This is a genomic window from Nonomuraea jiangxiensis (assembly GCF_900099965.1).
GTDB lineage: Bacteria > Actinomycetota > Actinomycetes > Streptosporangiales > Streptosporangiaceae > Nonomuraea > Nonomuraea jiangxiensis.
Window position 1 is genome coordinate 1 of sequence record NZ_FNDJ01000022.1, and the last position, 57,671, is coordinate 57,671.

At 72.1% G+C, this 57,671-nt stretch carries 30 protein-coding genes (1 of these 30 running past the window's edge); 13 read left to right on the forward strand and 17 right to left on the reverse strand.

The window, feature by feature from the left end; genetic code table 11:
• The 4 genes from BLS95_RS59940 to BLS95_RS37775 all read right to left on the reverse strand — a co-directional run.
• Positions 1 to 155: polyketide synthase docking domain-containing protein (locus BLS95_RS59940; RefSeq protein ID WP_218136195.1), on the reverse strand; the 155-nt coding region annotated here is incomplete at its 3' end.
• A gap of 5 nt (positions 156 to 160) precedes the next feature.
• Positions 161 to 16,354 carry a type I polyketide synthase gene (locus BLS95_RS58350; protein ID WP_090943097.1) on the reverse strand — a complete coding sequence of 5,398 codons (16,194 nt, stop codon included), beginning with the start codon at positions 16,352 to 16,354 and terminating at the stop codon, positions 161 to 163.
• Positions 16,355 to 16,370: 16 nt separating this feature from the next.
• A complete protein-coding gene (locus tag BLS95_RS37770; protein WP_090943099.1) occupies positions 16,371 to 28,349 on the reverse strand; it encodes a type I polyketide synthase in 11,979 nt (3,992 codons plus the stop codon).
• 115 nt (positions 28,350 to 28,464) lie between these two features.
• Positions 28,465 to 30,015, reverse strand: a complete 1,551-nt coding sequence (locus BLS95_RS37775; protein ID WP_090943101.1) for an AMP-binding protein — start codon at positions 30,013 to 30,015, stop codon at positions 28,465 to 28,467.
• Positions 30,016 to 30,059: 44 nt separating this feature from the next.
• Between BLS95_RS37775 and BLS95_RS37780 the strand changes: the two genes are divergently transcribed.
• Positions 30,060 to 30,305, forward strand: coding sequence for an acyl carrier protein (locus BLS95_RS37780; RefSeq protein WP_090943103.1), 246 nt, complete (start codon positions 30,060 to 30,062; stop codon positions 30,303 to 30,305).
• Between the two features lie 10 nt (positions 30,306 to 30,315).
• Here the strand turns inward: BLS95_RS37780 and BLS95_RS37785 are convergent, their stop codons facing one another.
• The 7 genes from BLS95_RS37785 to BLS95_RS37815 all read right to left on the reverse strand — a co-directional run bounded on the left by BLS95_RS37785 (position 30,316) and on the right by BLS95_RS37815 (position 38,315).
• Positions 30,316 to 31,320 (reverse strand): ACP S-malonyltransferase, encoded by a 1,005-nt coding sequence (locus BLS95_RS37785; protein WP_218136182.1) that lies wholly within the window; start codon positions 31,318 to 31,320, stop codon positions 30,316 to 30,318.
• Between the two features lie 118 nt (positions 31,321 to 31,438).
• Positions 31,439 to 32,689: a methylaspartate mutase gene (locus BLS95_RS37790; RefSeq protein WP_090943105.1), complete on the reverse strand. Its 1,251-nt coding sequence runs from the start codon at positions 32,687 to 32,689 to the stop codon at positions 31,439 to 31,441.
• 7 nt (positions 32,690 to 32,696) lie between these two features.
• Complete coding sequence (locus BLS95_RS37795) at positions 32,697 to 33,191, reverse strand: cobalamin B12-binding domain-containing protein (RefSeq protein ID WP_090943107.1); 495 nt, start codon at positions 33,189 to 33,191, stop codon at positions 32,697 to 32,699.
• A gap of 1 nt (position 33,192) precedes the next feature.
• Positions 33,193 to 34,137, reverse strand: coding sequence for a proline iminopeptidase-family hydrolase (locus tag BLS95_RS37800; protein WP_090943445.1), 945 nt, complete (start codon positions 34,135 to 34,137; stop codon positions 33,193 to 33,195).
• Between the two features lie 13 nt (positions 34,138 to 34,150).
• The gene (locus BLS95_RS37805) at positions 34,151 to 35,464 is read right to left on the reverse strand and encodes an activator-dependent family glycosyltransferase (protein ID WP_090943109.1); all 1,314 of its coding nucleotides are present in this window, start codon (positions 35,462 to 35,464) and stop codon (positions 34,151 to 34,153) included.
• Complete coding sequence (locus tag BLS95_RS37810) at positions 35,464 to 36,675, reverse strand: cytochrome P450 family protein (protein WP_090943111.1); 1,212 nt, start codon at positions 36,673 to 36,675, stop codon at positions 35,464 to 35,466. The genes BLS95_RS37805 and BLS95_RS37810 overlap by 1 nt, the downstream gene beginning before the upstream one ends.
• 161 nt (positions 36,676 to 36,836) lie before the next feature.
• Complete coding sequence (locus tag BLS95_RS37815; protein WP_218136183.1) at positions 36,837 to 38,315, reverse strand: MFS transporter; 1,479 nt, start codon at positions 38,313 to 38,315, stop codon at positions 36,837 to 36,839.
• Between the two features lie 127 nt (positions 38,316 to 38,442).
• On the opposite strand from BLS95_RS37815, the gene BLS95_RS37820 reads away from it, so the two are divergent.
• Positions 38,443 to 39,081, forward strand: coding sequence for a TetR/AcrR family transcriptional regulator (locus tag BLS95_RS37820; protein WP_176993591.1), 639 nt, complete (start codon positions 38,443 to 38,445; stop codon positions 39,079 to 39,081).
• A 19-nt stretch (positions 39,082 to 39,100) separates the two neighbouring features.
• Positions 39,101 to 39,430: a P-loop NTPase family protein gene (locus BLS95_RS37825; protein ID WP_090943115.1), complete on the forward strand. Its 330-nt coding sequence runs from the start codon at positions 39,101 to 39,103 to the stop codon at positions 39,428 to 39,430.
• 65 nt (positions 39,431 to 39,495) lie between these two features.
• Here BLS95_RS37825 and BLS95_RS37830 read toward each other — a convergent pair whose 3' ends face one another.
• Entirely contained in the window at positions 39,496 to 42,270 is a 2,775-nt protein-coding gene (locus tag BLS95_RS37830; RefSeq protein WP_090943117.1) for an ATP-binding protein, read from the reverse strand.
• 1,537 nt (positions 42,271 to 43,807) lie between these two features.
• Entirely contained in the window at positions 43,808 to 44,953 is a 1,146-nt protein-coding gene (locus tag BLS95_RS37840; RefSeq protein ID WP_090943119.1) for a PucR family transcriptional regulator, read from the reverse strand.
• A gap of 101 nt (positions 44,954 to 45,054) precedes the next feature.
• Between BLS95_RS37840 and BLS95_RS37845 the strand changes: the two genes are divergently transcribed.
• The 5 genes from BLS95_RS37845 (at position 45,055) to BLS95_RS37865 (ending at position 50,472) form a co-directional block, all read left to right on the forward strand.
• A complete protein-coding gene (locus tag BLS95_RS37845; protein ID WP_090943121.1) occupies positions 45,055 to 46,344 on the forward strand; it encodes an MFS transporter in 1,290 nt (429 codons plus the stop codon).
• A 47-nt stretch (positions 46,345 to 46,391) separates the two neighbouring features.
• Complete coding sequence (locus BLS95_RS37850) at positions 46,392 to 47,393, forward strand: dimethylarginine dimethylaminohydrolase family protein (RefSeq protein WP_218136184.1); 1,002 nt, start codon at positions 46,392 to 46,394, stop codon at positions 47,391 to 47,393.
• A 9-nt stretch (positions 47,394 to 47,402) separates the two neighbouring features.
• Positions 47,403 to 48,020, forward strand: a complete 618-nt coding sequence (ureA, locus tag BLS95_RS37855) for an urease subunit gamma (RefSeq protein ID WP_090943123.1) — start codon at positions 47,403 to 47,405, stop codon at positions 48,018 to 48,020.
• Positions 48,017 to 49,699 (forward strand): urease subunit alpha, encoded by a 1,683-nt coding sequence (locus tag BLS95_RS37860; RefSeq protein WP_090943125.1) that lies wholly within the window; start codon positions 48,017 to 48,019, stop codon positions 49,697 to 49,699. Before ureA ends, BLS95_RS37860 begins: the two co-directional genes overlap by 4 nt.
• Before the next feature lie 170 nt (positions 49,700 to 49,869).
• Positions 49,870 to 50,472: a dihydrofolate reductase family protein gene (locus tag BLS95_RS37865; protein ID WP_090943127.1), complete on the forward strand. Its 603-nt coding sequence runs from the start codon at positions 49,870 to 49,872 to the stop codon at positions 50,470 to 50,472.
• A 91-nt stretch (positions 50,473 to 50,563) separates the two neighbouring features.
• Here BLS95_RS37865 and BLS95_RS56115 read toward each other — a convergent pair whose 3' ends face one another.
• Both BLS95_RS56115 and BLS95_RS37870 read right to left on the reverse strand, forming a co-directional pair.
• Positions 50,564 to 50,716: a hypothetical protein gene (locus BLS95_RS56115; RefSeq protein ID WP_176993592.1), complete on the reverse strand. Its 153-nt coding sequence runs from the start codon at positions 50,714 to 50,716 to the stop codon at positions 50,564 to 50,566.
• Between the two features lie 174 nt (positions 50,717 to 50,890).
• Positions 50,891 to 51,667 carry an acetate uptake transporter family protein gene (locus BLS95_RS37870; protein ID WP_176993593.1) on the reverse strand — a complete coding sequence of 259 codons (777 nt, stop codon included), beginning with the start codon at positions 51,665 to 51,667 and terminating at the stop codon, positions 50,891 to 50,893.
• A gap of 269 nt (positions 51,668 to 51,936) precedes the next feature.
• Here BLS95_RS37870 and BLS95_RS37875 point away from each other — a divergent pair, with 269 nt between their 5' ends.
• Entirely contained in the window at positions 51,937 to 52,413 is a 477-nt protein-coding gene (locus BLS95_RS37875) for a lamin tail domain-containing protein (RefSeq protein WP_245765524.1), read from the forward strand.
• Between the two features lie 78 nt (positions 52,414 to 52,491).
• Positions 52,492 to 53,145, forward strand: coding sequence for a sensor domain-containing protein (locus tag BLS95_RS37880; protein ID WP_090943131.1), 654 nt, complete (start codon positions 52,492 to 52,494; stop codon positions 53,143 to 53,145).
• Between the two features lie 25 nt (positions 53,146 to 53,170).
• Here BLS95_RS37880 and BLS95_RS56120 read toward each other — a convergent pair whose 3' ends face one another.
• A complete protein-coding gene (locus tag BLS95_RS56120) occupies positions 53,171 to 53,857 on the reverse strand; it encodes a TetR/AcrR family transcriptional regulator (RefSeq protein WP_176993594.1) in 687 nt (228 codons plus the stop codon).
• A 42-nt stretch (positions 53,858 to 53,899) separates the two neighbouring features.
• Here BLS95_RS56120 and BLS95_RS37900 point away from each other — a divergent pair, with 42 nt between their 5' ends.
• Positions 53,900 to 55,258 (forward strand): DHA2 family efflux MFS transporter permease subunit, encoded by a 1,359-nt coding sequence (locus BLS95_RS37900; protein ID WP_090943137.1) that lies wholly within the window; start codon positions 53,900 to 53,902, stop codon positions 55,256 to 55,258.
• Between the two features lie 15 nt (positions 55,259 to 55,273).
• On the opposite strand, the gene BLS95_RS37905 is transcribed toward BLS95_RS37900, so the two are convergent.
• On the reverse strand, positions 55,274 to 56,086 hold the full coding sequence (locus BLS95_RS37905) for an NAD(P)H-binding protein (RefSeq protein WP_090943139.1): 813 nt from the start codon (positions 56,084 to 56,086) through the stop codon (positions 55,274 to 55,276).
• Between the two features lie 164 nt (positions 56,087 to 56,250).
• Between BLS95_RS37905 and BLS95_RS37910 the strand changes: the two genes are divergently transcribed.
• Both BLS95_RS37910 and BLS95_RS37915 read left to right on the forward strand, forming a co-directional pair.
• Positions 56,251 to 57,579, forward strand: a complete 1,329-nt coding sequence (locus BLS95_RS37910; RefSeq protein ID WP_090943142.1) for a purine-cytosine permease family protein — start codon at positions 56,251 to 56,253, stop codon at positions 57,577 to 57,579.
• A 45-nt stretch (positions 57,580 to 57,624) separates the two neighbouring features.
• A protein-coding gene (locus BLS95_RS37915; RefSeq protein ID WP_245765540.1) for a hydantoinase/oxoprolinase family protein crosses the window boundary here: on the forward strand, positions 57,625 to 57,671 show its beginning. Its footprint extends 1,528 nt past the window's final position; 47 of the gene's 1,575 nt are visible here — the first part of the coding sequence; it begins with the start codon at positions 57,625 to 57,627; its stop codon lies beyond the right edge, outside the window.

Genomic DNA, 57,671 nt, shown 5'->3' on the forward strand with positions numbered 1-57,671 from the left:
TCATCCACCCCACCCGGATAACGACAAGCCATCCCCACGATCGCGATCGGCTCACGAGCGCGGGTCGTCAGCGCGCGGTTCTGCTGGCGCAGCCTGGCCGTCTCCCGCAGAGAGGCGCGCAGTGCCTCGACGAGCTTTCCGTCACCCTCCGCCATTCTCTTCACCCCTCCTTGGTCTCGTCATCCAGCTGCCCGTTGTCCAGCGCCATCCTGATCAGGGCTTCGGTATCCAGTTCGTCGATCGCGTCGACGTCCGCCGTCTCGTCTGGGGCTATGGCTCCGTTCGTACCATCGGGACGCACTCCGGCGAGCTCCAGCAGCCCGTCCAGCAGTCCGGCGGCGCGCAGTGCCGCCACCTGCACGGTCTGCAGCGCCCTGCGGATCGCCGTCTCGTCTTGGCCGTTGACGGCACCGTGATCCCCGCCGTCGGTCTTCGGTGCGATTCGCTTGATCAGGTAGTCGACGACCGCTCGGACCGATGGATGATCGAACACCAAGGTGGTCGGCAACCGGAGCCCCAGCGCGGCACCGAGCCCGTTCCGCAACTCCACCGCCGCCAGCGAGTCGAAGCCCAGCTCCTGGAATGCCTGGTCCGCTGGCACGGACGCGGGCGAATCGTGGCCGAGCACCGCCGCTACCCGTGCGCGTACCAGTTCCGTCACCGCTGCCAGACGCTCCGCGGCAGGCAACTCGGCCAGCCGGTCAGCGAACGAGGCGTTACCGGCCGGGGCGTCCAGCGCGGCCCTGCGCCGTACACCGGCCAGGTCACGCAGCATCGCGGGCAACCGCTCCGCCGGCTGGGCACGCAACGTACCCACCGACCAGCCGGCCGCCACCACAACTCCCTGCCGGCCCTCGGCCACCACTCCATCCAGCACCGACAGGCCGACACCAGCCGACAGCGGGATGAACCCCTCCCGCACTATTCGCTCCCGTTCCCGATCGGACAACCGACCGGCCATGCCTTCTTCGGCATCCCACACACCCCACGCCAGCGAGATCGCCGGCAGCCCGGCCGCGGCCCGGGCCACAGCCAGCGCATCCACCGCAGCGTTGGCCGCCGCGTAGTTGCCCTGCCCCGCCGCACCCAACGTGCCGGCCAGCGAGGAGAACACCACGAAGTGCGCCAGATCATGCTTCCGGGTCAGCTCGTCCAGATGCCAGGCCGCATCCACCTTCGGCCGCAGCACCGCCTCCACTCGCTCGGCCGACAACGACGTGATCACCCCGTCGTCCACCACCCCCGCCGCATGCACCACCGCCCGCAACGGATAGGCCTCACCGACCTCCTCCAGCAACACCGCCAGCGCCTCCCGGTCGGCCACATCACAGGCCGCGACAGACACCTCGGCGCCCAGCCCGGCCAGCTCGTCGCGGAGTTCGGCCGCGCCGGGGGCATCGGCACCCCGGCGGGAGACCAGCAGCAGATGCCGTACGCCGTGTTCGGCCACCAGATGCCGGGCCACCAGCGCGCCCAGCCCACCGGTGCCGCCGGTGATCAGCGTGGTCCCATCGACCGGCCACATGCCGTCGGCATCCTTACCGCCTACCTGGCCGGCTGCCCCAAGCGATACTCCACCGTCGGGGTCGGCGGATGCGACGTGCGTCATCCGGGACCCCCACAGCCGGTCGCCGCGCAGCGCCACCTCCGGCTCACCACAAGCCAGCGCGGCACGCACACCACCCGAAAGGCGATCCTCACCACCGGCCGTGGTGATCGCCACGGCACTCGCCGATGCCCCATCCCGACCCAGGGCGACCTGCGCGCCTTCCAGCGAACCGTCGTGCGGGTCAAGGTCGATCAGGGTGATCCGGCCGGGTTCCTCCGCCTGAGCGGCCCGTACCAGTCCCCACACCGCCGCCTGCACCGGATCCGGAACCTCACCGTCGGCCACGGCCACCGCGCCCCGGGTCACCACCGCCACCGGCCGCGTGTCCGCCTCGGCCAACCAGGTCTGCAACTCGCCCAGCACATCCCCGACGGCCCGCCGCACCCGCACCGGAACCGGGACGTCACCGTCCACCGGCTCTCCGCTACCGGCCCCCGCACCTCGGGCGGCAGATCCCGCTCCCACTGAAGAAGCGACATCCAGCACCGCGACATCCGGCATCGCGGCAGCGGGCTCGGCGTCACGCTCGTCCACCGTGGCCAGCGACCGCCAAGTCACCTCATACAACCACCGGGCCGGGACCGCGCCGCTCAACTGCCCAGGAGCCAGCGCTCGCGAGGTCAGCGCCTCCACCGAAGCCACCGGCCGACCACCCGGATCGGTGAGGTCCAGCCTGACCTCGTCGCCGTCCAGTCGGCGCAACCGTACTCGCAGCGCGGTGGCACCGGCGGCGTGCAGGGTGACGCCGTTCCAGTTGAACGGGATCAGCGGACCACGTTCCCCGGCCTCCTGCTCGGCCAGCATGCCCACGTGCATCGCCGCGTCGAGCAGCGCGGGGTGGACGCCGTAGCCCGCCGGATCGGCGACGTCGGTCGGCAGCGACACCTCGGCGTAGAGGTCGTCGCCGTGTTTCCAGGCTCGGGTGAGGCCGTGGAAGGCGGGGCCGTAGCCGTAGCCGTGATCGACCAGGCGGTCGTACAGGCCGGTGGTGTCCAACGGCTGAGCACCTGGCGGGGGCCAGGCGTGGCCCAGGTCCGCCACTGCATCGGCGGAAATGGCCGGAGTGAGGGCGCCGGTGGCGTGCCGGGTCCAGGTCCCGTGATCGTCTTTGGAGTGGATGCCGATCTGGTGCCGGCCGTCTTCGTCGGGTGGGCTCAGGATGATCTGGAGAGTGATGCCGTCGGTGGTGTCGGGGATGGGCAGGGGGCTGTGCAGGGTGAGCTCTTCGATGGCCGGGCAGCCGACCTGATCGCCGGCGCGCAGGGCCAGCTCGACAAAGGCGGTACCGGGCAGGATCGGGACGGCGTTGATGGCATGATCGGCCAGCCACGGCTGAGCGGTGACCGACAACCGTCCGGTCAGGATGACGCCACTGTCGGGCTGCTCCACCACCGCACCCAGAATCGGATGGTCGGCGGTGCCCAGACCAAGCGCAGCCGGATCGCCGGCCGGAGCCGAGTGCAGCCAGTAGCGGCGATGCTGGAAGGGGTAGGTGGGGAGATCCAGGTCGCCGGTGCGAGCACCGCCTGGCCTGGTCGGCCAAGCGGTCCAGTCCACGGCCATGCCACACGTCCAGGCCTGGCCCAGCCCGGCGACCAGTTGGGCGGTCTCGTCCCGATCACGCCGCAACAACGCCACCACCGAGGCAGGCTCTGCGTCCCCGCGGCCGCCATCGGCACTGCGGACCTCAGTGTGTTCGTTGTCGTCGTAGTGGGTGAGGGTTTGTTCGATCATGGGGGCCAGCTGAGCGTCCGGACCGACCTCGACGAAGCAGCCGACCTGATGCCGGGACAAGGTAGTCACGGTGTCGGCGAACCGCACCGGCCGCCGCACGTGCTCCACCCAATAGCCGGGCTCGGTGATCTCCTCGCCGGCCACGTCACCCGAGACGTTGGACACCAGCGGCAACTCCGGACGCCGCAGCGTCAACCCCGCCACGACCTGCTCGAACTCGGCCAGCATCGGCTCCATCAAAGGCGAGTGGAAGGCGTGCGACACCCGCAGCGGCCGGGTCCGATGCCCGTGCTGCCGCGCCCACTCGACGACCTCGGCGACCTGGCCGGAAGCGCCGGAGACCACCACCGCGCCGGGCGCGTTCACCGCCGCCACCGAGATCTCGCCACGCCCGGCCAGCACCGGGGCGAGCTCCTCTTCGCCGCAGCCGATCGCGGCCATCGCGCCCCCGGCCGGCAACGCCTGCATCAACCGCCCACGAGCCGCCACCAACCGGCACGCATCCGCCAAATCCAGCACCCCGGCCACATGCGCCGCAGTGATCTCCCCCAGCGAATGCCCAGCCACATAATCAGGCCGGACCCCCAACGATTCCAGCAGCCGGAACAACGCCGTCTCCACCGCGAACAACCCGGCCTGCGCGAACACCGTCTGATCCAGCACCCCACCGGCACCAGAACCAGAACCAGAGCCAGCAGCCCCAGACCCAGCAGCCTCAGCACCGCCGGTCTCGCCAGTCTCGCCGGTCTCGTCGATCTCGTCGATCTCGTCGATCTCGCCGAGGATGATCTCCCGCAGGCTCACACCACCGGCCAGACCGGTCACAACCCCCGCAGCGTCGGCGGCGGTAAGTTCAGCCTCCAGCAACGCACACGCCTCATCAAAAGCGCGAGCGAACACCGGGAAAGCCGCATACAGGCCCCGGCCCATCCCCAGCCGCTGAGCACCCTGACCGGAAAACAACACCGCCACCCGGCCCGGCCGCACCCGACCCACCACCGAAGACGGCTCCAACACCCCGGCCGCCAACCCGCCGGCTACCAACTCCCCGGCCACCAACCCGCCAGCCACCAACTCCCCGGTCGCCGACTCGCCGACCGCCAGTGCCCGCAGCCCGGCCAGCAGACCCTCCCGGTCCACCGCCGGCAACACCGCCCGATACTCCAACGCCGCCCGGCGCGCCAACCCAGCCGCCACCTCCACCGGACCAGCCGCATCGTGCTCGGCCACGAACCCGGCCAGCCGACCGGCCTGCGCCCGCAACGCCGCCTCGCTCTTGGCCGACACCACCACAGGCACCGGCACCGGCGCAGCCGCGGGGTTGCCCTCGGCCGCTGTGGCCGTGCTGCCGTCCCGCTCGCCCGACGGCTCCCTGGTGAGCGGTTCGTGCAGCGGCTCTTCCTCGGCCGGGGGTTCTTCCAGGATGATGTGCGCGTTGGTGCCGGAGATGCCGAACGACGACACCCCCGCCCGGCGCGGCCGGTCCGGGACCTGGGGCCAGGGCTGGGGTTCGGTCAGCAGTTCCACCGCCCCGCCGGACCAGTCCACCTTCGACGACGGCGCATCGACGTGCAACGTCTTGGGCAACAGCCCGTGCCGCATGGCCAGGATCATCTTGATCACACCGGCCACTCCGGCCGCCGCCTGGGTATGCCCCAGGTTCGACTTCACCGACCCCAGCCACAACGGCGATGGCCGGTCCTGGCCGTAGGCGGCCAGCAATGCCTGCGCCTCGATCGGGTCGCCCAGCGCGGTGCCGGTGCCGTGTCCTTCGACCACGTCCACCTGTGCGGGACCGATTCCTGCCGAGGCCAGCGCCGCCTCGATCACCCGCTCCTGCGAGGGCCCGTTCGGCGCGGTCAGCCCATTCGACGCCCCGTCCTGGTTCACCGCGCTACCGCGCAGCATCGCCAGCACCCGATGCCCACGACGGCGAGCGTCCGACAGCCGCTCCACCACCAACACCCCGACACCCTCGCCCCAGCCGACCCCATCAGCCGCCTCAGCGAACGACTTACACCGCCCATCAGCAGCCAACCCCCGCTGCCGCGAAAACTCCACAAACGCATCCGGCGTGGCCATCACCGTCACCCCACCCGCCAGCGCCAGATCACACTCCCCGCTACGCAACGCCTGCGCCGCCAGATGCAACGCCACCAACGACGACGAACACGCCGTGTCCACCGACACCGCCGGCCCCTCCAAGCCCAACGTGTACGCCACCCGGCCCGAAATCGTGGCCCCACCCGTACCCGACGGGGCATAGTCGTGATACATCACCCCCGCGAACACCCCACCGCTGGTCTCCCGCAACGACGTCGGATCGATCCCCGCACGCTCCAACCCCGCCCAGCACACCTCCAGGAACTGCCGCTCCTGCGGATCCATCTCCGCCGCCTCACGCGGACTGATCCCGAAAAACGCCGGATCGAAATCCGCCGCCCCGTACAGGAACCCACCCTCCCGCGCATAGGAACGACCCGGCTTACCCGGCTCCGGATCATAAAGACCGGCCACATCCCAGCCACGATCAGCCGGAAAACCACCCACCGTATCCACACCATCCACGACCAGCCGCCACAACTGCTCCGGATCATCCACCCCACCCGGATAACGACAAGCCATCCCCACGATCGCGACGGGATCGTCGGTGACCGCCACCTGACGCCGCGTCCTCCGCTGGTCGGCCTTCCCGCCTAGCAGCTTGCGCAGGACGAAGTCCGTCAGCGCGTTCACCGACGGGTGGTCGAAGACCAGCGTCGCCGGCAGGGTGAGCCCGGCCGCCCGGCCCAGCCGGTTCCGCAGGTCCACCGCCATCAGCGAGTCGACGCCCAGTTCTTGGAAGGCCCGGTCCACCGGGACCGACTCGGCCGCGCCGTACCCCAGTACTGCGGCCGCCTGCGCGCGTACCAGTTCCGTCACCGCCGCCTGGCGCTCTGCGGCAGGCAGCTCGGCCAGCCGATCAGCGAACGAAGCATTGCCGACCGGAGCATCCAACGCAGCCCTGCGCCGCACACCGACCAGATCATGCAACATCGCCGGCAACCGCTCCGCCGACCGGGCACGCAACGTACCCACCGACCAACCGGCCGCCACCACAACACCACGCCGACCCTCGGCCACCACCCGATCCAGCACCGACAGACCAACACCAGCCGACAGCGGGATCAACCCCTCCCGCACCATCCGCTCCCGCTCCCGATCGGACAACCGACCGGCCATGCCCTCCTCGGCATCCCACACACCCCACGCCAGCGAGATCCCCGGCAACCCGGCACCGACCCGCCCCACCGCCAACGCATCCAACGCAGCATTGGCCGCCGCGTAGTTACCCTGCCCCGCCGCACCCAAGGTGCCGGCCAGCGAGGAGAACACCACGAAATGGGCCAGATCATGCTTCCGGGTCAGTTCGTCCAGGTGCCAGGCCGCGTCCACCTTGGGCCGCAGCACCGCCTCCACTCGCTCGGCCGACAACGACGTGATCACGCCGTCGTCCACCACCCCCGCCGCATGCACCACCGCCCGCAACGGCCGCGCCTGGCCGATCCCCTCCAGCAGCACCGCCAGCGCGTCCCGGTCGGCCACGTCGCAGGCGGCGACGGTGACCTCGGCGCCCAGTTCGGTCAGCTGGTCGCGGAGTTCGGCGGCGCCGGGGGCGTCCAGGCCCCGGCGGGAGGCCAGTAGCAGGTGCCGTACGCCGTGTTCGGTGACCAGGTGCCGGGCCAGCAGGGCGCCCAGCCCGCCGGTGCCGCCGGTGATCAGCGTGGTCCCATCGGCCGGCCAGGCCGCCACGGGCTCCTCGCCGAGGCGTGCCCGCTCCAGCCGGGGTACCCATGGCCGGTCACTGCGGATGGCCACTTCTGGCTCGTCGCCGGCCAGCGCCGAGCTCTCAAGCGTGCTCAGCTCCGGCTGTGCGGCAGTCCCATCAGCGGCTGCGGCGCGCCCTCTCGTCCGCACCGGCTCCAGGTCGACCAACGTGATTCGGCCGGGGTGTTCCTGCTGGGCCGCGCGCACCAATCCCCAGACCGCCGCGCCCGCCGGGTCCGGCGTCTCTCCGTCGGCCACGGCGACCGCGCCCCGGGTGGCCACCAACACAGGTCGCGGATCCTCCTCGGCCAGCCGGTCCTGAAGCTCCGCCAGCACCGCCCCAACGCGGCGCCGTATCCTGTCCGGCAGGTCACCGGCGTCGTCGCTGGCGCCGCCCGTGGCGTCCACCACGGCAGCGCCGTCACGCAGCGCCGGCTCTCCCCCGTTGTCGGCGGCGGAGGCTCCGGTCAGCGGTCGCCACACCACCTCGGTGAGCCAGCGCGCCACCGACGCCGCGGTCGGTGCCGACGGATCCGTCTCGGCCACTGGCCGGGATGCCACCGTCTGCACGGTGGCCACCGGCCGGCCGACGGGGTCGGCCAGGTCCAGCCGGAACCCACCATCCGGCTCCGGGTGCAGCCGTACTCGCAGCGCGGTGGCGCCGATGGCGTGCAGGGTGACGCCGTTCCAGTTGAACGGGATCAGCGGGCCGCCCTCCCCTGTGTTCTCCCCGGCCAGCAGTACCACGTGCGTCGTCGCGTCGAAGAGGGCGGGGTGTAGGCCGTATCGGGTGGTCTGTCCGGCTTCTTCGGGGAGGGTGATGTCGGCGTAGAGGTCGTCGCCGTGTTTCCAGGCGCGGGTGAGGCCGTGGAAGGCGGGGCCGTAGCCGTAGCCCTGGTCGACCAGGCGGTCGTACAGGCCGGTGGTGTCCAGCGCCTGGGCGCCCGGCGGCGGCCAGGCATAGCTCAGGTCCGCCACCGCGTCGGCGGGAATGGCCGGGGTGAGGGCGCCGGTGGCGTGCCGGGTCCAGGTTCCGTGATCGTCTTTGGAGTGGATGCCGATCTGACGTCGGCCGTCTTGGTCGGGTCCGGTCACGGTGACCTGCACGACGACGCCGCCGCTGGCGTCGGCGGTGCCGTTGGTGGGGTCGGGGATGGGCAGGGGGGTGTGCAGCGTGAGCTCTTCGATCGCCGGGCAGCCGACCTGGTCGCCGGCACGCAGAGCGAGCTCGACGAAGGCGGTGCCGGGCAGGATCGGGACGGCGTTGATGGCGTGATCGGCCAGCCAGGGCTGGGTGGTGACCGACAACCGGCCGGTCAGGATGGCGCCGCCGTCGGGCTGCTCCACCACGGCACCGAGGATGGGGTGGTCGGCGGCGGTCTGGCCGAGGGCGGCCGGGTCGCCGGCCGGGGTGGGCTGTAGCCAGTACCGGCGGCGTTGGAAGGGGTAGGTGGGCAGGTCCAGAGGACCGGCAGCGGCCGGTCCGGCGCCGGTGGTCCAGGCCGGCCAAGCGGTCCAGTCCACGCTGGTGCCACACGTCCAGGCCTGGCCCAGCCCGGCGACGAGTTGGGCGGTCTCGTCCCGATCGCGGCGTAGCAAGGCCACCACCGAGGCAGGCTCTGCGTCTCCGCGGCCACCGTGGGCGCTGCGGACCTGGGCGTGGTCGCCATCCCCGCCGCCGGTTTTGCCGGTGTGGTCGTTGTCGTTGTGGTGAGTGAGGGTTTGTTCGATCATGGGGGCCAGCTGGGCATCCGGGCCGACCTCTAGGAAACAGCCGACCCCGTGCCCGCGCAGGGTGGTGACGGTGTCGGCGAACCGCACCGGCCGCCGCACGTGCTCCACCCAATAGCCGGGCTCGGTGATCTCCTCGCCGGCCAGATCACCCGAGACATTGGACACCAGCGGCAACTCCGGACGCCGCAGCGTCAACCCCGCCACGACCTGCTGGAACTCGGTCAGCATCGGCTCCATCAGCGGGGAGTGGAAGGCGTGCGACACCCGCAGCTGGCGGGTCCGATGCCCGAGCTGCCGCGCCCACTCAACGACCTGCTCCACCTGGCCGGACGCGCCGGAGATCACCACCGCGCCGGGCGCGTTCACCGCCGCCACCGCCACCTGGTCGTAACCGGCCAGCACCGACACGAGCTCCTCTTCGCCGCAGCCGATCGCCGCCATCGCACCCCCGGCTGGCAGCGCCTGCATCAACCGACCACGAGCGGCCACCAACCGGCACGCATCCGCCAGGTCCAACACCCCAGCCACATGCGCCGCACTGATCTCCCCCAGCGAATGCCCAGCCACGTAATCCGGCCGGACCCCGAACGATTCCAGCAGCCGGAACAACGCCGTCTCCACCGCGAACAGCCCGGCCTGTGCGAACACCGTCTGATCCAGCACCCCACCAACAGCAGAACCAGACCCAGCAGCCGCAGAACCACCGGACCCGCCGGACCCGCCGGACCCGCCGGACTCGCGGGACTCGCGGGACTCGCGGGACCCGCCGAGGATGATCTCCCACAGGCTCGCACCACCGGCCAGGTCAGTCATAACCCCCGCAGCGTCGGCGGCGGTGAGTTCAGCCTCCAGCAACGCACACGCCTCATCGAAGGCGCGGGCGAACACCGGGAAAGCTTCGTACAGGCCGCGACCCATCCCGAGCCGCTGGGCACCCTGACCAGAGAACAGCACTGCCACCCGGCCCGGCCGCACCCGACCCTGCACCACCGAGGACGGCTCCAGCAGCCCGGCCGCCAACCCGCCGGCCGCCAACTCTCCGATCGCCGGCTCCCCGGCGGCCAGTGCCCGCAGCCCGGCCAGCAGACCCTCCCGGTCCGCCGCCGCCAGCACTGCCCGATGCTCCAGGGCGGCCCGGCGCGCCAGCCCGGCCGCCACCTCCACCGGACCAACCTCGTCATGCCCGGTCATGAACCCGGCCAGCCGACCGGCCTGCACCCGCAACGCCGCCTCGCTCTTGGCCGACACCAGCACCGGCACTGGCAACACCACAGGCACCGACGGCACCGGCGCCGTAGCCGCGGAGTCGCCCTCGGGTGCAATGGCCGTGATGCTGTCCCGCTCTGCCGACCCCTCACCGGCCAACGCTTCCTCAGCAGCGGGTGCGGCCGAACCGGCGCCGACCACCGACGGCTCCTCAACGGGCGGCTCTTCCAAGATCACATGAGCGTTGGTGCCGGAGATGCCGAATGAGGACACTCCCGCCCGGCGCGGCCGGTCCGCGTCCTGGGGCCAGGGCTGGGCCTCGGTCAGCAGCTCCACCGCCCCGCCGGACCAGTCCACCTTGGAGGACGGCGCATCGACGTGCAGCGTCCTGGGCAACAACCCGTGCCGCATGGCCAGGATCATCTTGATCACACCGGCCACCCCGGCCGCCGCCTGAGTGTGACCCAGATTCGACTTCACCGACCCCAGCCACAGCGGCGATGGACGGTCCTGGCCGTAAGCGGCCAGCAGCGCCTGGGCCTCGATCGGATCGCCCAGTGCGGTGCCGGTGCCGTGCGCTTCGACCACGTCCACATCGCCGGGTGTGAGTCCACCGGCCGCCAGCGCCTGGGCGATCACCCGCTCTTGGGAGGGGCCGTTGGGCGCGGTCAGACCGTTGGAGGCGCCGTCCTGGTTGACCGCGCTGCCGCGCAGCACCGCCAGCACCCGGTGCCCACGGCGGCGGGCGTCCGACAGCCGCTCCACCACCAGCACGCCCACGCCCTCGCCCCAGCCGACGCCATCAGCCGCTTCGGCGAACGCTTTGCTTCGGCCATCGGCCGCCAGGCCCCGCTGCCGCGAAAATTCCACAAACGCATCCGGCGTGGCCATCACCGTCACCCCACCGGCCAGCGCCAGATCACACTCCCCCGCACGCAAGGCCTGCGCCGCCAAATGCAACGCCACCAACGACGACGAACACGCCGTGTCCACCGAAACCGCCGGCCCCTCCAAGCCAAGCGCGTACGACACCCGCCCGGACACCACACTGCCCTGCGTTCCGGTGGCCACCAGGCCCTCGGCCTCCGGTGTGGCGACCGCGCCGGAGCCGTAGTCGTTGGCCATTACTCCGGTGAACACCCCGGTCGGGGTACCGCGCAGTCCGGATGGGTCGATGCCGGCGAACTCCAGGGCCTCCCAGGAGGTTTCCAGGATGAGCCGCTGCTGGGGGTCCATTGCCACCGCTTCGCGCGGGCTGAGCGCGAAGAACTCCGGGTCGAAGTCGGCGGCACCGGACAGGAATCCGCCGGTGCGGACGTATGACGTTCCCGGGTGGTCGGGATCCGGATGGAACAGCGATCCCAGGTTCCAGCCTCGGTCGGTGGGGAAGCCGGTGATGCCATCGCGGTCGTCGATCAGGAGCTGCCAGAGGTCTTCAGGACTGGTCACCTGACCGGGGAAACGGCAGGCCATCCCGACAACGGCGATCAGATCACCAGCCGCGTCACCCGCAGGGCCGCCAGCCGGGACGGCCGAAGCCGGGCGGCGGGCAACGGTACCGGACAAGGCGGCATCCAGATGCACCGCCAGCGCACGAGGAGTCGGATGATCGAACACCAGGGTGGGGGTCAGCCGTAGCCCGGTCATCGCGTGCAGCCGGTTACGCAACTCCACCGCGGTCAGCGAATCGAACCCGAACTCCTGGAAAGGCCGATCCGCATCAATGGCCGCAGCGGTGTCATGACCCAAGGTCGCCGCCGCCTGACCACAGACCACATCCAGCAACTGCCGCTGCCGCTGCGGAGCCGACAAGTGCGCCAGCGCCGCCACCAACGGCCGCACCTCACCACCCTCACCAGCCGCACCGGTGGGGTCGGCCGTCCGGGCCGGGTCGGCGGCCGGACGCGTGACGGGACCGGCCAGCTCACGCAACAGCGCCGGCAGATCGGCCCCACGCCGGCCCAGCGCGGCCGGATCGAACCGGGCCGGCACCAGATACGGCCGACCCGCGGCCAGGCCGGCGTCCAGCAAGGCCAGACCCTGACCCCCGGTCAACGCCACCAGCCCCGCGCTGCGCATCCGCGCATCATCCCGCGCGCCGATCCGGCCGGCCATGCCCCGCTCCTCGGCCCACGGCCCCCACGCCAGCGACACCGCCGGCAAACCGGCCGCGGCCCGGGCCACCGCCAGCGCATCGGTGAACGCGTTCGCGGCCGCGTAGTTGCCCTGCCCGGCCCCATCCACCACCCCGGCCAGCGAGGAGAACACCACAAACCGGGCCAGACCATCCTCGCGGGTCAGCTCGTGCAGATGCCAGGCCGCATCCACCTTCGGCCGCAACACCGCCTCCACCCGCTCGGCCGACAACGACGTGATCACCCCGTCGTCCACCACCCCCGCCGCATGCACCACCGCCCGCAACGGCCGCGCCTGGCCGATCCCCTCCAGCAGCACCGCCAGCGCGTCCCGATCAGCCACATCACAGGCCGCGACAGACACCTCGGCGCCCAGCCCGGTCAGTTCGTCGCGGAGTTCGGCGGCGCCGGGGGCATCGGCACCCCGGCGGGAGACCAGCAGCAGATGCCGTACGCCGTGTTCGGCCACCAGATGCCGGGCCACCAGGGCGCCCAGCCCGCCGGTGCCGCCGGTGATCAGCGTGGTCCCATCGACCGGCCAGGCCGCCACGGGCTCCTCGCTGGCATTGTCACCATCCACCCGACCAGCCCCGCCAGGCGATGAGGAGGCTCCACCGTCCGGGTCGACAGATTCCACATGCGACAACCGCGACACCCACAACCCGCCGCCGCGCAGCGCCACCTCCGGCTCACCACAAGCCAGCGCGGCACGCACACCACCCGTAAGGAGGTCCTCACCACCGGCGGTGGTGATCGGCACGGCACTCGCCGATGCCTCCTCCGGACCGACGGCGACCTGCGTGTCTTCCAGTGAACGGTCGGCCGGGTCCAGGTCGATCAGGGTGATCCGGCCGGGTTCCTCCGACTGAGCAGCCCGCACCAGCCCCCACACCGCCGCCTGCACCGGATCCGGAACCTCGCCGTCGGCCACGGCCACCGCGCCCCGGGTCACCACCGCCACCGGCCGCGTGTCCGCCTCGGCCAACCAGCCCTGCAAGTCGGCCAGGACCGTACGCAGAGCGCTCCGCACTCGGTCGGTCACATCACCAGCGCTCTGGGCTCCGTCAGCACCGTCTGTGGAATCGATGACGAGTGTGTCGCCGATGGCCACCTCACTGAGGGGTGCCGACGCCGGCCCCAACTGCCGCCACGCCACTTCGAACACGGAAGGACGGTCGGTGACGGCGGCTCCACCCGATAGCGAGCGGCCCGGGGGGAACAGCCAGTAATGCCGCCGCTGGAAGGGATAGGTGGGCAGATCCAGATGGCCGATGCGGGCACCGGTGGTCCAGGCCGGCCAGGCGGTCCAGTCCACGCCGGTGCCACTCGTCCAGGCCTGGCCCAATCCGGCGACCAGTTGGGCGGTCTCGTCCCGATCGCGGCGCAACAACGCCACCACCGAGGCAGACTCTGCGTCCCCGAGGCCACCGTCGACACTGCTGGCATCGTCGTGGTGAGTAAGGGTTTGTTCGATCATGGGGGCGAGCTGGGCGTCCGGGCCGACCTCCAGGAAACGGCCGACCCCATGCTCGCGCAGAGTGGTGACGACGTCGGCGAACCGCACCGGCCGGTGCACATGCTCCACCCAGTAGCGGGGCTCGGTGATCTGCGGCCCGGCCAGCCGCCCACTCACCCCCGACACCAGCGCCACGGTCGGCGGATGGAACGCAAGCGAGGCCGCCACCGCGGCGAACTCCTCCAGCATCGGCTCCATCAAAGGCGAGTGGAACGCGTGCGACACCCGCAGCGGCCGGGTCCGATGCCCGTGCTGCCGCGCCCACTCGACGACCTCGGCGACCTGGCCGGAAGCACCAGAGACCACCACCGCGCCGGGCGCGTTCACCGCCGCCACCGCCACCCGGTCGTAACCGGCCAGCACCGGCGCGAGGACCTCTTCGCCGCAGCCGATCGCCGCCATCGCACCCCCGGCCGGCAACGCCTGCATCAACCGCCCACGAGCCGCCACCAACCGGCACGCATCCGCCAGATCCAACACCCCGGCCACATGCGCCGCGCTGATCTCACCCAGCGAATGCCCGGCCACATAATCCGGCCGGACCCCCAACGATTCCAGCAGCCGGAACAACGCCGTCTCCACCGCGAACAACCCGGCCTGCGCGAACACCGTCTGATCCAGCACCCCACCCACAGCAGAACCAGACCCAGCAGCCGCAGAACCACCGGACTTGCCGGACTCGCCGAGGATGATCTCCCGCAGGCTCACACCACCGGCCAGACCGGTCACAACCCCCGCAGCGTCGGCGGCGGTGAGCTCGGCCTCCAATAATGCGCAAGCCTCATCAAAGGCGCGGGCGAACACCGGGAAAGCCGCATACAGGCCCCGGCCCATCCCCAGCCGCTGAGCACCCTGACCGGAGAACAACACTGCCACCCGGCCCGGCCGCACCCGACCCACCACCGAGGACGGCTCCAACTCCCCAGCCGCCAGCGCCCGCAACCGGGCCAGCAGACCCTCCCGGTCCGCCGCCGCGACCGGCACCACCACTCGATGCTCCAGGCCGGCCCTGCGGGTCAACTCGACGGCCACATCCAGCACGTCGGCCTCGTCGCGCCCGGCCATGAACTCGGCCAGCCGACCGGCCTGCGCCCGCAACGCCGCCTGGCTCTTGGCCGACACCACCACCGGCACCGCCAACCCCACAGGCACCGGCGCGTCCGTTCCAGCGGAAACGGGCGACCCGGCCGGCGATTCTTCGACAGCGGTACCGACGACCGACGGCTCCTCAACGGGCGGCTCTTCCAAGATCACATGAGCGTTGGTGCCGCTGAAGCCGAACGACGACACCCCCGCCCGGCGCGGCCGGCCCTCGACCCGCGGCCACTCCCGGGCCTCGGTCAGCAGCTCCACCGCCCCACCGGACCAGTCCACCTTCGACGACGGCGCGTCCACGTGCAGCGTCCTGGGCAACAGCCCATGCCGCATCGCCTGGACCATCTTGATCACACCGGCCACCCCGGCCGCCGCCTGGGTATGCCCCAGATTCGACTTCACCGACCCCAGCCACAGCGGTGACCGCCGCCCCCGACCATAGGTGGCCAGCAGCGCCTGAGCCTCGATCGGATCGCCCAGCGCCGTCCCCGTACCGTGCGCTTCGACCACGTCCACGTCCGCGGCCACCAACCCGGCGGCCGCCAGCGCCTGCAAGATCACCCGTTCTTGGGAGGGGCCATTCGGCGCGGTCAGACCGTTGGAGGCGCCGTCCTGGTTGACCGCGGTGCCACGCACCACGGCCAGGACCCGGTGCCCGTGGCGGCGGGCGTCCGACAGCCGCTCCACCACCAGCACCCCGACGCCCTCGCCCCAGGCGGTGCCGTCCGCGGCGTCGGCGAACGCCTTCACCCGGCCGTCCGGGGCCAACCCTCGCTGCCGGGCGAACTCGGTGAACGTCTCCGGCGTGGCCATCACCGTCACCCCGCCGGCCAGCGCCAGATCACACTCCCCGCTACGTAACGCCTGCGCCGCCAGATGCAACGCCACCAACGACGACGAACACGCCGTGTCCACCGACACCGCCGGCCCCTCCAAGCCGAGCGCGTACGACACCCGCCCGGACACCACACTGCCGTGCGATCCGGTGCTGAGCAGGCCCTCGGCCTCGGGCACATCCCGGCCGTAGCCGATCGCGTAGTCCGGAGCCATCACCCCGACATAGACCCCGGTACGGCTGCGCCGCAGCCCGGACGGGTCGACGCCGGCGTGCTCCAGGGCCTCCCAGGAGGTCTCCAGGATGAGCCGTTGCTGCGGGTCGGTGGCGGTGGCCTCGCGCGGGCTCATCCCGAAAAAGTCGGCGTCGAACTCGCCGGAGCCTTCCAAGAACCCGCCACGGTCCACGTAGCTGGTTCCGGGGCGGTTCAGCTCCGGATCGTAGAGCGCGTCCAGATCCCAGCCCCGGTCGGTGGGGAAGCCGGAGATGCCCTCCCGCCCCGCGGCCACCAGGGTCCACAGCTCCTCCGGCGTGGCCACCCCGCCCGGGTACCGGCAGGCCATGCCGACGATCGCGATCGGCTCCCGGGCCCGCTCCGTCACATCGCGGAGCTGCCGACGGGTCTCCTGGAGATCCGCGGTGGCCCTGCGCAGGTAGTCACGCAGCCGGTCGTCGCCCGACATGAATCATCTCCCCCGTTCAGGACGTCCCGCCAGGGCCGCCCAGCTCGCTGTCCAGCACCGCGAACAGCTCCTCGTCGGTCGCCGCGGCGAGATCCCGCACCCGGTCGCGCGGAGCTCCGTTGCCGTCGGCACGGCGGTGCGCCTCCCGCCACCGGCGGGCCAGCGCCTCCAGCCGGGCCGCCACCGCCTCCACGTCGGCCTGCCCGGGCGGAGCCTCGGCGAGCGGCTCGGCCATCGTGGCCTCCAGCCGTTCGAGTTCGTCGAGTACGGCGCGCGCCGGGTCGGCGTGCTCCGGGTCGAGTTCCTCGAGAAGGAACGTCACCAGTGCCCCCGGGTTGGGATGGTCGAAGACCAGCGTCGCCGGGAGGCGCAGCCCGGCGGCTTCGGCCAGCCGATTCCGCAGCTCCACCGCGGTCAGCGAGTCGAAGCCCAGCTCGGCGAAGGCCCGCTCCGCCGCGATCGCGTCGACGCCGGCGTGCCCGAGCACCGCGGCCACGTGCGAGCGGACCAGGTCGAGGAGGATGCGGCGCTGTTCGGCCGGGAGCAGCCCCGTCAGCCTTTCTGTCAGCGACTCCTCCGTCGCGAGCGTGTCGGCCGCGGCCCGTCGCCGCGCCGGCGCGGCCACCAGGCCACGCAGCACCGGCGGCACCGGGTGGCCGGACAGCGCGTCCGCGTCCACGTCCGCGGCGAGCACCACCGGGGCGTCCCCGGAGACGGCGGCGTCGAAGCAGCGCAGTCCGGTCTCGGTGTCGAGTTCGCGCAGCCCGGTCGCGGCCAGCCGCGCCGAGTCACCCGTGCCCACGTGGGCGGTCATCGCACTGCGTTCCGCCCACAGCCCCCAGGCCAGCGAGTGGCCTGGCAGGCCGAGATGGCGCCGATGCTGGGCGAGCGCGTCCAGGAACGCGTTCCCTGCGGCATAGTTGCCCTGCCCGGGCGAGCCGAGCAGCCCGGCGGCCGAGGAGAACATGACGAACAGGGCGAGGTCGTTCCCTCGGGTCAGGTCGTGGAGGTGCCAGGCGCTGTCGGCCTTGGGACGCAGCACCGCGGCGAGCCGGTCCGGGGTGAGGGAGGCGATCGTGGCGTCGTCGAGGACGCCGGCCGCGTGCACCACCCCGGTCAGCGGATGCGCCGCCGGGATGCCGTCGAGCAGCGCGGCGAGGGCGTCCCGGTCGGCCACGTCGCAGGACTCGACCCGTGTCGAGGCGCCCAGCTCGGCCAGCTCGTCGCGGAGCTCTGCGGCGCCGGGTGCGTCGGCGCCACGGCGGGTGACCAGCAGCAGGTGCCGCGCGCCGGCCCGGGTCACCAGGTGGCGGGCGACGTGCCCGGCGAGTACGCCGGTGCCGCCGGTGATCAGGACGGTGCCGTCCGGGTCGAGCTCCCGCGGCACGGTCAGCGCGAGCTTGCCGACGTGGCGTGCCTGCTGGAGGTGCCGGAAGGCGTCCCTGGCGCGCCGGGCGTCCCAGACGGTGACGGGGGCCGGCCGCAGCACGTCACGTTCGTACAGCCGCAGCACCTCGGCGAGGATCTCCTGGACACGCTCCGGGGTGCCCGCCGGATGTTCGGTACGCGACTGGGCCACCATGTCGTAGGCCCGGTAGACGACGCCCGGGTGGGTGTCGGCCACCTCTTCCGCCCGCCGGATGTCGGTCTTGCCCATCTCCAGGAAGTGGCCGCCGCGGGGCAGCAGTTCCAGCGAGGCGTCGACGAACTCCCTGGCCAGCGAGTTGAGCACCACGTCCATCCCCGCGCCGCCGGTGGCGGCCAGGAACTTCTCCCGGAAGCCGAGGTCTCTGGAGGAGGCCAGGTGGGCCTCGTCCAGGCCGAGCGCGCGCAGCACGGGCCACTTGGCGGGCGAGGCCGTCGCGTAGACCTCCGCGCCCAGGTGCCGGGCGAGCTGGATCGCGGCCATGCCGACTCCGCCCGCGCCCGCGTGCACCAGCACCCGATCCCCCGGGCTCACGCCGGCCAGGTCGACCAGGCCGTAGTAGGCGGTGAGATTGACGATCGGCAGCACGGCGGCCGCGGTGAACGACCAGTCGTCCGGGATCGGGACGAGCAGCCGCCGGTCGCTGATCGCCACGGTGCCGGCGCCGCCGTCGACCAGGCCGGTCACCCGGTCGCCCGGCCGCAGGTCGGTGACGGCCGAGCCGATCTCCAGCACCACCCCGGCGGCCTCGCCGATCAGGCCGTCGTCCTCCTCCGTGATCATGTCGAGGGCGACCACCAGATCGTGGAAGTTGATCCCGGCGACGCGGGGCGCCAGCCGTACCTCGGTGGGAGCCAGCGGGCGGGTCGCCTCCGGCGCCGGCATCAGCGCGAGGTTGGACAGCGTGCCCTTGCCGGTGGTGGCCAGCCGCCACGGCCCGGCCGGGGGGACGAGCGCGTCGGCGTCCCGCACCAGCCGCGGCACGTGAACCGTGCCAGCCCGCAGGGCCAGCTCCGGTTCGCCCGCTTCGATCGCCGCCCGCACCGCCGCCCACGGCAGGTCCTGCTCGTCGGTGTCGAGCAGGACGAACCGGTCGGGATGTTCCGCCTGCGCGGCACGCACCAGGCCGGTGGCCGCCGCGTGTGCGGGATCGGCGTCCTCTCCTGGGACGACCGCCGCCGCACGCCGTACCACCACGGCCAGTCGGGCGCCGTCCGGCCGGTCGCCGGACAGCCACCCGCGCAGCGCGGCCAGGGTGGCCCGGGTGGCCGTGTGAGCGGCCGCGGCCGGGTCCTCGCCACCGTCGCGGGGCACGTGGAACACCTCGAGGCCCGGGATCGCGGCCCCGGCGGACTCCTCCCGGTGCGGGGCGGCGAGGTGTGCCATCGCCGCGTCGGCCCGCGGTTCGGCCACGCCGTTGGCCGATCGCGCGCCGTTGGCGACCGGCTCGGCCGCGCCATTGGCCGATCCCGCGCCGTTGGCGACCGGCTCGGCCACCGGGGGCAGCGGGGCCGGCGTACCCACTGGGGGCAGCGGGGTCGGCGGACCCACGGGGGGCAGCGGCGTCCAGGTGAGCCGCGGTGGCAGAACGTTCGCCGCCGCCGCGTGAGCCAGCTCCCCGTCGGTCACCGGGCGCACCACCATGGCGTCCACCGAGGCCATCGGGGTCCCTCCGGCGTCGGCCAGCTCGATGGCGAAGCGGTCCGTCGTCCCCGGGGCCGAACCGTTCCGCCCGCCGTCGAGCTCGTCGGTACCGGGCCGGTCGACGACGCCGCGCAGCCGTACCCGTGCCGCGGTGGCGCCTGTGGTGCGCAGCCGTACGCCGCGCCAGGTGAACGGCAGCCGGGGCGCGCCGGAGGCCTCACCGTCGAGGAGCCCGGCGGTGTGCAGCGCGGCGTCCAGCAGCGCCGGGTGGATCCCGAACCGGTCCGCCTCGCCGGCGACCGGCTCGGCCAAAGCGACCTCGGCGAAGATTTCGTCGCCGCGGCGCCAGGCACGGCGCAGCCCGCGGAACGCCGGCCCGTAGCCGTACCCGCCGGCGGCCAGGGTCTCGTACAGGTCCCCGATGTCCAGCTGCCGCGCGTCTCCCGGCGGCCAGGTCGGCTGCGGGGCGGGCGGCTCCGCGTCGGCGGCCGTCGCCAGGGTGCCGGTGGCGTGCCGGGTCCACGCGGGGGTCGCCCCGGCGCCGACCGTGTCCGCCGACGCAGGCGCCGCGTACACGGAGATCTGCCGGTGGCCGTCCTCGGCGGCGCCGACCACCACGCGCACCCGGGTCGCGCCGTCGTCGGGCAGCACCAGCGGGCGTTCCAGGACCAGCTCCTCCAGCATGTCGCAGCCGGCCCTGTCGGCGGCGTGCAACGCCATCTCCACCAACGCGGCGCCGGGCACCACGATCCGGTCGGCCACCCGGTGGTCGGCGAGCCACGGCTGACCCGCGATGGACAGCCGGCCGGAGAAGACCAGCCCGTCACCGTCCGGCTCGTCCAGCACCGCGGCGAGCAGCGGATGGTCGGCGGAGTCCAGGCCGGCGGCGCTCAGCCCGGCCGGTCCACCCTGGGTGGCCGGCTTCCAGTACCTGTCGTGCTGGAAGGGGTAGGTGGGCAGTTCCACGCGCCGCCGCGCGGTCGGCAGGACCTTCGGCCAGTCCACCGGCACTCCGCGCAGCCACGCCTCGGCCAGCGCCGTGGTGAACCGGCCGCCCTCGTCACGGCGCAGCGTGCCCAGCGCGGCCACGACCACGCCGTCCGCGGCGGCGGTCTCCTCGATCGCGGGAGTGAGCATCGGATGAGGGCTCATCTCCAGGAACACCCGGCGGCCCCGGGCCAGCAGCGCCCGGGTGGTCTCCGCGAACCGCACGGTCCGCCGCAGGTTCGTGTACCAGTACTCGGCGTCGAGCCCGGCGGTGTCCAACTCGGCCGCGACCACCGTGGAGTAGAAGGGCACCCGGGCGGTCCGCGGGCGCAGCTCCGCCAGTTCGCGCAGCAGCGGTTCGCGCAGCACTTCCACCTGCGCGCCGTGCGAGGCGTAGTCCACGGCCAGCCGCTTGACGCGGGTGCCCTCCGCCCGCAGCCGGGCCTCCAGCGCGTCCAGCGCCTCGGCGTCGCCGGCCAGCACCACCAGGCCGGGCCCGTTCACCACGGCCACCGACACCGCGTCGCCGTACTCGGCGAGCACCTCGGTCATCCGTTCGGCGGGCAACGCCACCGACATCATGCCGCCGTTCCGGCCGGACAGGCGCTCGGCGACCGCGCGGGCGCGCGTCACCACCACCCGCGCCCCGTCGGCCAGGGACAGCGCCCCGGCCACACAGGCGGCGGCGATCTCTCCCTGCGAGTGGCCGACCACCGCGGCCGGCTCGACCCCGGCCGCGCGCCAGGTCTCCGCCAGCGCCACCATGACCGCCCAGAGCACCGGCTGGACCACGTCGACCCGGTCGAGCATCCGGGCGTCGCGCAGCGCTTCGCGCACCCGCCAGTCCACCAGCGGCTCGATCTCCGCGGCGCAGCGCTCCAGGGCCGCGGCGAACGCGGGCGAGGAGTCCAGCAGCTCGATCGCCATGCCGGGCCACTGACCGCCCTGCCCGGGGAAGACGAACACCGGCTGGTCGGCGCCGTCGTGCACGAGACCTCGGACGAGCTCCGCGGCCCGTTCGCCGGCGGCCAGGGCGCGCAGCCCGGCCACCGCGGCATCCCGGGTCTCGCCCAGTACGGCCGCGCGTCGCGGCAGGCCGGCCCTTCGGGTCAGCTCGACGGCCACATCCAGCAGATCGGCCTCGTCGTGCTCGGTCATGAGCCCGGCCAGCCGGTCGGCCTGCACCCGCAGCGCCGCCTCACTCTTGGCCGACACCAGCAGCGGAAGTACCGGAAGCGCGGCGGTGTCCTCACCGGCCACGATCTCCGCCGACGGCGCAACCGTGCCGTCGCCGACGGCCGCCGGCTCCTCAACGGGCGGTTCTTCCAGGATGACGTGGGCGTTGGTGCCGGAGATGCCGAACGAGGACACCCCTGCCCGGCGCGGCCGGTCCGCGTCCTGGGGCCAGGGCTGGGGTTCGGTCAGCAGCTCCACCGCCCCGCCGGACCAGTCCACCTTCGACGACGGCGCATCGACGTGCAACGTCCTGGGCAACAGCCCGTGCCGCATCGCCAGGATCATCTTGATCACACCGGCCACCCCGGCCGCCGCCTGAGTATGCCCCAGATTCGACTTCACCGACCCCAGCCACAACGGCGATGGCCGATCCTGCCCGTAAGCGGCCAGCAACGCCTGCGCCTCGATCGGGTCGCCCAGCGCGGTCCCGGTGCCGTGTCCTTCGACCACGTCCACCTGCGCGGGACCGATTCCCGCCGAGGCCAGCGCCTGGGCGATCACCCGCTCCTGCGACGGGCCGTTCGGCGCGGTCAGCCCATTCGACGCCCCATCCTGGTTCACCGCCGAGCCGCGCAGCACCGCCAACACCCGATGCCCACGGCGGCGGGCGTCCGACAGCCGCTCCACCACCAAAACGCCGACACCCTCGCCCCAGCCGACCCCATCAGCCGCCTCGGCGAACGCCTTGCATCGGCCGTCGGCGGCCAGGCCCCGCTGCCGCGAGAACTCCACGAACGCCCCCGGGGTGGCCATCACCGTCACCCCGCCCGCCAGCGCCAGGTCGCATTCGCCGCGCCGCAGCGCGTCCGCGGCCAGATGCAGCGCCACCAACGAGGACGAGCAGGCGGTGTCCACGGAGAGCGCGGGGCCGCGCAGGCCAAGGGTGTACGAGACTCGCCCGGAGACCGTGGCGCCACCGGCGCCGGCGGGCACGTAGTCGTGGTACATCACCCCGGCGAACACCCCGGCGCTGGTCTCCCGCAGCGACGTCGGGTCGATCCCGGCCCGCTCCAGCGCGTTCCAGCTCACCTCCAGGAACTGCCGCTCCTGCGGATCCATCTCCGCCGCCTCACGCGGGCTGATCCCGAAGAAGTCCGGGTCGAAGTCGGCGGCCCCGTACAGGAAGGCGGCCTCCCTCGCGTACGAGGTGCCCTCGTGCCCGGGCTCCGGGTGGAACAGCGACCCGAGGTCCCAGCCGCGGTCGGCGGGGAACTCGCCCACCGCGTCCCCGCCCTCGGTCAACAGCCGCCAGAGGTCTTCCGGGGAGTCCACGCCGCCCGGGTACCGGCAGGCGAGCCCCACGATCGCGATGGGGTCGGTCGTGACGGGGGGCGCCGTCAGGGTCGCCGGCGCCGGCGCCGGCTTCGCTCCGGACCGGTCCGCCAGGAAGGCCGCCAGCGCGGTCACCGTCGGGTGGTCGAAGACCAGCGTCGCCGGCAGCGACACGCCGACCCGTCGGCCCAGCCGGTTCCGCAGCTCCACTCCGGACAGCGAGTCGAAGCCCAGCTCCTGGAAGGCCCGGTCCACCGGCACCGACTCGGCCGCGCCGTACCCCAGCACGCCGGCGGCCTCCGCGCGGACCACGCCCAGCAGCAGCTCCCGCCGCTCCGCCGGGGACAGCCGGTCCAGCCGATCGGTGAGCGAGCCCGGCCCGGCCGCGGCGGCACGGGCCGACCGGCGGCCGGCCAGCGCGCGCAGCACCGCGGGCGGCTCCGTGTCCCGGCCGCGCAGCGCGGCGAGGTCCAGCCGGCAGGCCACCGGCGCGGGGTGCCCCGCGGCCAGCGCCGCGTCGAACATGGCCAGCCCCTCCGCGGCGGTGAGCGCTCGCATCCCGGAGGCGGCCAGACGTGCGGCCTGACGGCCGTCCAGCCGGCCGGCCATGCCGCCTTCCGCCTCCCACGCCCCCCAGGCCACCGAGATCGCCGGGAGCCCGGCGGCGGCCCGCCGTACGGCGAGCGCGTCCAGCGCGGCGTTGGCCGCCGCGTAGTTGCCCTGTCCGGCGGAGTCCATCAGCCCGGTCGTCGAGGAGAACAGCACGAACGCCCGCAGGTCGCGGTCGCGGGTCAGCTCGTGCAGGTGCCATGCGCCGTCCACCTTGGGCCGCAGCACCCGCGCCACCCGCTCCTCGTCGAGCGCCGGGATGGTGCCGTCGGCCAGCACTCCGGCCGCGTGCACCACGGCGGTGAGGGGACGCTGGGGCGGGACCTCGTCCAGAAGCGCGGCGAGCGCGGCGCGGTCGGCCACGTCGCAGGCGGCCACCGTCACCTCGGCGCCCAGCCCCGTCAACTCGTCGCGCAGCTCGGCCGCGCCAGGTGCGTCGAGGCCGCGGCGACTGGTCAGCACCAGGTGCCGCACCCCGTGCTCGGTGACCAGGTGCCGGGCCAGCAGGGCGCCCAGGCCACCGGTCCCCCCGGTGATCAGCGTGGTGCCCTCGGCCGGCCAGGCCACATCGGCGTCATTCTCGGCTCGCCGTACGGCGGGGCCGCCGGCGTCGAGGCGGGTCAGCCGGGGCACCCAGAGCCCGCCGGCGCGAACGGCCGCCTCGGGCTCTCCTGCGCGCAACGCGGCCGCGGCGGCCTCGTCGATCACGGCGCGGTCCGGGTCCAGCTCGGGGTCCAGATCGACCAGGACGATCCGTCCCTGGCTCTCTTCCCTGGCAGCCCGGACCAGCCCCCAGACCGCCGCCTGCGCCACGTCCGGCGCCGCGTCGCCGATCGCGACCGCGCCTCTGGTCGCGATCACCAGTGTGTCCTCGGCGGAGGGCTCGCCGGCCAGCCAGCGCCGCAGGCGCTCCAAAGTGGCCGCCACGCCGTGCCGTACCAGCTCCGGCGGGGATGTGGCCGGCGCGGTGTCGTCTTGGGCAGCGATGTCATCCCAGGCGGCCACGTGCACCTCGGCCGCCGCGATGGCGTCCCGCGCGGCCGGCCCCTCCGCCGCGCCGTTGTCCGGGGCTGCCAGCGGCCGCCATTCCACCTCGTAAAGCGGGTGCGTCGCCCCGCCGCCGACCGGGAGGTCGGCGGCGAGCGGGCGGGACTCGAGCGAGGTCACAGTGGCCAGAGGGCGGCCAGTCGCGTCGGCCAGGTCCAGCCGTACGGCTCCCGCCCCGGCGGTGTCGTCCGGGCGCAGCCGTACCCGTGCCGCGGCGGCGCCGGTGGCGTGCAGCTCGACCCCGCGCCAAGCGAACGGAACCACCGGCCGCCCGTGCTCGGTCGTCTCCCCGTCCACTTCGGGCAGCAGGCCCACCCGCAGCGCGGCATCCAGCAGTGCGGGGTGCGCGCCGTATCCGGTGGAGTCCACCCCTTCCGGCAGCGCTACCTCGGCGTAGAACTCGTCACCGCGTCGCCAGGCGGCGCGCACGGCGCGAAACGCCGGGCCGTACTCGTAGCCGCGCTCGGCCAGCCGGTCGTCGAGTCCGTCGACGTCCACGGGCCGCGCGTCCGGGGGCGGCCACGCGGTGAGGCCGACGCCGTCGGCCGTGGCGGGCGCCAGGGTGCCCTGAGCGTGCCGGATCCAGCCTTCCCCGGTCGTCGAGTGGATCTCCACGGCGCGGCGGCCCCGATCGTCCGGCGCCCCGACGGCGACCTGTACGGCTACGCCGGTGTCCCCCTCGCGGCCCCCCGCGGCGGGGATGACCAGCGGGGTCTCCAGGACGAGCTCGTCCAGCCGACCGCAGTCCACCTCGTCGCCGGCGCGGATCGCCAGCTCCACGAAGCCGGTCCCGGGGAAGATCACGGTGCCGTTCATCGTGTGGTCGGCCAGCCAGGACTGGGTACGCGGGGACAACTGCCCGGTGAGGGTGACGGCGCCGTCCGGGTGGGTCACCGCGGCGGCGAGCAGCGGGTGCTCGACAGGCGCCTGGCCGACCGCCGACACGTCCCCCGCCCGGTGCGCCTCCAGCCAGAACCGGCGCCGCCGGAACGGGTAGGTGGGCAGGCCGACGGGACGGGGCGGGGTCTCACGGTCGGCGAACCAGGCGGCCCAGTCCACGGTCACGCCCCCGGCCCAGGCCGAGCCGAGTGCGGCACCGAAGTGAGCGGCCTCGTCGCGGTCGCGGCGCAGCAGCGGCACGACCAGGCCCGCGTGGCCGCCGTCGGCGAGAATTTCCTCGACCATGGGGGCGAGCTGCGCGTCCGGGCCGACCTCCAGGAAGCGGGTGACCCCGCGTCGCCGCATGACGTCGACGCCGTCGGCGAACCGCACCGGCCGCCGCACGTGCTCGACCCAGTACTCGGGCCGGGTGATTTCCTCGCCGGCCAGGTCACCTGAGACGTTGGACACCAGCGGCAACGCCGGACGCCGCAGCGTCAGCCCCGCCACCACTTCCCCGAACTCGGCCAGCATCGGCTCCATCAACGGGGAGTGGAACGCATGCGACACTCGCAGCGGCCGGGTCCGATGCCCCTGCTGCCGCGCCCACTCGACAACCTCGGCGACCTGCTCGGACGCGCCGGAGACCACCACCGCGCCGGGCGCGTTCACCGCCGCCACCGCCACCCGGTCGTAACCGGCCAGCACCGCAGCGAGCACCTCTTCGCCGCAGCCGATCGCCGCCATCGCACCCCCGGCCGGCAGTGCCTGCATCAACCGGCCACGAGCGGCAACCAACCGGCACGCATCCGCCAGGTCCAGCACCCCCGCCACATGCGCCGCACTGATCTCCCCCAGCGAATGCCCGGCCACATAATCCGGCCGGACCCCGAACGATTCCAGCAGCCGGAACAACGCCGTCTCCACCGCGAACAGCCCGGCCTGCGCGAACACCGTCTGGTTCAGGGCGTCGGCCGTCTTGTCGGCCTGGGATGTCAGCACCTCACGCAGGCCGACCCCGGGCGACCCACCGGAGACACCGGCCAGCTCGGCCGTCAAGAGCTCGGCCGCCTCGTCGAAGGCCTGCGCGAACACGCCGAAGCGCTCGTACAGGCCGCGGCCCATGCCGAGCCGTTGTGCGCCCTGCCCGGAGAACACCAGGCCCAGCCGCCCGGTCCGGGCCGCCTCGACGGTCACGCCTGGCGGCGGCTCGCCCGCGGCCAGGCCGCGCAGCGCGGCGAGCAGGCCGTCCCGGTCGCCGGCCACCAGCGCGGCCCGATGGGCCAGCGCCGCCCGCCGGGTCAACGCCCACGCCACGTCCGCCATCTCGGCGTCGGTGCCGCGCTCGGCGAGGAAACCGGCCAGCCGGTCGGCCTGCGCGCGCAACGCCGCCTCGGACTTGGCCGACACCACCACCGGCATCACCGGGGACGCCGCGGGAGGCGCGGCCGTGCGGTCAGGGGGTGAGGACTCTGCCGGGACGGCCTCGTCCGGCGCCTCCTCGAGGATGATGTGGGCGTTGGTGCCGCTGACCCCGAACGCTGAGACACCGGCGCGGCGCGGGTGGCCGTTCCGCGTCCATGGCCGGGATTCGGTCAGCAGCTCCACAGCGCCGACGGACCAGTCCACTTCCCCGCTCGGCGCATCCACGTGCAGCGTCTTCGGGAGCGTTTGGTGCCGCATCGCCAGGACCATCTTGATGACCCCGGCGGCGCCGGACGCCGCCTGGGCGTGGCCGATGTTCGACTTCACCGACCCCAGCCACAGCGGCCGGTCGCGGCCCTGCCCGTAGGCCGCCAGCAGCGCCTGCGCCTCGATCGGATCGCCCAGCGCGGTCCCGGAGCCGTGCCCCTCGACGACGTCGACGTCCGATCGCGACAGCCCCGCCGCGGCCAGCGCGGCGCCGATCACCCGCTCCTGGGACGGGCCGTTCGGCGCGGTCAGGCCGCTGCTGGCGCCGTCCTGGTTAACGGCGGAGCCGCGGATCACGGCCAGCACGGGGTGCCCGTTCCGCTGCGCGTCGGAGAGCCGTTCCAGCAGCAGCAGGCCGACCCCTTCGCCCCAGCCGACCCCGTCCGCGGCCGCGGCGAACGACTTGCAGCGGCCGTCCGGGGAGAGCACGCCCTGCCGGCCGGAGTCGACGAACAGCTCCGTGGTGGACAACACGGTGGCGCCGCCGGCCAGCGCCAGCTCGCACTCGCCGCCGCGCAGCGCCTGCGCCGCCAGGTGCAGCGCCACCAGCGACGACGAACATGCGGTGTCCACGGTGACCGCGGGCCCCTCGAAGCCGTACAGGTAGGAGATCCGCCCGGACGCCACGCTGCGGTGGCTGCCGTGCGCGATGAATCCCTGCACGCCGCGGGGCACCCGGTCGCTACGCGAGCCGTAGTCGCCGTACATCACTCCGACGAACACCCCGGTACGGCTGCCGCGCAGCGAAGTCGGGTCGATCCCCGCGCGTTCCACCGCCTCCCAGGTGGTCTCCAGCAGCAGCCGCTGCTGCGGGTCCATGGCAGTGGCCTCGTTGGGGCCGATGCCGAAGAACTCCGGCTCGAAGTCGGCCACATCGCGCAGGAAGCCGCCCTCGCGGGTATAGGTCTTCCCTGGCTTGCCGCGCTCCGGGTCGTAGATCGCCTCGATGTCCCAGCCGCGGTCGGCGGGCATGGGCGTGACCGCGTCCACCTCGTCAGTGAGCAATCGCCACAGGTCCTCGGGAGCGGTCACTCCGCCCGGGTACCGGCAGGCCATGCCGACGATCGCGATCGGCGCCCCGCCGTCCGGGCCGACGCCCAGCTCGCGCAGGCGGTCCTCGGCGACACGCAACCGCCGCCGAGACTCCCGCAGATCCGCCGTCGCTCTTTTCAGGTAATTGACAAGTTTCTCTTCGTTGTCCATTACCAACCTAAGAATATTAGGAGCGTTGAGCTCGCCAGGGGTGATGGTTCTCACCCTTTCGGTGCCGCCACCAAACTACGAAACGTTCGGAGTCCGACTAACCCCTAAGCGCCCCCTAAGACCAATTGTTGTCGGCGCGGAGCAGTTCGCCGGCGCGCTCGGTGAGCGCCTTTCGGTCCACCTTGCGGTTGGCGTTGAGCGGAAGTTCGTCGAGGTGGTGATATCGCTTGGGCACCATGCCGTGCGGCAGCGTACGGCGCAGCCGGTTGGCCAGCTCGACCGGCGGACGCGCCTCGCCGGTGTAGAACACCACCAGCTCCGTGCCGGCCGCGCCGTCGACCCCCACCGCGGCAGCCTCGGCCACCCCGTCGCCGGCGGCCAGCAGCGCGTGCTCGATCTCCGCCAGTTCCACCCGCCAGCCCTGCACCTGCACCTGGGCGTCCCGCCGGCCCAGGTAGCACAGCTCGTCCCCGGGGAGCCGCCGCACCCGGTCGCCGGTGCGGTACCAGGTCTGCCCCGCGTGCTCCAGGAAGCGGCCCACGCCGTCCTCCGGATCCAGGTACCCGGGGGTGAGCTGCGGCCCGGTGACGCACAGCTCCCCCTCCGCCTCCTCGGTCACCCGGCCGTCCTCGGTGACGAGCAGGACCTGGTGTCCGGGGTGCACGGCGCCGATCGGCACGACGCCGTTGGCCGCGAGCTTCGCGGAGCGTTCCGGCGACCAGCGATGACCCGTGATCGTCACGGTCAGCTCGGTCGGCCCGTACAGGTTCTCCACCGTGGAGTACGGCGCCGCGCGGGTCCAGTCCTCGACGTCCTGGCAGCGCAGCGCCTCTCCGGCGAAGAAGCTCCACCGCAGGCCCGGCAGTGTGCCCGGCCGTAGGGAGCCGAGCCGGCGGGCCAGGCTGATGCCGCTGGGCGTGGAGAACCACACGGTCACCCGGTGACGCTCCAGGAAGGCGGGCAGGTCGGCGTGGCCGCGCGGGGGCACCGGCACCGCCGCGGCCCCCGCGCCCCACGCACAGAACAGGTCGAAGATCCCGCAGTCGAAGGTCAGGTCGAAGGTCTGCGAGAAGGCGTCGTCGGGGCCGAAGTCGTAGCGTCCGTCCAGTACGCCGAAGTAGTGGTGCAGGTTGCCGTGGGTGAGCACCACACCCTTGGGCCGGCCGGTCGAACCGGAGGTGAACAGGATGTAGGCGGGGGCCTCGGGCGGCACCGCGCGCGGTTCGGCCGGCGCGTGCGCGGCCGCCACCGGAATCCCCCCTTCGCCGCCCTGGGGCAGCAACACGTCCCCGCGGTAACCGAGATCCCGCAGCTCGGGCAGCAGGCCGGCGCCGCGCTCATCGGCGATGACGGCGGTGACTCCGGCCGCCGCCACCATCCGCGCCGTCCGGTCGGGCGGGAAGCCGGCGTGCAGCGGCACCACCGTCGCCCCGGCGTACAGCGCCGCGAGCACCCCGGCGTAGGCCGTGATCCCCTTATCCGCGAGCACCCCTATCGGGCCCGTGACGCCGCTGTGGAGCAGCGACCCGGCCCAGACGAGGGCGAGCTCGTGCAACTCCTCGAAGGTGACCGTGCGGTCGCCGAGGCGCAGCGCCGCACCGCGCGGCGCGGCGGCCAGTCCGCCCAGAAATCGCCCGTGGAGGTTCCGGTGAATATCTTCGCCCATTTTCTTCTCCCCCAGCGCGAGTTATTGAGGCATAATTCAGAGCCATGTGGGATAAACAGTTTGAGGCGCTGCTGCGGCACCGCCTTCCCTTGCTGTCTTCCGGCGACGAGCTCACCGCGGACACCAACCTCAGGGAATTCGGTTTGGATTCCATGGGCGCGGTGGAACTGTTGAGCGCGCTGGAAGCCGACTACTCCGTACAGTTCGACGAGGAGGCGCTCGTCCTGGACACCTTCACCACCCCGGGAGCCTTGTGGGCGGCGCTCAGCGCGGCCCGTCCAGCCCTCTGAGACCGCCGGGTCACCCCGCCGCCGAGCCACGCTCCGCACTGGACTCCCCGACGCGCGATGAGCGGGGCTCGGCATCGCGAGCCGCGGCGGCGAGAAGCGGCCGCTTCGGGCCGACCGGCACCACCTTGAAGTGCCGTGTGGTGGCCGGCACCCGGCCGAACAGGGCGTCCGGCCCGGCCACGCAGACCGTGCGCACTCCCCGGGCGTGCAGCGCCTCGACCGTCCCCGGCCAGTGCATCCGCTGGACGAAGCCGTCCAGGAGCAGGTTCCGCACCTGCTCCCCGGTGGTCAGCAACGACCCGTCGTGGTCGGAGATCACCGGCAGCCGCGGCTCGGCGAACTCCAACTCGTCCAGGACCTCCTTCTCCGCGCGTTCCCGCAACCGGGCGAAGGACGGGGAGTGCATCGGCGGCCGCATCGTGTACAGCGACAGCCCGCCGGCGGCGCGGATCCCCTTCTCCAGCCCCGGCAGATCGTCCGCCGACAGCGTGACCATGAAGAAGTCCCTGTCCACGCGGCAGGCCACGTCCGCCACGCGGCCCCGCGCGGTGAGCTCGCCGAGCATCTCCTCCGCCACCCCTGGATCCACCCGGACGAACGAGTGGGTGACCAGGCTCCGGTGTTCCCGGCTGAAGTAGTCCGCCACGCACCGGGCCAGCCGGGCGGTCATCCACACCGCGTCGGCGAAACCCAGCGAGCCCACATAGGCGGCGGCCACCTTACCGCCGAAGCTCGGCCCGGTGCACAGCCCCGGGCGGGCGGGCAGCGCCTCATGCTCCGCCCACTCGGCCAGAGCCAGACAGGTGACCAGGAAGGCCACCTGGGCGTACTCGGAGTAGTCGCCGTCCGCACGGCGGAACCGGTCCAGCACCGGGTAGCCAAGCGCCTCGTCGGCCTCGGCGAACAGCCGCCACGCCAGCGGCACCTCGGTGGCGAACCGCTCGATGTCGGCGAAGCCGGTCGGCCCCATCCCTGGAAAAACCATCGCGATCTCGTGACTCGATGCGTTGTCCACCAGGGCACGCTAACCGCGGCCGCCCGGCCGACCCCACCCCTAGTACCCCTCATCGTGATCCGGTCGGCCCCCATCATCCGCGCTCGCCCCGGCGATCGTGTGCTCCATGCCCGGGTGCTCACCCCTGGCCGTCGTGCCTGCGCTGGACGTAGTGGAGCGCGTCCAGCAGTTCGGCCGAGCCGACCGGGCGGGAGCGGCGCCGCTCCACCAGCCCGTCCAGCGGCAGCGCGCCGACGTCCGCCCAGCGCAGCGCCCCGTCGCCGTCGATGTGGCTGCGCGCCGCCCCCCGGTTGTCCGGGTGCACGCAGTAGGGGATGTCCAGGTAACCCAGCTTGAACGCGCGCAACAGCGCCCGGCCCACGTCCGGGTGCAGCTCCAGCGTGGCCTCGACCAGCCGCCGCGCCTCGGCGTACACCTGCGAGTCGGTACGGCTCGGCGGCGGCGTGACCGGCCGGGTCGCGCGCGCCGCCGTACCGGCCAGCTCCAGCGCGGCCACGTTCTCCTCGATCGTGGGGATGCGCTGGGACTCCGCCTCGGTCTTGACGATGAGCCGCTCCGCTCCGGTGCGCACGGCCAGCTCCGCGGCGGCGGCCAGCAGCGACGCGGCGCCACGCCGAGTCTCGGGGTAGACGCCCATGTACGCGTAGACGACCACGTGCCAGCGGACGCCGGCCAGGAACTCCCCGGCCAGCGCGCGCAACGCGAGCACCGCCTCGATGTCCTGCTCCGGGCTGGTCTGCTGGGCGTAGCTCAGCGAGATGTCACGCAGGCCGTAAGCCTGAAAGAACAGCCCCTCCAAGACGCTGAGCGCGACGAGCTGGCTGGGCGGGCAGAGCTGGCCCAGCACGCAGCCGCCGAAGGTCTCCAGGTGCGGTTCATTCCCCGCCGCCTGCCCGCGGGTGGCCAGCAGCTCGCAGCCGCGGGCCCAGTGGTCGACCGCCTGGTTCAGCGGGATCCGGCTGTACGGCAGGCAGTAGGAGATCGGCCCGCCCTCGGTGGCGTCCAGGCCGGCGTCCAGCAACGCCTCGAAGATCTTTCCCGGGTTGGCCGAACCGTGCCGCACCTGCACAGGAAAGGTGGCGTCCCGCACCCCGTGCAGCAGCCCTCGGTTGGCCGCGACGCCATGGCTGACCAGGGGGTACCCGTTGAGCGCGGCGCCGGAGGCCAGCGCCGCGGCCGCCGAGTCCAGGTCGCCCACCCGGGTGTAGCTGTCCACGGTGATCGTGCCGGCGGTGGCCGCGCGGGCGCGTTTCGTGGCGAGCAGCCCCGTGCGCATGGTCGCCACGTCGCCGAACCCCATCCGGGGCTGCACCACCAGCTCGCCGCTCGCGGCGGTGTCGGCCACGAAACCGCCGAATCCCGCGGCCACCGCGGACTCAGCCGAACTGGACCGACGCCCGCGCCGAAGCGTCGTCCGCCGTCCAGGCCACCGCGGCGGCCAGCGTCCTGAACTCCTCGATGTCTTCCGGACCGCGATCGAAGACCCGGTCACAGCCGGCCGCGGTGAGCTCGCCGGCGAGGCCGTCCTCCCGCCGCCCGGTCACCCCGAGGCGGCCGCCGATCACGATCGGGACGTCGGCCAGCTCCGGCCGGGCCCGCAGCTTGGGGACGACCCGCAGGCCCTCCCGGTAGCCGTGCCCGTTGACGGTGCTGATCACCACGAGGTCGGGGCGCTGGTCCACGCACTCGGTGACCAGCAGCTCGTCCGGGACGCACGGGCCCAGGTTCACCACGTCCAGGCCCTCCTCCTCGCAGACCAGTTGCAGGAAGACCAGGTTCCAGGTGTGCGAGTCGGATGCCACTCCGCTCACCAGGGCGCGCGGGCGGCCCTTCTGCGGGCTCGGGTTCGGGTCGGGCAATCTGTGGGTCACGTCAACTCCCTGTCGCGGCGTCGCTTGCGCGGGTCCCCGGATGGGGCCCCTGAACACTGGCGAGGTAGGCCAGCAGCACTTCCTGGAACCGGTCGGGTTCCTCCAGGTGCGGGAGGTGGCTGGAGTTCTCGAGGATCTCCCAGCGGGAGTCCGGAATGAGGTCCTGGAACGGGCGGACGGTCTCCGGGGTCGCCTCATCGTGCCGCCCGGAGATGATCAGGGTCGGCACCCCGATGGACGGCAGCAGCTCCACGACCGACCAGTCGCGCAGTGTGCCGATGACGTGGAACTCGGTCGGCCCGTTCATCGTGTAGTAGACGGTCGGGTTGTTGTGCATCTCCATGAAGGACGCCTGATACTCCCGCGGCCACGGGTTCACCAGGCACACGTACCGGTCGAAGAAGACGCGCATGGCGTCGAAGTAGGCGCGGGTGCCGGTGGTGCCCGCGGCCTCGTGCCGGGCCAGCGTCTCCTGCACCTCGCTCGGGAGCGTGGCGCGCAGCCGTACCATCTCCTCGCGCCAGGTGAGCATCGAGGCCGGCGAGTTCGCGATGATCAGGCCGCGCAGCCCGCGCGGGCGGGTCGCGGCGTGCGCGGCACCCAGCATGCCGCCCCAGGAGTGGCCGAAGAGCAGGTAGTCGTCGGCCACACCGAGCCCCGCGAGCAGGTTGTCCAGCTCGTCGAGGAACAGCCGCACGGTCCAGAAGTCCGCGCCCTTCTCCGGCAGGTGGGTGGAGCCGCCGTTGCCCAGCTGGTCGTAGTGGATCACCGGCTGGCCGGCGTCGCTCAGCGCGCACAGCGGCAGCAGGTAATCGTGCGTGCTCCCGGGCCCGCCGTGCAGCACCACCAGGGGCGGGCGCCCGCCGGACAGGTCACCGCTCACCCGATACCAGGTGCGGTACTCCCGGAACGGCACGGTGCCCTTCGCGGTCGGCCTTCGACTCATCTCAGCCACCCGGTCACCGCAGGGCGCGCTCGGCCAGGCCGAGGTCCCGTGTCGTACCGGGGTCATCCCCTGACTTGCCGGCGCGATCCGTCGCGACCAGGCGTTCCAGCTGGGGGACGAGCTCCGCCGGGGTGGGCTCCGCGAGCATCTCCAGGCGCAGCCGGTCGGCGGCGGCCCGCGGGCCGGGCTCGTGCACCAGCGCCGCCACCGCGTCCCGGAAGCCGCCGGCGTCGAGCTTCGGCGGCGGGATGTAGAGGCCGGCGCCGTAGTCGGCCAGCCGCTTGGCCTTCACCGGGGTGTCCCAGGTGTTCGCGATCATCAGCTGGGGCACCCCGTTGAGCAGCGCGGCGCTGAACGTGCCGGCCCCGCCGTGGTGCACCACCGCCGCGCAGGTCGGCATCAGCAGGTTCATCGGCACGAAGTCGACGATGCGCACGTTGTCCGGCACCTGGCCCAGGCGGGCGCGCTGCTCGGCGTCGAGCGTGGCCACCACCTCCACGTCCAGCTCGGCCGCCGCCCTCACCAGCTCGGCCGGACCGAGCGCCCAGTCGTGCAGGAAGTCGCCGCCGGTCCCGCCCAGGGTGAAGCAGACGCGGGGGCGGCGGGGAGGCTCGGCCAGCCAGTCCGGCATCACGGAGCGGCCGTTGTACGGCAGCGTCCGCATGCCTACCACCGGTACCCCGACCGGCAACCGCAGGCTCGGCGGCATCGTGGTGTCGATCGTGAGCCGCCCTGTGGTCACCTCCTCGGTGAACGGGCGGGAGTATCGCGCCAGGGTCAGCGTCAGCCACTCGCCCACCGGGTCCTCCCAGTGCGCCAGCGGCTGCCGGGCACGCAGGTCCAGGAAGGTACGGCGGGCGCTGCCCAGCACGTCGAGACCCCACAGCGCCCGGACGTGCACCGCCCCGCATGCCTCCGCCGCGATCGCGCCGGCCAGCGTGAACGGCTCCCAGATCACCAGGTCCGGGCGCCACCGCCGGGCGAAGTCGACCAGCTCGTCCACCATCGCCGTGTTGTTGGTGGCGGCCAGCAGCAGCGGCGCGATCACCATGTCGAAGTCCAGAGCCTGCTCCCAGGTGACCGGCTCGTCGCGGTCCTCGTGCACCTGGGGCGGGCCCATCGCCGCGGCCGGCTGCTCCCGCACCTCCTCCAGCGCCGGATCGGTGCCGACCGGAACCGCGGTCAGCCCCGAGGCGGTGATCGCGTCGGTCAGCGAGGGCTGGCTGGCCACCCGGACCTCGTGTCCGGCGGCGGCCAGCGCCCAGCCGAGCGGCACCAGGCAGTTGTAGTGCGAGGCGAGGGCGAACGACGTCAGCAGGACACGCATCAGGTCTCTCCAAGCCCGAGCACGGGCAGCTCGACGGGGCCGCGCACCACAGGGGCGCGCCGCCGGTAAACCGGCGCGCCGGACGGCCGCAGGTTCGGCCGCGCCTCGGCGAGAATCCGCAGCGCCACCTCGGCCTGCGCACGCACCAGCGGGGCGACCGGGAGGTGGTGGAGCCCGCCGGCGAAGGCGAGCGGCTCCGGCTCGGCCTGCCGATCGAGGCGGAAGCGGTCCGGCTCCGGGTGCCGGGCCTCGTCCCGGCCCGCGGCCGCGGTGATCATCACCAGGTGACTGCCCGGTGCCAGATCTGTCCCGGCCAGTTCGACGGGGGCCGCGGCCACCCGAATCTCCACCTGCACCGGCGGGTCGTACCGTAGCGTCTCGGCCACGGCCGCCGACGCCAGGTCCGGATCCCCGCACAGTGCCGCCCACCGCCCTGGCTCGGCCAGCAGCGCGTGGACCGCGTTGCCCACCAGGTGCGCGGTGGCCGGGACTGCGGCGGTGGACAGCAGCACCCGCACGGCCCGTTCGGGCCCTTCCGTCTCGTCCGGGGTCCCGGGCGTCCCGCCGAACAGCCCGTCGAGCCCGGCCACGGCGTCCTCTATCTGGCGGACCAGGGACAGCGGCTGGGCGGCGAGCAGGGAGTCCGGCAGCGCCGCGGCGCCCGCGCAGCACTCCGCGTACCGTGACGGCGCGGCGGCGGGAACCCCGAGCAACGCGCCGGTGGCGGCGGTCGCCACCGGCCAGGCGTAGTCGGCCATGAGATCGCCGCCGGCGACCCCGTCGAGGCGGGCCAGGCACTCCCGCTCGACGGTCTTGCGATGGGCATCCAGCGCCTCCGGGTCGACCAGAGGCTGCCAGTGGGCGCGCAGCCGCATGTGTTCGTCGGCCTCGGCGCCCAGCGTGCCGTACCCGTAGAAGGGCAGCGGCTGCTCGGCGACCGGCGAGCCGTCCGGGTTCGACATCCGCCACCGCGGATCTGCCAGAGCCTCGGCGATCACTTCCGGGTCCGCGGTCACCCGGCTTCCGGTCGTGCTGTGGTAGATCGGGCCGCGCTCACGGATCGCGGCGTAGAGGGGGTAGGGATCGTCGGCGCCGCGCAAGACCAGGGCGTAAGGGTCGCCCATGCTGCCCAGAACCCGCTGCGTGGCGCGGGCGTTGAGCAGGCGTAGTCCCAACTCGTAATCGGCTACCGGGTTGGCGCCTTCGGGCATGGTGCCTCCACCTAGCCGGCGTTCGGATCGACGATCGCCACGGTAGAGGCGGACGTTCCCCCTAGATCAACCCCTAATGGACCTCGCCCCGGCCCGATGAACCACGTATGGGGGCCGGGGCGGCCGACAGGGGAGCCCGCGCACCTGCGCCTCAGTGCACGTCAGTGCGCTTCAGGCACCTCGGTCTCCGCGTGCTTGAGGCTGGCGCGGCGCAATGCGAACAGCGCGACGGCGGCCAGCGCCATCATGAGCGCCGCGGTCACGTAGAGCGGCACCTGCATGCCGAGGGTGAACGCGGCCCGAGCCGCCCCGGCGAGCTGGGCGCCCAGCTCGCCCGGCAGGTCGGCGGCGATCGCGAGCGCCGCGGAAAGGGTCTCGGACGCCGCCGTGGTCTGCGCTTCCGGCACCCCCTGCGGCATCGTGTCCAGCAGCGTCCGGCTGTAGACGACGGTGCTGAGCAGACCCATGAGCGCGATGCCCATCGCGGTCCCCAGCTCCAGACCGGTCTCCGACAGCGCGGAGGCCCGCGCGGACCGCTCCGGTGGCACGCTGCCGAGCACGATGTCCACCGCCACCGTGGCCACGATCCCGGTGCCCGCGCCCACCAGGATCATCCCCGGCACCAACACCGCCAGCCCGGAGTCCACCTGGACCTGCGACATGATCAACAGGCCGACGGCCATGAGAAGGGGGCCGGCGGCGAAGATCGGACCGGGCCGGACCCGCTGCGCGAGGTAGCCGGCGACCACCGCGGCGACGATCACCCCGAGCCCGGCAGGCATCTGCCACAGCGCCGCGGGCAGCGGGTTCAGCATCAGCACCTGCTGCAGGTACGGCGAGGCGAGATAGGTGCCGCCGGTGAGAGCGAACATGACCAGCGCGTAACCACCCACCGCGGTCGCGAAGACCGGCCGCCGGAAGAGTCCGATATCGATCATCGGGTCCGCCAGCCGGCGCTGCTGGCGCACGAACGCCAGGGCGAAGCCGGCGCCCGCGACGAGTGCGCCGATCGACCAGATCGACGGCTCCTCCAGGGTCAGCTGCTTCAGTCCGTAGATCAGGGGCAGCACCGCGGCCAGCGACAGCAGCGCACCGAGCAGGTCGAAGCGGCCCTTGCGGGGATCCATGGACTCCGGCAGCAACACCAGCCCGGCGACCAGCAGCAGCAGCATGAACGGCACGTTGATCAGGAAGACGGAGCCCCACCAGAAGTATTCCAGCAGGAAACCGCCCAGCGGCGGCCCCAGCACCACGCCTCCCGACGAACCGGCGGTCCAGACGCCCACCGCCATCTTGCGTTGCCCAGGATCCTGGAACAGCGTTCGGATGAGCGCCAGCGTGGACGGCATGAGCGTGGCGGCGCCGACGCCCAGCAGCACCCGCGCGGTGATCAGCAACTCGGGCGAGGTGGCGTACGCCGCGGCGGCCGAGCCGACCCCGAAGACCACCGCGCCGCCCAGCAGCACCCGCCGCCGGCCGATCCGGTCGCCCAATGCGCCCATCGGCATCAGCAGCCCGGCCAGCACGAACGTGTAGATATCCATGATCCACAGCAGCTGGGCGCCGCTGGGCCGCAGTCCTTCGGTGATCTGGGGGACTGCGAGAAACAGGATGGTAATCGAGTTAGACAGCAAGATCACAGGGAGAGTGAGTACGGCGAGGCCGAGCCACTCACGAGTTCCCGCGGTGGGGGGATTAATCTGCGCCATGCCCAGAATTATACAAGCGTCCAGGACGGACGTATGGATAGATGATAGGATCGTGGTCATGGGACATCGAGAGCAGCTCCTTGAGGGCGCGAAGCGGTGCATCGTGGAGCGCGGTTACGCGCACACCACCGCCCGGCACATCAGCGCCGCATCAGGGGCCAACCTCGCCTCCATCGGCTATCACTTCGGCTCGAAGGAGGCGCTACTCCGCGAGGCCCTCATCGAGATGACGCAGGACTGGACCGACCTGTGGCAGGTCACCGTCTACGCCGACGAGACCGACCCGTTGGAGGGCTTCGAGAAGACCTGGATACAGATCGTCGACAGCTTCAAGGAGAACCGCCCGCTGCTGGCCGCCAACTTCGAGGCGCTCACCTGCGCCGAGCACGCGCCGGACCTGCGAGAGAGGCTCGGCATCGCGCTCGCGTCGGCAGCCGCCCCGGAGGGGCTGGCCAAGCTGCTCGGCACGGACGAGTCGCTCGACGAGGAGTCCGCACGCGCGGTGGGCCGGCTCTACCTCACCCTGCTCCAGGGGCTGATGGCGCAATGGCTGATCAGCCCCGACCTGGTGTCGGTGACCGATCTGACCGACGGGCTGCGCGTGCTCCTCCGCCAGCCCCCGATCCATCGGCGCGGGAGCCATCCGCGCCCCATACACGAGGCACTCGACACCGCATCTTCGGCGAACAACAGTTGAGCTGATTCGGGGGACTCCTGTGTTCCAAAAGCCGCCACTTTCGTTTGTCGCGCCGTCCACCCTCGTCGACAACTCGGATATCCCGGACCACTGGACCGGCCGCGACCTGCTGACGTCGGTCATCCTCTGGTACGGGCTGGATCCGGTGCTGGCCGCGCAGCGCGCGGAAGAGCTGCTCGGCCCCTGGGATCTGGCCGAGGCGGAGATCACCCCGGTGCGTGAATACTCCCCGGGCATGATCAGAAAGATCAGCCTGCTGGTCACCCTTCTGCCTGAACCGCAGCCACTGGCGTTCGACACGCTGCTGAGCGAAGCCGGCCACTCCTCGAAGTCCTGGATGAGCGCTTGATCAGTGCTCCGTCCCCCGAGCCGCCCCCCGAGCCGGCCGCCTCGGCTGACGTGCGCCGCGGCGCGTCATACGGGATACGTCTGTTTCGACGAATCCCGTACGCCGAGCGACAGCTCGGTCGGCAGGTCGGCGCGCCGCTTCACGTTGAGCTTCCGATACACCCGGGTGAGATGCTGCTCTACCGTGCTGACCGTGATGAACAGGCGCTCGCTGATCTCCCTGTTGGTGTAGCCGAACGCGGCCAGCGCGGCGACGCGCCGCTCGGCGTCGCTGAGCGCCGCCGCCTCACCCAGATCTCCGCCGCTGTCCTCATCGCGCGGCTGCAGCCGCGCGGACAGCGGGCCGGCCTCGCACGCCTTGGCGATCTGCTTGGCCCGCCGGGCCATCAACCGCGCCCGGGTGATGTCGCCGAGCTCCTGGTAGGCGTCGCTGAGATCCGCGTACGCCCAGCCGAGCTCCAGCAGGTCGCCGGACCGTTGCAGCAGTGACATCGCCTCCTGCAGCCTCCCCGGGCGCTGCCGCAGCTCGGTGACCGACGCCAGCAGCCGCAACGCCCGGCCGTGCACCCGCGGGTGGGTGCCGCCGGGTATGGATAACTGCTCCGTGATCTTCTGCCGCGCCTCCTCGACCGCGCCTATCTGCAGATACGTGCGGGCGATCGCGCAACGCCAGTCCACGAGCGCGGGAATGTCGAGGTCCCACTCGCGCAGTAGCTCACCGCACTCGTGAAAGTCGCTCAACGCCGCCCGCGTGCGGTTCGTGGCGAGGTAGTAGTCCCCTCTGGCCTGCAAGAAGAGCGGCCACAACGTGGTTCGCGGCATGTCGCTGGGAACCCCCCGCTTGATGATCTCCGCCGCCTCGTCCAGGTCTCCCATGGCGACGGCGGCCCGCAGCAGCACCGTCAGCGGCAACCCGAGGATCACCCCCCAGCCCGTCCGCGACATCCCGCTCAGAGCCTGCCGCGCGTACCGCCGGGCCTCGCCCAGCTCACCGTGCTGCACGGCCAGCCACGACCGGATCCCGGCGAGGGCGGCCGTCCACCGTGGAAACCCGCGCGCCGCCCCCTCGGTGCCGAGCGATTCGCACCACCGCACCGCCTCCTGGTAGCGGCCCGTATAGGCCAGGGCGAACAGCGCGCCGAAGACCGCCTCCAGCTCCGCGTCGGCCAGGTTGCAGCTTTCCAGCAACTCCTGGGCGGCGCCGACGATGTCCTCCTCGGCCTTGCCCAGCAGCAGGTTGCTCAGCGAGAACTCCCGGCCGGCCGTGCCGTCCTCACCCGTCGGCCCGTCCGCCTCGCCCCCGACGAACATGGTGGGAAAGATCAACCGCACCCACTCCCGGGTGAAACAGAGCCGGGAATGCCCCCGGGACGGGGTGTCGCACGAGGTCCAGTCGTAGACCGTGGCCGCACGGTTGGAGCGGCCGTGCCACAGCAGATACCTGCTGAGGGCGCGGGCGTCCGCGGCGGCAAGCTGACCGCGCCCGAAAGCGTCCTCCAGCGGGGCCAGGAAGCGCAGCGCCGCGGCGGGCCGATGGCACCAGTTCGCCCGGGCCAGCTCGGTCAGCATCGCCGCCCTCGTCGCTTCGTCGTCGCAGATGAGCCGGGCCAGCTCCAGACAATTGATCGCTCGATCCTGGTCGTCATGCACGAGCGCCGCCTGGGCTGCCTCGCGCAGCACCGCCACCATCCACGGCTCCGCTTCGGCCGGAGTGGCCGGACTGGAGGTCAGCAGGTGGTCGGCGATGTCCCCGGGCTCGGCGCCGAGCTGATACATGATCCGCGCCGCCCGCATGTGCATGACGGACTGCCGGTCCGGGCTCAGATCCCGGAGGACGGCCTTACGCATCGTCGGATGCCGGAACTGGCATCCCTGCAGCAGCCCCGCCCCGTCCAGGGCCTCCAGCGCGGGGAGCACATAGGCGGGCTTCACGCCGAGCAGTTGCGCCACCGAGCCGGTACTGGCCGAGCGCCCGAGCAGGGCGACGCCGCGGGCCGCGTCCAGGATCCGCGGATCCCATCGGTGCAGGCAGGACAGGACTGCTTGGTGGAGATGGCGGCCGACGCCCGGCTGGGAGCCCTCCGGCGACCAGCCACCCTGCGCCACGTCCCAGTAGTCCTGCACCATGGCGTGCAGGAGGAGGGGGTTCCCCCCGCTCAGCCGGTGGTACTCCGGGGCCAGCCGGGCGGCGGGCTCGGTGCCCATCGTGTCCCGGAGATGTTCCTCCACCCCCGTCGGCGACAACCCGGCGATCCGCGCTTGAACGCAATTGGGTTGCCGGGTGAGCTCGGCGCTGAACAGGGAGTTCACCGAACGGCGCTGCGACAATGAGGTCACGGCCAGCAGCAGCGGAGCGTTCGCCATGCGCCGCTGGATGTAGAGCAGGGCCTGCAGGCTCGGGCCGTCCGCGTTGTGCACGTCGTCGACGGACAGCAGGATCGGCTGTCGCTTGGTGAGCACCACGAGGACTTCGCACAGCCGCGCCGCGACATGCGTGAGGTTCTGCCCGAGCACCACCGGGTCGGGCACCCCGGAGATCCCGTTGATCGGTTCCGGAACAAGCGTCTGCTCCACCTCGTCGGCGAACTCCGGAGGCAGCTCGGCAGAACGAAACAACTGTCCGAGGGTCCCCAAAGGAAACATTCGTTCCGCACGCGACCCGGCGCTTTTCATCAGAAGGAATCCGGCCGCGCCCGCCTCGTTGGCACAGGCCTGCAATAATGCACTCTTACCCGTGGCGCCGGAACCGGTTATCAACATGACTCCGCCGGTCCCGCCTGACGCCTTCTCTATAAGGCTACGGAAATCTGCCAGCGCTTCTGCACGTTCGATGAGCTGCATGGCCCATGCCTCCAGCCGGCCACCCTAGTCGTCGTTCTCGATGAGTTACTTTCTTCCAGCGGATTTCAGCGATCCCCTCGGCGTCTTTCGTCCGAGAGAAGGGTTCGCGGGGCAGGGTGACACGCAGGGGACACGAAAGTAATCGGTCGCCCAAATTCTGATGTCGGGATACTTGTGCGCGGCATTGCCGTCGCGCACGATGCGTGGCGGGCCGGGGCCTCCCGCCGCTCCGGCGGCGACTCCCAGTGTGGCCGCCGCGAGCTTCATCTCGGTTACAAGGCATGCCGCCGACGCCACGGTCCCCTCGTCGGCGCGCTGCACACACCCGGTTCCGTCACGACGGTGTGGGGCAAGCCTCGATCCCCGCCAACACGATCCGCCCCCGCCTCGCCGAGCGCGCGACACATTGCGCGCCCAGGTCACACGCCCCGTTTCCTTGCCGTCTCTCTCCCGCACGTGCGTCCCCCGCAATCCTCATCCCCCAGCATGTCATGCTGAAGGAAAGGCATAGAGTGCGATATTTCCGAGTATCAAAGATTCACTCTTCAACCAGTCTGTCAGGGTGGAGTCGGAAGGAGAGGACGATCCTCGGGTGCGACGGGCGACTCGTGACTAGATGTGTTGATGACATCGCCAATTGTCGGTGAACCGGACAACATGACGCTAGTATATGTTGACAGATCATCCCTCGACCCCTAACGCCCCCCCTATCTCCCCTCTTGGATGAGCCGGATGGGAGACCGGTGGTTATGGTGCGAGTGACAGGAATCGCTCGCGAACAGCGACCTGCACACAGAGTCACGGATAATCGGGAATATCTCGGCGATCGGCACACAGCGTCACGGAGAATGGGAACACTTCAGCGACCTGCGTCCCCTCGCGCGGCGGCGGAGCGAGGAGGGCGGCGAGAGGCCCGGTCCTCCGGTGCGCATCTCGCTCTGGCGTCGGCGCCGAGCCGCCGTTCGAGGGCGGCGATCCGGTGGCGCAGGGCGGGTAGGGGCGTCCCGTGCGGAGATGCCGAACGCGACCCCTGATGATCAGGAACAGCGAAACCGCCGGCGTGACAAGTCGCGTGTCACGGCCTGAGGTCGGGCGGTACTTCTTCGTGGGGCCACGGGCGGGACCTTGAGCACCCACTAAATGTCCGCATAATTACGGCCACCGCCCTCGACTGTTCCCCGCCCAACCGACGAACACCTCTCGGTAAGTTGGAGCCTGTGCCGAGGAGAAGATCATGACCGCCCCCTACACCTTCGACGTCTTTTGCAGCCTTGACGGTTACGGCTCCTAGAACAGCAGCGGCGACTGGGGTGGGTACTGAGGTGAGCAAGGGCCCGAGTTTCTTGATCGCCGCCTCGCCTTGTACGGCGAAAAGCAGCGGATGGTCCTCGGGGCCGACACCTTTCGGCAATTCGTGGAGGTGCTGTGCCGTGGACCCGATCTTCCAGGGTGCGGCACCCCGCCCCGTCAAGAAGCACGCGGGGACGACCTCTAGAACCAAGGCCCGCGGAGGAGGAAGGTGCTTGCGCGTGTGCGGTCACTCGTAGGCGCGGGCGCGTAGGGCGAGGGTGACAACGGTGGCGTCGGTCGAGGTCATGACGTCGCGCCCGGTGGCCACGGCGAACTGGCGCAGCCGGTTGAGCACCGTGTTGCGGTGACAGTAGAGCTGCCGCGCGGTCTCCACGACCGATCCGGTGGACAGGTAGCGTTCGACCGTCTCCAGGATCCGGGCGACGTCACGGGCCGGCAGTTCGCCGAGACCTCCGAGGGCGTCGCGGACGAGGTCGGCTCTGAACTCGCCGAGCGCGCCGGACGCGATCGCCGGCCACAGGTCCCGGGTGTTGTGCGGCCCGGCGGCGTCCGGAGGCAGGGCGTACAGGCTGAGCTCGGCCAGGCGCACGGCCCTCGGCACCTCGGCGAGGCCGTCGACGACCGGGCTCACGGCGCAGCGAACGCCACGGAACCAGCCCTCGGCCGCGCTGCCCGACCGCGCGGGCAGCTGCAGTACGGCGACGGACCCGGCGGGGCGGTCCTGCGCGTGCACGCGGACGCCGAGGACGTCGAGCTGCTCGCGCAGGGGACGGAAGGTCGCCAGGCAATCCGGGGGCAACGCCACGACGGCGAACGACGCGTGCTCGTCGAGCCCGAGCACGGTGGCCACCTGCCGCCGGATGTCCGGGTGACGGCCGTCGCATTCCAGCAGCCGCGCGAACCACCGCGCCCGCTCATCCTGCTGAGCCTGGGCCATCTCCAGCACCCGCTGCTGGTAGGCGGCCAGGATGCTCATGGAGTGATGCTCCACCGCCTCCCACACCCGCGGCGCTTCGGCCACCAGGCCGGCGACGTCGCCGGGACCCGCCCGCCGGCACAACTCCTCCCAGACGATCCGGGCGTCGAACCGTACGGCCTGCAGCAACGTGTCCAGCGGCACGCCTGCCTCGGCTCGCGCCGCGCCGATCTCGGCCGACGCGCCGGCGATGTGCTCGGGCACCGACAGCCGGCCGATGAGCCGCAGGATCAGTTCGAGGCTGCGCCGGGCGTCGGCGAGCAGAATCCCCTCCGGAATGACCGTCCCGGCATAGGGCCCGCCGATGAGGACCACCTCGGCGACGAAGCGGTCGGCGAGCGGGGCGACGTCGCGTACGAGCTCCCGCGAGAGCCGATCGACCACGCCCGAGGCCATCCGCGTTCTCCTCCTCGCTGTGCAGATGCACAGTGTAATGGCGCTACCTGAGTGCCGATCTGCGATTGAACCGCAGGTCAGAGGCGCGGCAAGGTGTCACCATGCAACGTACGGCTCACCCCCAGCGGCCGGAGACCAGCCCCCGAACAGTCGCGCTGGGTGCCTTCGCGGGCACCGCGCTGGAATGGTACGACTACTACATCTACGGCACGGCGGCGGCGCTGGTCTTCGACGGCCAGTTCTTCCCCGAGCTCAGCCCGTTCGCGGGCACGATGGCCTCCTTCGCCACGTTCGGCGTCGGCTTCGTCGCCAGGCCCCTCGGCGCGGCCGTCTTCGGCCACCTCGGCGACCGGTACGGCAGGCGCCGCATCCTGATGGTCACCGTCGTCCTCATCGGCGCCGTCACCGGATGCATCGGCCTGCTGCCGACGTATGCGCAGATCGGCGTGGCGGCGCCGATCCTGCTCGCCACGCTCCGCCTGCTGCAGGGCATCTCCGTCGGCGGTGAGTGGAGCGGCGCCGCCACGCTGGCGATCGAACACGCGCCGAAGGAGAAGCGCGGCATCTACGGCGTCATGCCGCAGATGGGCTCGCCGGTCGGCTCGCTGACAGCTACGGCCGTGTTCGCGCTGGTCAGCACCCTGCCGGACGCGCAGTTCGACTCCTGGGGCTGGCGGGTCCCGTTCCTGCTGGGCTTCCCGCTGCTGCTGGTGGCCCTCTGGGTGCGCAGCCGGGTGGACGAGTCGCCGGTGTTCCGGGAGATGATGACCCAGCAGCGCGCCGCCAAGCGGCCGCTGGTCGAGCTGGTCCGCACCAGCGGCCGGCGGCTGGTGGTCGGCATCGCGGTGTCGTTCGTCGGGATCGGCGGCTACTACCTGTGCGGTACGTACCTGGTCAACTACGGCTCGGACACCGCCGGTATCGACCGGACGGCGCTGCTCAACGCGGCCACCCTCGCGTCCTTCATCAACCTGTGCCTCTATCCGCTGTTCGGCCGTATCGCCGACCGCGTCGGGCCGGGACCGGTGGCGGTCTGGGGGGCGGCGGCCTCGGCCGTGGCGGCGTTCCCGATCTTCTGGCTGGTCGGGCTGGGCAGCACGGTGGGGGTCGCGGCCGGGCTGATCGCCGGTGTGGTGCTGGTGTCGATCAGCTATGCCGCGTGCGGGCAGTTGCTCAGCGAGATGTTCACCAGCGAGGTGCGCTACTCGGGAGTGGGATTGTCGTACAACGTCTCGGGGGCCATCAGCGGCTTCGTGCCGCTGGCCGCGACCGCGCTGCTCGCCGCCACCGGGCAGAACCTGTGGGCGATCGCGGTGATGCTCTGCGTCTTCTCGCTGATCACGCTGTTCGCCGCCGTGGCGGCGAAGCGGCTCCGGGTCGTGGAACTCTGACGTGGCGGTGGCTCCGGGTCGCAGGGCTCGGACGTGAGGAAGGACCGATGATGAGCGTGATCGCCGACGACGGCGCACAGCCCGAGTATCACTACCACAAGCTGGTCGGCCCGGAGCCGAAGCCGGCGTTCCATGACCCGGCCGAGCTGGAGCGCTACTGGGGCCGCCGCTGGGGTGCCGCCGACGAGGTGAGTCCCCTGCGGACGGTGCTGGTACGCCGCCCGAGCAGCGGCCTGGCCGCCATCACCGCGGACGCGTGGGACCCGGGTGCCGGCGCGCTGGTCGATCCCGGGCGGCGGTGGTACTGGCGCGGCGACAAGGCCCCGAACATGCAGCTGGTGATGGAGCAGCACGCCGCGCTGGTGTCCGCGCTGCGGGCCGAGGACGTCGAGGTCGTCGAGGCGCCCGAGCTGCCCGACCACACCAAGTCGGTCTTCACGCGCGACCCGATGCTGACCGTCCCGGGCGGCGCCGTCATCACCCGGCTGGCCCCGCGGATGCGGCGCGGCGAGGAGGCGTCGGTGACCCGTACGGTGGCCGCGCTCGGCATGCCGGTCCTCGGCACGATCACCGGTGAGGGGCTCGCGGAGGGCGGCACGTTCGTCAAGCTCCGCCGCGACCTGGCGGTCTTCGGGGTGTCGATCAGGTGCAACCCCGAGGGCGCGCGGCAGCTCGCCGGGTTCCTCGAACCACTCGGCATCGAGCTGGTGACCGTGCCGCTGCCGGGGTACGCCATCCACGTGGACGGGCAGTTCCACATGATGGACGAGGACCTGGCGCTGGCGAACACCCACCGCCTGCCGTACGAGTTCCTGACCCGGCTGGAGAGCCTCGGGATCAAGGTGATCTCGCCGCACCCGGACGAGCAGCTCGCCTGCAACTCGCTCACGGTCCGGCCGCGCCGGCTGCTCTTCCCCGCCCACTGCGTACGCACCGCCGACCGGCTGGCCGCCGAGGGCGTCGACATCGTGCCGGTGCCCTACGACGAGATCCTCAAGAACGGCGGTGGCATTCACTGCTCGACCATGGAACTCGTACGTGACTGGTAGAGGGGCCCCATGCATCTGACACCGGCGGAGCAGGACCGGCTGACCGTCTTCACCGTGGCGGAACTGGCTCGCCGCCGCCGCGACCGGGGCGCGCTGCTGTCCGCGCCCGAGGTCGTCGCGCTGGTGGCCGACGCGGTGTTCGAGGCCGCCTGGGACGGGCTGTCGATGGAGGAGGTGATCGCGGCCGGCCGTGGCGCGGTACGCGCGGAGGAGGCCCGGCCGGGTGTCGCGGCACTGGTCCGCCGGGTCGAGGTGGACGCGTTGTTCCCGACGGGGACGTCGCTCGTGGCAGTGGACGACCCGCTGGGCCGGGAGCCGCATCCGGATGATCCCGGGATGGTGATCCCGGGGGTGGAGGAGAAGATGGCGCTGGCGCCCGGTCGCGCCCGGGTGGAGATCGAGGTGACCAACACCGCCGACGTGGACGTGCACGTCTCGTCGCACTACCCGTTCTGGCAGGTCAACGCGGCGTTGTCGTTCGACCGGGCGGCGGCGCGCGGTTACCGGCTGGACGTGCCGGCGGGCAGCAGCCTGTGCTTCCCGCCGGGGGTGACGGTCACCGCGGAGCTGGTGAAGCTGGGGGGCGCGGCCACCGCGCCACGGCTCACGCTGGAAGGCGGACAATGAGCTTCGACAGGGCGACGTACGCGGGCGTCTATGGACCGACCACCGGCGACCGGGTGCGCCTGGCCGACACCGGGCTCGTGGTCAAGGTCGAGCGCGACGACACCGAGGCCGGCGACGAACTGCTCGGCGGCTGCGGCAAGACCGTGCGCGAGGGGCTGCTGCTCACCAGCGGCGCCCGCCACTCGGAGCTCGACGTGGTCGTCACCAACGCGCTCGTCCTCGACCCGCTGCTCGGCGTGGTCAAGACCAATATCGGGATCAAGGACGGCAGGATCACCGGCGTCGGGCGGGCCGGGTCGCCCGACGCGGTCAACGACGTCGATCTCGTGGTCGGGCCGCACACGGCGATGATCCCCGCCGAGGGTCTGATCGTCACGCCCGGCGTGGTGGACTCCCACGTCCACCTGTCCAGCCCCGCGCTGCTCGACGTGGCGCTCTCCGCGGGGGTGACCACCGTGGTCGGCATGGGCATCGGGGGTGTGTGGGACATCGGCGTCAACCCCAAGCGCAACCTCGACCTGATGATCGAGGCCTGGCGGGAGGTGCCGGTGAACGTGGCCTTCCTCGCCCGCGGCTCGTCGGTACGTCCGGCGCCGCTGGAGGCGGCGGTCCTCGCCGGCGCCGGCGGCTTCAAGGTGCACGAGGATTTCGGCGCGCAGCCCGCGGTGGTGGACACCTGCCTGGCCGTGGCCGAGGCCGCCGACCTGCCGGTCGCGCTGCACACCGACTCGCTGAACGAGTCCGGCCTGCTGGCCGACACCCTGGACGCGACGCGAGGGCGTACCGTTCACGCCTACCACGTCGAGGGGGGCGGTGGGCATCCCGACCTGCTGGAGATCCTGGCCCACCCGCACGTGCTGGCCTCCTCCACCACCCCCACGCTGCCGTACACGGTCAACACCGTGGCCGAGCTCTTCCCGATGACGATGACCGTGCACCGCCAGAACGCGCTGCTGCCCGGCGACGTGGACGTGACCAGGAGCCGGGTGCGAGCGAGCGCGATCGCCGCGGAGAACGCGCTGCACGACGCCGGCGCGGTGAGCATCGTCAACTCCGACTCGATGGGCATGGGCCGCGTCGGGGAGACCTCCCGGCGCACCTGGCAACTCGCGGCGCACGCCAAGGCGGCCTCCGGGGACGAGCAGGCCGGCGGTCACGACAACGAGCGGGTGCTGCGCTACCTCGCCAAGATCACCATCAATCCCGCGATCGCGCACGGGATGGCGGACCAGATCGGCAGCATCGCGCCTGGCAAGGTCGCCGACCTCGTGCTGTGGCATCCGGCGTGGTTCGGCGCGAAGCCCGAGCTGGTCGTGAAGTCGGGGTTCGTGGCGTGGGGGGTCAGCGCGTCGGGGGCGGCGTCCACCCGGGCCGGGCAGCCGCGGACGTACCGGCGGTATTTCGGCGCCATGGGCGGCGCGCCGGGGCGGCTGGCGCATGTGTTCGTCGCGGGAGAGGCGCTGGCGGACGCCGCCGCCCGGCAGGCCCTTCCGCCGGGGGTGAGCTACCTGCCGATCCGCGGCTCGCGCGGGCTCGCCCGTGCCGACATGGTCCGCAACGCCCGCGTACCGCACGTGCGCGTGCCGCGTGACGGCGGCCCCGTACTGGTGGACGGCAGGCCGATGGGCCTGCCGCCCGCGACGGGACTGCCGCTCACCCAGGTGCATCACCTGGCGTGAGACCGCTCGATACCGTCCGGCCGCGATACGAACTCCCGGTCGGGCAGGCTGAAGGGACGGGTGGTCGTGGGGAACTGTGGCACCGGCGCTGTCGATCCCGGGGGTGGTCGTTCGTGTAGGGGGTGACGGGGCCGCGAGAGGGCGGCTCGCGGCGAGACGGGAGCAAGTTGATGCGTACGATCAGGGCCACGATGTTCGTCACCCTCGACGGGGTCGTGCAGGGCCTCGGCCGCCCGGACGAGGACACCCGCGGCGGCTTCACCCACGGAGGCTGGGGCCCGCGGTACAACGACGAGGTGATGGGCCGCGAGCTGGCCAAGGGCATGTCCAGGCCCGGAGACATGTTGCTCGGGCGCTCGACCTGGCAGGACTTCGGCGCCGTGTGGGGACGTGCGACCGACGGCAACCCGTACACCGCGCACATGAACGCGGCCACCAAATACGTCGTGTCGAGGACGTTGGAGGATGCGGATGCCTGGCAGAACTCGATCCTGCTGCGCGGTGAGGCCGTCGAGACGGTGGCCGAGCTGAAGGCTCAGCCGGGCGGTGCCCTGTCGATCAACGGCAGCGCGTCACTGGTCAGGAGCCTGCACGCCGCCGGCCTGATCGACGAGTACACGCTACTGATCCACCCGCTCACCCTGGGCGGCGGCACGCGGCTGTTCGACGGAGCCGCCCCGCTGACCGAGTTCGGGCTCACGGGAAGCGTCACGACCCCCAAGGGCGTGATCATCGCGCACTACACCCGCCGGAGAAGTTTTACCCAGATTTGACCGTATGGGGCGTTTTGTCGCGCCAAGCGCGTACAGCCCTATGACGGTGGGTAACGGGACGGTCATCCGGTGCGGCCGGCCCGCGGGGTGGTCAGGCGGCGTGTTCGAGGCGGAGATGCTCGCGCAGCGCGCCCAGCTCCAGCAGCACCCGCCCGCATCGCTGGCACGTCCAAACCCCGCTGGGCACCGCGACACCGTGCGCGGAGGCGTCGTCGCGTGCGCACGCGAGGTGGTAGGCGCGCATCGCTCGCGCCCAGATCCGACGACAGCGATCGGCTGCGAAAGACATCTGGTTCCTTCCATGCACGGTTTGCCGTGGCCGGACCAGGCTAACGCCGCGGCGACGCGCCCCGTACCGGCCAATGGGCCGCCGGACATGGAAGAGGACCCCTCGCGATCGAGGGGCCCTCCGGGCTGGTCACTGTCCGATCTTCACCCCCGGTTGGCCGTAGGGGTACTCCAGCGCCCGGCTCGTCCGGCCGGGGACGGCCCGCCCGAGGCGGGACTTGCCCATCGGGAGCAGCGTCCTGCCGAAGCTGCCCTCGAACATCATCGCCGCGGCGATGTACATGGCGATCAGCGCCGACACCACGAACATCCACCCGCTGACACGCACCGGCCAGACCGCCCCGGAGAAGAACCCGGCCGCGAGGAAGCCCGAGCCCAGGGCCAGCACGCCCAGCTGGGCGACCAGGGCCAGGTTCGTGCCGAGCGCGGCTATCGCTCCGAGCGCCGTGATCAGGCACAGGGCCACGAACCAGAACGCGAAGCCCGGGTTGGCCAGGCCGGCCACCGGCGTGAGCGCCGCGGGGAAGCCCCTCACGGACGCCAGCAGGAACAGCAGGCCGAACGCGAGCCAGAACGCGCCCCAGATGCCGTGCATCCCGGTCGCGAGACCGTCACGTGCGCGGTAGGACCACATGGCGGCCGCGAACTGGGCGAACCCTCCGGCCATGACCGCGAACGGGAAAAGGATCAGCGGTGTGGCGACGCTGCCGTACCAGCCGGCCAGCCAGGCGCCGACCATCAGCGTCGCGGCGCCGAATCCGAAGAGTCCGAGGATCGACGGTGCCGCGATGGGTTGCAGAAACACGCGGGTCCTGCCCTGCCACGCGGCGTGATCCTCCGCGTCCTGCGCAGGGGCGGGAGAACCGACGGGCCCCATGTACGGGTCAGGACCTCTGGGCTCCGTCATGACATCCTCCTCTCTAGGTAGGACACTCATAAATCCCCTTAACCGCGATGGATGCGGCCACGCTCACCGATGCGTAAGGGTGAGGTCATTTATGGGCCGATCGACATCGAAGAGGGTCAAAATTCCGCCAGCATGGCGCCCTCGTCCTGCCGGCACGGATCGCCGGATCCAGCGGAGACCAGACCGATATGGGAACGATCCATTCATCGCTACCGAACGCCGCCAAGATGCTTGCTCCAGGCCATTTCGCCAACCTGAGGAGCGTCTCTGTGCGTACCCGATCTCGGTTAACGGCGGCCGTGCTGGCCGCCGGCATGGTCGTCGCCGTCTCCCAGCCTGCCGGCGCGGCCGGCCCGGCCGTCCAGATCGCCAAGATCTACTACGACTCGCCAGGTTCGCCGGACTCCGGCTCGAACAGCAGCCTGAACGGCGAGTACGTACAGCTCAAGAACATCACCAAGAAGGCCGTCAGCCTCAAGGGCTGGACCGTACGCGACAAGACGTCCCAGCCGGACCACGTCTACATGTTCGGCACGTTCACGCTTGGGCCCGGGAAGACGGTCACCCTGCGGACCGGCAAGGGCAAGGACACCCCGACCATCCGCTACTGGAACAGGACGGGCGGCACGACCTTCGCCTACATCTGGAACCAGACCGCCGACACCGCCTACCTGCGGAACGCCGCCGGCAAGCTGGTCGACTCCTGCTCGTACAACTCCTCACGGGCCGACTACAAACTCTGCTGACGGTAGGGCTGTCCCTACCTCCCATTGGGCCGTGAGCAGGTTGTCCGGGAGCAGGGGCGGGTCCGTAGCGTTCTTGCCATGACGAACCTCCGCCACCGCCTCGCCACCGACACCCGCTACACGCTGCTCGGCCTTCCCAACGCCATCGCCCACTTCTCCGTCACCGTGGCCGGTGTCGCGGCCGGTCTGGGGAGCGCGGTCGCGTTCGTCGGCCTGCCCATCCTTTCCGGCACCGCCATCGTGGCCAGGAGCCTGAGCGACTTCGAGCGCGTCGCCCTCCCCGACGTGCTCGGCCGCTCCGTCGCCCGCCCCGACTACAGTCCCGTCCCCGAGAGGGCGGGCTGGTTCCGTCGCATGATGAACCCGCTGGCCAGCGGCCAGGCATGGATCGACCTGCTGTACGGCATCGTCGCCTTCCCGATCTCCCTGGCCGCCGCCGTCGTGACCGCGGTGTGGTGGGCCGGCACGATCGCCGGCCTGACCTTCCCCCTCTACGGCTGGATCCTCACCCGCATCCCGGGGTTCGACGGCGGCCTGCCGCAGTTGCTCGGGCTCGGGGACGGCGAGCTGACGTACGTGGGCTTCAACACCGTGATCGGCGTGCTGTTCGCGCTGACCCTGCTGCCGATCGTGCGCGGCGCGGCCCTGATCAAGGCGAGCCTGGCCCAGGCGCTGCTCACCCGCGCCGCCTACACCCCCGCGGAGCGCCCGGTCCTGCTGACCACCGCCTGACCGCGACTTCCGGCCGGCGGGTCCGCTAGCGGGGCAGGGAGCCTTCGATGCCGTCGAGCACCCAGTTGAGGCCGCGCTCGAAGTTGTCGTCCGCGCCGCGCACCCCCTCCTGGATCATCGGCGCCAGCCGCGGGAACTCCCCGCTCTCGACCAGTTCCCTGATGTACGGCTCCGCCACCGCCGCCCGCTCGGTGTCGCTGATCCCCTCGGACCTGGGCGTCCCCCGCTCCAGCGCCTCCCGCACCACGAACCCGGTCATGTAGTCGTTGAAGGCCGCCAGAACGCGCCAGGACGTCAGCCGGTCGAGCCCGAGCCCGTCGAAGACGGACAACTTCTGCTCCACGTGCCGCAGCCCGTTGGGCCCCACCGCCACGCGCTGCGAGATCAGGTCGGTCCGCCACGGATGGCGCAGCACCATCTCGCGCTCGCGCCAGGCGATCATCACCAGCGCCTCGCGCCACGAGGACGGCAGCGGCTCGTGGACGAGCACCTCCGCGCCCACCGCGTCGAGCATCAGCGCCAGCAGGTCCTCCTTGCTCCCGATGTAGGAGTAGAGCGTCATCGTCCGCGCGTCCAGCTCGGCCGCCACCCGCCGGATCGAGACCGCGGCCAGCCCCTCGGCGTCGGCGACGGCGACCGCGGCGGCCACGATCGCCTCTCTGGTCAGCGTCGGGCGGCGCGGCGGCGGGGCAGACGACCAGATCGAGCTCACCAGCCCAGTTTGACACTGTACGAAACTGATACGCTGTACGATATGCGATACAGCGTACGAACTCCTCCCCTCTGGGCCACGGCGCTGGCCGTCCTGCTCGGCGTCGTCATGACGATGCTCGACACCACGATCGTCAACGTCGCCCTCGACACCCTGGCCCGCGAGTTCCGTACGTCCCTCGCCACCATGCAGTGGGCGGTCACCGGCTACCTGCTGGCCCTGTCGATGACGGTCCCCGTCACCGGCTGGGCGGTGGGCAGGTTCGGCGGCAGGAAGGTCTGGCTGGTCTCGCTCGTGCTGTTCGTCGCGGGGTCCGCGCTCAGCGCCGCGGCCTGGTCGGTCGTCAGCCTGGTCGCCTTCCGCGCCGTGCAGGGGCTGGGCGGCGGGCTGCTGCTGCCGGTCGGGCAGATGATGCTGGCCCAGGCGGCGGGCAGGGAGCGCATGGGCCGCGCGATGGCGCTGATCTCGGTCCCGGCGATGCTGGTGCCCGTGCTGGGGCCGCCGCTCGGCGGGCTGATCGTGGAGGGGCCCGGCTGGCGCTGGCTGTTCCTGGTCAACGTGCCGGTCTGCGTGGTGGCGCTGGTGGCCGCGTACACACTGCTGCCCGGCGGGCCGGGCGCGAGCCCGCGGCGGCTGGACGTGCCGGGCCTCGCGCTGCTGTCGCCGGGCCTGGCCGCGATGGTCTACGGGCTGTCCGAGATCGGCAACGGGGCCTCGCTGCCGCATCCCGCGCTGTGGATCGGCCTGGCCCTGGTCGCCTGGTTCGTGGTGCGGGCGCTGCGGACCAGCGGGGCGCTGCTGGACCTGCGGCTGTTCGGCAACAGGACGTTCGCCTCGGCGGTGACCGCGCTCGCGTGCTACTCGGCCGCGATGTTCGGCTTCACCGTGCTCGTCCCCCTCTACAGCCAGCTCGCCCAGGGCGGGAACGCGCTGGACGCGGGCCTGCTGCTGGCCCCGATGGGCATCGGCGCGGCGATCACGATGCCCATCGGGGGCAGGCTGAGCGATGCCCGGGGGCCGCGCGGCGTCGCCGCGGCGGGGGTGGTCGTGGCGGTCGCGGGCATCGCGGGGTTCGCCGCGTTCGGCGGGCCCGTGCCGATGTTCGTACTCGGGCTCGGGCACGGGCTGGTGTCGACGTCGGTGATGGCCGCCGCGTTCAGGACGCTCGAACCGGCGGCGATCCCGGCCGCGACCACGCTGAGCACGATCGCGGCCCGGCTCGCCACGCCGTTCGGCGTCGCGGTGCTCGCCGTGCTGCTCCAGGTGTTCACCAGAATGGGCGTGGACCAGCCCTTCCTGTACGCCTTCGGCGTCGCGACCGTGCTGGCGGCCGGCTCGCTGGCACCGATCGCGCTCATGGGATCGGCGCCACGGAACGCATCCCCGTCAGCGCCCGCGTGACGAGCGGCCGCCTTTTCAGCGGAAGAGCGAGATGTGTTCGGCGACCCACTCGGCGAAGGTCCTCCCCGGCCGGCCGGTCACCTCCTGCACGGTCGGGGCCACGACCATGCCCGCCTCCGGCGGGTTCGTCTCCAGCTGGATGGCGAACTCGACGTACTCCTCAGGAAAGCCCGACGCCCGCATGCCCTCCCGGGCCTGCTCCTCGGTGAGCCGGACCAGCTCGACGGTGCGGCCGATGGCCGAGCCGATCGTGCTCAGCTTCTCCGGCAGCGTCAGGCTCTGCGGGCCGGTGAGGAGATAGGTCTTCCCGGCGTGGCCGTCCTGGAGCAGCGCGGTCGCCGCCACCGCGGCGATGTCGGCCTCGTGGACCATCGCGCTGGTCCGCCCGGCGTCGAACGCCCGGACCACTCCTTCGGTACGGATGGACTCGGCCAGTTCGAGCGCGTTCGCCATGAACTCCACCGGCTGCAGGAGGGTCCATCCGAGATCGCCCTGTTCGAGGGCCTGCTCCACCGTGCTCGGGTCCCAGCCGCTCAGCACCGTCACCCGCCGTACGCCGGCCTTGGCCGCCAGCTCCACGATCTCGTACCCGGTCTGCAGGGGCTCGTCCCCGCCGAACGTGATCAGGTGGAGGCCGGTGACCCCGTCCAGCGCGGGCCGGAGCGTGTCCGGCTTCGTGAGGTCGCCGCGTACGGCCTCGGCCCCGGCCGGCAGGTCGGCCGCGGCCGGGTCGCGCGTCAGGGCCCGCACCTGCTCACCCGCCTGGACGAGCTGCTGGACCAGCTGACGGCCCACGGTCCCGGTCGCTCCGGTGACAAGAATGCTCATGAGAACTCCGCTCTTCTCCGGGGAAGGATCGAGCGGAACGCTAGGCCCGGTTGCGGAAGACTTCCTGCCGCGTTAGCGGAAGTATCAAATACCGGGAAATTGCCTCTTTTCAGGGTTCACGTCGGCACCTAACGTCTCCCACAGCACCAGAAGAAGGGATGCCCATGGCCCCGACGGCGTCGCCGCCCAGCGCGGCGGACGAAGGATTAGCCCGCGACGACTACGCCCTGGACCGTGTTCCGACCTCCGCCCGCTACGGCTGGGCCACCATCGCCGTACAACGTTTCGGCCTTCTGTCCGCACTGTCACAGTTCCTCCTCGGCGCCACCCTCGGCATGGGCATGACGTTCTGGGAGGCCGTGCTCGCCATCACGCTGGGCGCGGCCATCCTGGAGCTGGTCGCCATCGCCCTCGGCATCGCGGGCATGCGCGAAGGACTGTCCACCTCGTTGCTGGCCCGCTGGGCGGGCTTCGGCCGCCACGGCTCCGGCCTGGTCGGCGTCGTCATCGCCGTTTCCCTGCTGGGCTGGTTCGGCGTGCAGTCCGCCGTGCTCGCCCAGGGCGTCTCCGCCCTGCTGGGCGGCTCGCCCGTGTGGATCTGGGCCATCGTCGGCGGGCTCGCGATCACCGCGATCGTGGTGCACGGGTTCGCCGGGATGGCGTGGACCGCGTGGATCACCGTCCCGGCCTTTCTCGTCCTGGCCGGCTGGGCCATCACGGTCGAGCTGACCCAGCGCTCGCTCGGGGATCTGATCTCCTCCGCCCCGGCGGGCCCGCCGCTGAGCCTGGCCCAGGGCGCGACGCTGGTGGCGGGCGGGTTCATCGTCGGCGCGGTCATCTCTCCCGACATGTGCCGCTTCAACCGCAACGCCGCCGACGTGGTCAAGCAGACCGTGCTCGGGATCAGCCTGGGCGAGTACGTGCTGGCCCTGGTCGGCGTGCTGCTCGCGCACGCGTTGCGCACCGGGGACGTGGTCTCGATCGTCACCACCACCTCCGGCGCGATCGGCGTCCTCGTGCTCGTCTCGGCCACGTTCAAGACCAACGACTGGAACCTCTACGCGGCCTCGCTGGGCGTCACCAACGCCCTGCACACCGCCTTCGGCGTCCGGACCGGCCGCGCCGCCGTCACTGTCGTGCTCGGCGTCGTGGGCACCGCGCTCGCCGCCCTCGGGATCGCCGACCATCTCGTGGACTTCCTGGTGCTGCTCGGCGTCGCCATCCCGCCGGTCGCCGGGATCATGGTCGCCGAGTACTACGTCGTACGCACGTGGAGCCCGCTGCTGGCGGAGTCGCGCGCTTCCGGGACACTGCCCGCCACCGCGCCCGGCTGGGTGCCGGCCGCGCTGGTGATCTGGGTGGCGTCGGCCGCGATCGGCACCTACCTCACCTGGGGCATCCCCGCGCTGAACGCGCTGGTGGCCGCCTTCGTCCTCTACGCCGTGGCCGGGAAGCTCGGCTGGACCGGCAAACGTACCTCCCCTTCCGCCTGACGTCCCACCAAGCTTTCCTGCACAGAACGGAGCCCTTCCTTGCGCGTGGGGATCGACGTCGGCGGCACCCACACCGACGCTGTCCTGATGGC

Excerpts from the sequence above, each read along its gene's own strand:
- BLS95_RS37905 (WP_090943139.1), bottom strand. The coding sequence starts at position 56,086 with ATGAGCATTCTTGTCACCGGAGCGACCGGGACCGTGGGCCGTCAGCTG.
- BLS95_RS37775 (WP_090943101.1), bottom strand. The coding sequence starts at position 30,015 with ATGGGCGAAGATATTCACCGGAACCTCCACGGGCGATTTCTGGGCGGA.
- BLS95_RS37865 (WP_090943127.1), top strand. The coding sequence starts at position 49,870 with ATGCGTACGATCAGGGCCACGATGTTCGTCACCCTCGACGGGGTCGTG.
- BLS95_RS58350 (WP_090943097.1), bottom strand. The coding sequence starts at position 16,354 with ATGTCGGGCGACGACCGGCTGCGTGACTACCTGCGCAGGGCCACCGCG.
- BLS95_RS37770 (WP_090943099.1), bottom strand. The coding sequence starts at position 28,349 with ATGGACAACGAAGAGAAACTTGTCAATTACCTGAAAAGAGCGACGGCG.
- BLS95_RS37880 (WP_090943131.1), top strand. The coding sequence starts at position 52,492 with ATGACGAACCTCCGCCACCGCCTCGCCACCGACACCCGCTACACGCTG.
- BLS95_RS37845 (WP_090943121.1), top strand. The coding sequence starts at position 45,055 with ATGCAACGTACGGCTCACCCCCAGCGGCCGGAGACCAGCCCCCGAACA.
- BLS95_RS37830 (WP_090943117.1), bottom strand. The coding sequence starts at position 42,270 with ATGCAGCTCATCGAACGTGCAGAAGCGCTGGCAGATTTCCGTAGCCTT.
- BLS95_RS37860 (WP_090943125.1), top strand. The coding sequence starts at position 48,017 with ATGAGCTTCGACAGGGCGACGTACGCGGGCGTCTATGGACCGACCACC.
- BLS95_RS37805 (WP_090943109.1), bottom strand. The coding sequence starts at position 35,464 with ATGCGTGTCCTGCTGACGTCGTTCGCCCTCGCCTCGCACTACAACTGC.
- BLS95_RS37800 (WP_090943445.1), bottom strand. The coding sequence starts at position 34,137 with ATGAGTCGAAGGCCGACCGCGAAGGGCACCGTGCCGTTCCGGGAGTAC.
- BLS95_RS37850 (WP_218136184.1), top strand. The coding sequence starts at position 46,392 with ATGATGAGCGTGATCGCCGACGACGGCGCACAGCCCGAGTATCACTAC.
- BLS95_RS37900 (WP_090943137.1), top strand. The coding sequence starts at position 53,900 with ATGCGATACAGCGTACGAACTCCTCCCCTCTGGGCCACGGCGCTGGCC.
- BLS95_RS56115 (WP_176993592.1), bottom strand. The coding sequence starts at position 50,716 with ATGCGCGCCTACCACCTCGCGTGCGCACGCGACGACGCCTCCGCGCAC.
- BLS95_RS37910 (WP_090943142.1), top strand. The coding sequence starts at position 56,251 with ATGGCCCCGACGGCGTCGCCGCCCAGCGCGGCGGACGAAGGATTAGCC.
- BLS95_RS37780 (WP_090943103.1), top strand. The coding sequence starts at position 30,060 with ATGTGGGATAAACAGTTTGAGGCGCTGCTGCGGCACCGCCTTCCCTTG.
- BLS95_RS37810 (WP_090943111.1), bottom strand. The coding sequence starts at position 36,675 with ATGCCCGAAGGCGCCAACCCGGTAGCCGATTACGAGTTGGGACTACGC.
- ureA (WP_090943123.1), top strand. The coding sequence starts at position 47,403 with ATGCATCTGACACCGGCGGAGCAGGACCGGCTGACCGTCTTCACCGTG.
- BLS95_RS37870 (WP_176993593.1), bottom strand. The coding sequence starts at position 51,667 with ATGACGGAGCCCAGAGGTCCTGACCCGTACATGGGGCCCGTCGGTTCT.
- BLS95_RS37820 (WP_176993591.1), top strand. The coding sequence starts at position 38,443 with ATGGGACATCGAGAGCAGCTCCTTGAGGGCGCGAAGCGGTGCATCGTG.
- BLS95_RS37840 (WP_090943119.1), bottom strand. The coding sequence starts at position 44,953 with ATGGCCTCGGGCGTGGTCGATCGGCTCTCGCGGGAGCTCGTACGCGAC.